Genomic DNA, 54,549 nt, shown 5'->3' on the forward strand with positions numbered 1-54,549 from the left:
GCTGGTCGCTGGCCAGCCTGCGGATGCTGTCAATCAACAACGTGGCATCAGGCAGCGGCTTTTCGTTACGCACCGCGTCGAGCATGTCGGCCAGCACATCGTGGCCGCTTTGCAACAGGCCGATCATCAATGGCGCAGGTTGCAGACTGCCGGCCGAAAGCCCCTCGTAAAGCGTTTCCAGCTCGTGTGCCAGGTCACCTATCGGGGCGACTTCAACCATGCGCGCGCCCCCCTTGAGGGTGTGCAGGTCGCGCAACAGGTTTTCGACTTCCAGCAGATTGTGCGGATCGGCTTGCCACCGGGCCAGCGCCGCGCCGGAGCTTTCAAGGATATCGAACCCCTCCTCGAGGAAGGTTTCTCGCAGCTCGCTGTCGTGTTCAGGAACATCTTCGCTGGCGGCAGGCGGCACCTGCATGTCGGGCCCGGTGTTCTCGATCGTGCGACAGCGGCGCAGCGCCTCGATCAACGCCGACGGGTCGCCGAGCGCTTCCTGCCGATACAGTTGCTCCAGCAGAATCGCCAGGTGGTCGTGACTCTCATGCAGCAGTTCGGCCAGCGTCGGCGAATGGTTGAAGCGCCGGTCGATCAGGCCTTCATAGAGGTTTTCCAGCTCGTGGGCAAGGTCGCCGACCTCGGCGACTTCAGCCATCCGTGCACCGCCCTTCAGGGTATGCAGGTCGCGCTGCAGCGAGGCCAGCGGTGCCGGGTTTTCCGGATCGGCCAGCCAGCGTTGCAGCGCCTGACCGGCGCTGTCGAGAATATCGACGGCTTCTTCGAGAAATATCTCGACGATCTCATCGTCCGGACCGGCAGTCTCGGCGGGCTCGGCCTCACTGGCCAATTGTTCGGTGGCCGCGTTGAGTTCGGTAACGCTCAAGGTCCGATGACCATCGCTCTTGACCAGCCCGGTCGCCGAAGGATCCAGCGCCTGATCCAGCAATTGATTCAAGGCACGCACGCATTCGGGACGCGGTTCGACATCCTGCCCCGCCGCCACCTGATCAAGCATGTTGATCAAGGCTTCGTGGGCGTTCTCTGCCGCATCGAAAAAACGTTCGCTGACCGCCAGGCTGCTTTCCTCGACCGCACCATAGAGGTCGAGCAAGGCTTCGCACAGCTCATCGACCTGCGGCAGATCGGCCAGATGCGCACCATGACCAAGCGTGGTCAGTTCATCGAGCAGCGCGCTCAGTTCCTGGCGTTCGCCCGGGTGCTGACGCCAGCGTCGCAACAGGTTTTCAGCGTCCAGCACGATGTCCATGCCTTCGGCCAGAAAACTGGCCAGCAGCGTGGGGTTACGCTTGATCCGCAGACCACTGTCCGACTCGCGCAGCACCACGGTGAGCCGGTCATTGAGCAGCGCCAGGGCCGCTTCGATCAGCTCTGCCGCACCCGGAATGGCCGCCAGCGGGGTCGTGTCCAGTTGCTCAAGTCCCCTGTGCAGCAGCGGCTCTGCACTGCGCAGCAGACCGAGTTCAGGCGCACCGATAGCAATCAGGTTGGCCTTGTATTCACGCACCATCTGGTCAAGCGGGCTGGCCAGCTCGGCAATCGGCAGCACGCCGGCCATATGCGCGCTGCCCTTGAGCGTGTGCAGCGCACGCAGCACTGCGTCGCTTATCGAAGGCGATGCCGATTGTTCGGCGCTGTCGAGGAAGCGGGCAAGGGTATTCAGATGCCCAAGGGCTTCCTGACGGAAAATATCCAGCAACTGCGGATCAAGCGTTTCGCCTGCCACCGGATCACCGGACGCAGGCAGCACCGGCGGTTCAAGCCCATTGGCCAGCGCGTGGGCACGCGCCGCGAGCAGGTCGACATCGTTACGCTGGCGCTGCGCATCATCGGCAAAATCGCGGATCACCGACGGCAACAGCGCCAGCACTTCGCTCATCAGTTGCTGAACTTCAAGCCCCGGCAGCACATCGCCCTCCAGCACCCGGTTGAGCAGGTTCTCCACCGACCAGGCCAGTTCGCCGAGGATCAGCGCACGCACCATCCGGCCGCTGCCCTTGAGGGTATGAAATGCCCGGCGTACTTCGGTGAGTGCGGTGCTGTCCCAGTGGCCGCCGCTGCCGAGCGAGGCAAACCAGCGCGGCAGGTACTCGCGCAGCGCGTCGAGCACCTCGTCAGCTTCCTCCAGGAAAACATCGCGCAGCTCTTCATCTACCGCCTCTTCTCCGGCCGAAGGCGGCAGCAGGCTGGTAGGCGCGTTGCGCGCAGGCGGATTGACTGCAGAAACCGGGCTGGCCAGAACCTGAGCAATGGTTTGCGTAGGGCTGACCAGCGCCTTGCGATCGTCCAGCTCCAGCAATTCGTCCTGAGTGATGATTTCTTCGAGCAACGGCACCTCAAGGGTGTCCGCAGCAGGCGTGTAGCCCAGACGCGCCAGGCTTTGCTGGGCCATGTCGAGGACTTGATCACCCGGCGCTTCATGGTCCTCGAGCATGCGCTCAAGGTAATACTCGATGCCGGTAATGGTGTCGGCCAGGCAATCGAGCTGAACCCAGGCGGGACGGGTTTCGTCCACCAGCAAGTGTTCCTGAATGTATTCGTTGCACGCGGCCAGCAGGCTGGCGGCACGGGCCAGCGGGATCATGGCCAGGGCACCGCGAACCTGCACGATCAGCGCGCAAAGCGGGTCGAGCCGCTGCCGGTCCCACTCGCCATCGATGTAATCGAGAATAACGTCCTTGGCCTGCTGCAACACCGCACGGGCTTCGCGAATCACCAGTTGATGAATCTGCGTCAGATCAGTGGTTGGCAGGCGGCTTTCTTCGCGACTGGCCTGCTCGTTGCTGCCGGCCATACCCGCCAGGGTGGATTCGACGTAGAGCAAGGCACCCGCGACGTCCATCAGCGCGCCGTCACTGGGCTCGCGCTGGCCCTGGGCAAGACCGAGGACGACAGACAACTGATCGATGATGACCTTGCGCGGCTGGCCGAAGCCTAGCACTGCCAGGGTATCGGCAATCTGCCGCAACGGCGGCAGCAATGCGTTGAGCTCGCTGACATGCTGGCGGTCTCCGCGTACGAACACGTCGAGCCGTTCCTTGACCCTGACCAGCCCTTCGCACAAGGCCACGATCACCGAGCGCATCGCATCGCGATCCGGGCCAGCCATTCGCGCACGCTCTTCATTGACCACGTCACTGCCTGGCAAGGCATCGGCCAAGGCGTACTGGTCCTTGAGATCGAGCATCTTCGGCGCCAGGCTGTCGGACTTGGCGATGTAGAACAGCAGGCTTTTCAGCAGCTCTTCAGGGGCGGGCTGGTTGATGCCCGTCACGCCCTGCTCGGCCAGGCGCTTGAGTTCCTTGTCGGCATCCTTCAGCAGGCTGCGCAGGGCCGGGCTGTTGGTGAAGTTGCCGTTGAGCATGGTTTCGACCAGTGCCGACGCGATTCGCCAGAGCGGACCGAGCGGCGCGTCTTCGCATAACTGTTCCAGCCGGGCAAAGACCTTGGCCATATAACCGAGCTGGGTCTGAACGCCCTGCTCGCGCATCAGCCCCGCCAACGCCGCCTGCAGGGTCTGGCGCAGTTTGCGCAGCAGGTTTGGCAATTCCGGGGTATCACGCCGCGCCAGCTCCTGGTCGTCGAGCGCCGGGACGACGACCAGTTGCGGGGCGAACAGGCTGGTTTCCGAGAGCAGACTTTCGCCCCGCGCACTGCGCAAATCATTGAGCAATGGCAAGACCACCAGCGGCAGATCCCGACGCGCCGAGTGAATACGTTCCAGATAAACCGGCAACTGACTCATGGCCTGGATCAACAGTTGCTCGGACTCGACGGGATGACTGACGCGGTTCTGCTGGACCGCCAGTGCCAGTTGCTCGATTTCCTCGGCCAGCAACGCAGCACCATAAAACTCTATCATCTGCAGGCTGCCGTGAACCTGGTGCACAAGGTTCAGGCACTCGGCCATCGCCGCACTGTTGGCCGGGTCCTCGATGAAAGCATCCAGCTCGTTGCGGGCTTGACGCAGCGTTTCGGCGATTTCGCCCTTCAGCCATTCAAGGGCCACGTAATCGTGACGATCAGCCATGACGAGTACCGCCTGTTACCCAATCAAGGTTGTTCATTGGTTGTACATCATCCGGCTTTTTTCGATGGCGGCAGGGCAAAACCCGATACCGAACGACGCATTTCGCTGGCCATTTTTGCCAGATTGCCAATGCTTTCAGCCGTGGCCGACGTGCCCGAGGTGGTCTGCGAGGTGGTCTGCTGAATCACAGTCATGATCTGTGAGATCTGGCCGGCCGACTCGGCCTGCTGATGGGCGGCATCGGTGATACTTTCGATAAGCTCGGCAAGCACTCTGGAAACCCCTTCGATTTCCCCGAGCGCAACGCCGGCGTCCTGCGCCAGCCGCGCGCCGCGCACCACTTCGCTGGTGGTCTGCTCCATAGAGATGACCGCCTCGTTGGTGTCGTTCTGAATGGCCCGCACCAGCGTCTCGATCTGCTTGGTGGCAGACGACGAACGCTCGGCCAGCCGCTGCACTTCGTCGGCCACCACGGCAAAGCCCCGTCCGGCATCGCCGGCCATGGACGCCTGAATGGCCGCGTTGAGAGCGAGAATATTGGTCTGATCGGCAATATCGTCGATCAAGCTGACAATGTCGCCGATTTCCTGAGAGGACTCACCCAGGCGTTTGATGCGCTTGGAGGTGTCCTGAATCTGTTCGCGAATGTTATCCATGCCGTGGATAGTGTTATGCACAACTTCGTTGCCCTTGTTGGCAATCGCTACCGAACGCTCGGCTACCGCAGAGGATTCCGAAGCATTGGTCGAGACCTGATCAATCGACGCCGCCATGTCGTTGATTGCGGTCGAAGCAGCACTGATCTGCAACGCCTGGTGTTCGGAGGCGGCAGACAGCTGCATCGCCGTGGCCTGGGTTTCGGTGACGGCAGCAGCCACCTGCTCGGCCGTCAGGTTGATCGTCACAACCAGTTCGCGCAGTTGATCGATGGAGTAATTGATGGAGTCGGCAATCGCCCCGGTGAAGTCTTCGGTCACAGAGGCCGTCACCGTCAGGTCGCCATCGGCGAGGTTTTCGATCTCGTCCAGCAGACGCATGATCGCCGTCTGGTTACGCTCGCTTTTCTGCGCGGTCTCGCGCAACTGGCGGTTGGTTTCGCGAACCATGACCAGACCAATGAGGATGATCGACATCAGCGCCAGCAAGCCCAGTACATAGCCGCCGACAGTATTCACGGTGCGGCGCTTGGCCAGGTTTTCCAGGCTGTTGGCGAGCACCGAGGTTTCATCCAGCAGGGTCTGGGAGGTGTTGAAAATGTTGCCGGAAGCTTCACGCACCTGATACAGCTCGGGAGAGGTTTCGAGAATCTCGTCCACCGAGCCCGAGACGAACTCGAACAGTTCGGCGATTTCCGCCAGCCTTGCCCGTGCATCACGGTCCTCGACCTGAGAGATTCGCAGTGTCGCGTTGCCCTCCAGCATGCCGTTGAGCACGCGACCAAACTGACTGGCATCACGGCCAAAAGCATCAGCGGCCTGCACGGCCGTTTCATCACCGGCGAGCACGGTATTGACCGAGCCGAGGATTCGCTCTGCGAGCAGCGCCTGACGCTGCGCCACCACCACCTGGGCGGCAGGCGCACGGCTTTGCAGCAGGTTTTCGACCACCTTTTCGTATTCGGCCTGCAACTGCGGGATGGTTTCGGCCAGCGTTGCCGCCACCTGATGCAGCGACAGCACCGTCTGTTCGCTGGCCAGAATCACGTCGGTGCTCTTGCGCAGCCCTTCCCAGTCGCGCTGGACGGCGCGCAACTCGTCGCGTATCAGATCGGGAGCTGCAGGCAGCCCGGTGGCCGGATCGCCTTTTTTCAGGTAGCCCCAGCGGACGTCGAAATCGTTACGCGCATCGGCCAGCAATTTGAACGCCTGGGTCTTGCCGGCCGCCGCTTCGGTGGCGTTTTTCGCGATGCGCTGGGATAACACGCGCAGCTCGCCGGCATGCCCGATGTACTGTTTGTCGTAGTTCGACTGGGTGTTGAGGTAGGCGAAGTTGGCGAACAGCAACATGATGAAAATAATCAGCGCAACGAACAGCAGAATAATCTGCGTACGGCTTCTTGCACCTTCCCTTGACCGGTCTGTACTACTCATTAATCAGGCCCCCGCCTGGATCAATTGTGAAACACACCAGGCCCGACATGCTAGGACGCCAGGTCCATGAAGTCGGCAGACTGCACCAGAGCCCACGGGCTGAATATCTGCCACGCCTGCTCGCGAATGAACTGCCCGCGCAGGAACGGCGCGATGCGTTGATCGGTGTCTTGCGACGTCTGGGGTATGAGGCTCAACTGACTGAAACGTTGCATGCCGAACACCTCATCGACCAGCAGACCGGCAAAAACGTCGTTGTGCTCGACAACCAGTACCCGTCGCTGCTTGCGCACTACAACCAGCTCGTGACCGAAAAATCCGCATAAATCCAGAAGCGGCAACAGTCGGCCACGCAGATTGGCGATGCCCGCCACCCAGAATTTCACACCTGGCATGACCGCATGATGGGGTTCGTGAAGGATTTCGGCGATTTCGCCGATAGGCGCCACGAAGCGCTGCTCACCCATCCGGAAACCGATGCCGACCCAATCCTGCTGATGGGCTTCCTGCAGCGGCAGGCCCGCCGCCAGCGAGCGACAGCGTCGATCCATATCCAGAAGCAGTTCGAAGGCGGTACGTGGCTCAGCCATGACGATCCCGGCAATCAGCCGGCGAGCACCGCATTCAGGGTCTTCATCAGGGTTTCTTCATCCACCGGCTTGGTCAGATAATCCCGCGCGCCCTGGCGTTTGCCCCAGACCTTGTCGGTCTCCTGATCCTTGGTGGTGATCATGATCACCGGAATCATGCTGGTGTCGGCATCCTTGGTCAGCTGGCGGGTGGCCTGAAAGCCGTTGAGCCCCGGCATGACGATGTCCATCAGCACTGCATCGGGCTTTTCCTGACGGGCCAGGGCCACGCCATCAGCGCCGTTTTCGGCTTTCAGCACATCATGACCGTGCTTTTCCAGCATGCCGGTGAGTTTGTACATTTCAGTCGGCGAGTCATCGACGATCAATATTCGAGCCATGGGTGTTCCCCGTCGGATTACGAGCGCGCTACATCAGGCGCGGGCGTCATGGTATGTGTTGTTCTGCTGCAACGAAGCCCGGCACATGAGCCTTGATCGCGCTGAGCAGTTCTTCCTTGCTGAAAGGCTTTGTCAAAAACTGATCGGAACCGACAATCCGCCCTTTGGCCTTGTCGAACAGTCCGTCCTTGGAGGACAGCATGATGACCGGCGTGGACTTGAATGCCCGGTTGTTCTTGATCAGCGCGCACGTCTGATAACCGTCCAGACGCGGCATCATGATATCTACGAATATGATTCGTGGGTGGTTATCGGCAATCTTGGCCAGCGCGTCGAAACCGTCTATCGCAGTGATGACTTCACAGCCTGCATTTTTAAGCAGCGTTTCGGCGGTGCGGCGGATGGTCTTCGAGTCATCGATGACCATGACTTTCAAGGCGGAGGCGTGTTGTTCCATAGCTGCTCTTCCATCGCCGCAGCGAATTTTTGCGCATTCTGCGAGGCACTGGGAGCCTGTCGGTATCGCTTCATTGATCCACAGGGATCGAAGACCGGATGCCGAGCCTTTTTAGCATACTCTCCAGACTCAATCCATAAAGCACACCGTGGCGGGCCTGCCCCTTGACCGGGAGCAAACGGAACGCCACCCTGATGCCAATTTTACGGCCGTTGCGGCCCTTACCGATCAGAGGATATTGCCCATGAGCGTTCGCCTAGGGATTGTCATGGACCCCATTGAGCGCATTTCCTATAAAAAGGACAGCTCGCTGGCCATGCTCCTTGCCGCACAGAACCGCGGCTGGTCACTGTTCTATATGGAACAGAAGGATCTGTATCAGAACGCGGGCCAGGCCCGTGCACGCATGAAGCCGCTCAAGGTGTTTGCCGACCCGGCCAAATGGTTCGAGTTCGAAGCCGAAGTCGATGCGGGCCTCGACGATCTGGACGTGATCCTGATGCGTAAGGACCCGCCTTTCGACATGGAATTCGTCTACGCCACCTACCTGCTGGAGCAGGCAGAGCGTGCAGGTGTGCTGGTCGTCAACAAGCCACAGAGCCTGCGTGACTGCAACGAGAAGCTGTTCGCCACCCTGTTTCCGCAGTGCACGCCGCCAACGCTGGTCAGCCGTCGCGCGGACATCATTCGCGAATTCGCCGAACAGCACGGCGACGTGATCCTCAAGCCGCTGGACGGCATGGGCGGCGCGTCGATCTTCCGCCATCGCGTGGGCGACCCGAATCTGTCGGTGATCCTCGAAACCCTGACGGCTCATGGCACCCAGCAAATCATGGCGCAAGGCTACCTGCCGGCCATCAAGGACGGTGACAAACGCATCCTGATGGTCGACGGTGAACCGGTCCCGTATTGCCTGGCGCGCATCCCTGCCGCTGGCGAGACGCGCGGCAACCTGGCCGCCGGCGGGCGTGGCGAAGCCCGTCCGCTGAGCGACAAGGACCGCTGGATCGCCGAACAGATCGGCCCCACCCTGCGTGAAAAAGGCCTGCTGTTTGTCGGCCTGGACGTGATCGGCGAGCACTTGACCGAGATCAACGTCACCAGCCCGACCTGCATCCGCGAAATCGACAATGCCTACGGCACTGATATCGGTGGCCTGCTGATGGATGCGATCGAGAAAAAGCTGCAAGCGCGCAAGGGCTGATAAAGCACTGAGTTGTTCGCGAAGACGGTGGTTCAGAACAGGCACTTTCAACGATTGTACCGACCCCTTCGCGAACAAGCGAAGCGTCGCCCGGTTCGCTCCCACGGCCTTCGGCCAGAATCAAAAGCGGACTGGTGTGTAGCGACGTTTGAACTACCGTTTCGTGGACAAACGAAGCGTCGCCCGGTCCGCCCCAACAAAAGCCCTGTTTTTCGGGTGTTTCAAGACGTGTGTATAACGATGAACGGTGTGCAGACGCATCACTTCGTCTGATCCGCAGCAAAGTTGCACCGTACATTGCGTTATCATGCGCCACCTGTAACACGACACGGATTTTGACATGCAGGCTGACGAGATACTGAACCGCCAATGACATCCATGGCCAGAAACGACCTGCCCCTCGAACTCGCCAATGTGGGTGTGCGTCCTGCCGATCGGCTGGGCTTTACCATGATGATCGCGGCGCTGATCCATCTCGCGGTGATCCTTGGCGTGGGTTTCACTTATGTAAAGCCGGAGCAGATCTCGCAGACCCTGGAAATCACCCTCGCCACGTTCAAGAGCGAAGAAAAGCCCAGGCAGGCCGACTTTCTGGCGCAGGACGACCAGCAGGGCAGCGGCACACTGGACAAGGCCGAAACGCTCAAGACCACCGAGCTTGCCCCCTATCAGGACACCAAGGTCAACAAGGTCACCCCACCACCGGCCAGCAAGCCGGTGGTCAAGCAGGAAGCACCCAAGACTGCCGTCGCGACCACCGCGCCCAGCCAGCAGAAAACCGTCGCCAAACGTGACGAGGTCAAGCCCGAGCCGACCACCAAGGCCGCACCGACCTTCGACAGCTCGGAGCTGAGCAACGAAATTGCCAGTCTGGAAGCCGAACTGTCGAACGAGCAGCAACTTTATGCCAAGCGCCCGAAGATCCACCGCCTCAATGCGGCCTCGACCATGCGCGACAAAGGTGCCTGGTACAAGGACGACTGGCGCAAGAAGGTCGAGCGGGTCGGAAACCTGAACTATCCTGAGGAAGCACGGCGCAAGCAGATCTACGGCAATCTGCGACTTCTTGTGTCAATCAATCGGGACGGCTCGTTGTATGAAGTGCTGGTGCTCGAATCCTCAGGGCAGCCTTTGCTGGATCAGGCCGCACAACGAATCGTGCGTCTGGCGGCGCCTTTTGCGCCGTTCACCGGCGATCTGGCCGACATCGACCGGCTGGAGATCATTCGCACCTGGAAATTTGCACGCGGCGACAAGCTGTCAAGCAACTGAATTTTTTGCCAACTGATGCCCGACATGTACAAGTGTCAGTTGTCAGGCTGGCAAGGCAACGCCAAACTAGGACTCATGAAAAAAGTCTCCCCGAGTTATCTAAAGCACCAGTTCCTGATCGCCATGCCCCACATGCACGACGAGAACTTTGCTCAGACCTTGACCTACGTTGTCGAGCACAACGCCAATGGCGCAATGGGCCTGGTGATCAACCGCCCGCAAAGCCTGACCCTGGCAGACGTACTCGAACAGCTTCGACCTGAGCTTCCTGCACCGAAACGCTGCCAGGAAATCGCCATTCATTCGGGAGGGCCGGTGCAGACCGATCGCGGATTTGTCCTACACCCGAGCGGCCAGGTGTTTCAGGCTACGGTCAATCTACCGGGCGGAATTTCGCTTTCGACCTCGCAGGATGTGCTGTTTTCCATCGCCGATGGTTACGGGCCTGATCAAAATGTAATCACTCTTGGCTACGCTGGATGGGACGCCGGTCAACTGGATGCCGAAATGGCCGACAACGCCTGGCTGACCTGCTCGTTCGACCCGGCCATCCTGTTCGATGTCGACAGCGAGCAGCGCCTCGATGCGGCGGCCAGACGTCTGGGCATCGATCTCAATCTCATCTCGACCCAGGCAGGACACGCTTGATGGCCGCTTTACGGCTATTGCTGGGGATTGATTACGGCACCCGCCAGATCGGCGTTGCGGTCGGCCAGGCGATTACCGGCCAGGCACGCGAACTCTGTACCCTCAAAGCGCAGAACGGCGTGCCGGACTGGGACAAGGTTCAGGCACTGATCAACGAATGGAAACCTGATGCGATTGTGGTCGGTCTGCCGCTGAACATGGACGGCACGCCCAGTGACATGAGCGCCCGCGCCGAAAAGTTTTCGCGCAAACTCAATGGCCGGTTCGGCGTAACGGTCTACACCCACGACGAACGCCTGACCACCTTCGAGGCCAAGGGCGAGCGCATGGCTCGCGGCGGGCAAAAAGGCAGCTACCGCGACAATCCGGTGGATGCCATTGCCGCTGCGCTCCTGCTGCAGGGCTGGCTGGACGAACACCCCGATCTGCTGAATGTGTGACTTTTTCAGCCCTTATCGCTTCGAGATACCCGGATTCCACGTTATCGCTTGAGCATCGCGCCATGGACCAGGCTGTGTAAAAACGTCACGAGCGAAGGCAAGACAAGGCAAAAACAGGCAAAAAACGGCCGGGGTCGCGATCGACTCCAGGTGTTCCAAATGAGCATTTTTCGCCTGTTTTTAACGCAGTATTGCCAAGCGCAGTAGTTTTTACACAGTCTGGGAAGGACGCTGCCCGAGCCTCAAAGGAGCAAATATGAGCCTGCCCGATCCCGCCGGACTGATTCGTCAGATGGCCACTGACCTGAACGCTCACCTGAGCAAGCGCGGCATCAGCGATCCTCGTTTCATCGGCATCCGCACGGGCGGTGTGTGGGTTGCCCAGGCGCTGCTCAAGGCACTGAACAACCCCGCGCCGCTGGGCACACTCGACGTTTCGTTCTATCGCGATGATTTCAGCCAGAACGGCCTGCATCCTCAGGTGCGCCCTTCGGACCTGCCGTTCGAGATCGAAGGCCAGCATCTGGTGCTGATCGACGATGTGCTGATGAGCGGGCGCACCGTTCGCGCCGCCCTCAATGAACTGTTCGATTACGGCCGACCGGCCAGCGTCACGCTGGTCTGCCTGCTGGACCTGAACGCCGGTGAACTGCCGATCCGCCCGAACGTGGTCGGGGCGACTCTGGCACTGGCACCGAATGAACGCATCAAGCTGTCCGGCCCCGAGCCGTTGGCGCTCGAACTTCAAGACCTCTCCACCGCCCTTTAAGAGTCCATTGCGATGACGCCTCTCGACGCCAAGCGCCCGCTGCAGCTCAACCACCTGGGCCAGCTTCGCCATTTTCTGTCTCTGGACGGCTTGCCACGCGAGCTGCTCACCGAAATTCTCGACACCGCCGACTCGTTCCTTGAGGTCGGTGCTCGAGCGGTAAAGAAGGTCCCGCTGTTGCGCGGCAAGACGGTGTGCAATGTGTTCTTCGAGAACTCCACACGCACCCGGACCACCTTTGAACTGGCGGCCCAGCGGTTGTCGGCCGACGTAATCTCGCTGAACGTCTCGACCTCGTCCACCAGCAAGGGCGAAACGCTGTTCGACACCTTGCGCAACCTTGAGGCGATGGCCGCCGACATGTTCGTCGTGCGCCACGCAGACTCGGGTGCAGCGCACTTCATTGCCGAACATGTATGTCCGGACGTTGCGATCATCAACGGCGGCGACGGCCGCCATGCTCACCCGACTCAGGGCATGCTCGACATGCTGACCATCCGCCGGCACAAGGGCGGCTTCGAAAACCTGTCGGTGGCCATCGTCGGCGACATCCTGCACTCACGGGTTGCGCGCTCCAACATGCTCGCGCTTCAGGCGCTGGGCTGCCCGGACATCCGCGTGATCGGGCCGAAAACCCTGCTGCCGGTCGGCGTCGAACAGTACGGCGTCAAGGTCTATACCGACCTCAACGAAGGCTTGAAGGACGTTGACGTGGTCATCATGCTGCGCCTGCAACGCGAGCGCATGACCGGCGGCCTGCTGCCCAGCGAAGGCGAGTTCTATCGCCTGTTCGGTCTGACCACCGCACGCCTGGCCGCCGCGAAACCGGATGCGATTGTCATGCACCCCGGCCCGATCAACCGCGGGGTTGAAATCGAATCGGCGGTGGCCGACGGCGCGCATTCAGTCATTCTCAATCAAGTGACCTACGGTATTGCGATCCGCATGGCGGTGCTGTCCATGGCCATGAGCGGACAAAACGCACAACGCCAATTCGAACAGGAGAACGCCCAGTGAAGCTCAGCATCCTCGGCGCTCGCGTCATCGACCCGGTCAGCGGGCTGGATCAGATTACCGACCTGCACATCGAAGCAGGCAAGCTTACCGCCCTCGGTGCCGCACCGGCAGGGTTTGAGCCGACTCAGACCATCGACGCAGCCGGACTGGTCGCAGCGCCCGGTCTGGTTGACCTCAACGTGTCCCTGCGCGAACCGGGCTACAGCCGCAAAGGCAGCATTGCCAGCGAAACCCGTGCGGCGGTGGCAGGCGGTGTGACCAGCCTGTGCTGCCCGCCCCGTACCCGTCCGGTGCTCGACACCTCGGCGGTGGCCGAATTGATTCTGGACCGTGCCCGCGAGGCCGGTTTCAGCAAGGTGTTCCCTGTTGGAGCCCTCAGCAAGGGGCTGGAAGGCGAGCAACTGGCAGAGCTCATCGCGCTGCGCGACGCAGGTTGTGTCGCGTTCGGCAATGGCCTGAGCAGCTTCAGCAACACCCGCACGCTGTGCCGGGCACTGGAATATGCCGCCACCTTCGACCTGACGGTGATTTTCAATTCGCAGGATCGCGATCTGGCCGAAGGCGGTCTGGCGCACGAAGGCCCGACTGCCAGCTTTCTGGGCCTGGCGGGCATTCCCGAGACTGCCGAGACAGTGGCGTTGGCTCGCGACCTTTTGCTGGTCGAGCAAAGCGGTGTCCGCGCGCATTTCAGCCAGCTGACCAGTGCGCGTGGCGCAGCATTGATTGCTCAGGCGCAGGCGCGCGGTCTTCCAGTGACCGCGGATGTGGCGTTGTACCAGCTGATTCTGACTGACGAAGCGCTCATCGATTTCTCCAGCCTGTATCACGTCCAGCCGCCGCTGCGCACCCGCGCCGACCGCGACGGCCTGCGTGAAGCGGTGAAGAGCGGTGTCATTCAGGCGATTTCAAGCCATCACCAGCCGCATGAGCGCGATGCCAAGCTGGCACCGTTTGGTGCCACCGAACCGGGCATCAGCAGCGTGGAACTGCTGCTTCCGCTGGCAATGACGCTGGTGGACGATGGCCTGCTGGACCTGCCGACCCTTATTGCACGCCTGAGCAGCGGCCCCGCCGCCGCCCTGCGCCTGCCGGCCGGCAAGCTGAATGCCGGCTCACCTGCGGACATCGTGCTGTTCGACCCGGCGGCCTCGACGGTTGCAGGCGAAACCTGGCTGTCCAAAGGTGAGAACTGCCCTTTCATCGGCCACTGCCTGCCGGGCTCGGTACGCTACACACTGGTGGATGGACGGATCAGCTACAGTCGTTGAGGTACCAGGCTCTGACCTACGGTGGACAAGGCTTGTGTAGGAGCGAACCGGGCGACGCTTTGCTTGTTCGCGAAGACAGTGTGTCAGTCGATGCATTCTCGGCGATCATAAAAACCCCTTCGCGAACAAGTTCGCTCCCACGCCCTGCGGGCAGAAGCCCTGACGCTCTGCGTCCGCCTCTGAGCAAGCCTCACCCGCGTCGGGCGTTCTTCATCGAGATCTGGTCATTCATTGTCCAGAAGTCATACAGAATACCCACCAGAAACAGCCCGCCGGTAAACAGGTAGATGATCCCGGTAATCCACTTGCCCTGGTACATGCGGTGTACGCCGAACAGGCCGAGGAAGGTCAGCAGCACCCACGCCACGCTGTAATCGGTGGAGCCAGGTGTAAAGCGCAGGTCAGCGTCACGGTCCATCGATGGAATCAGAAACAGGTCGATCAGCCAGCCGATACCAAACAGACCGAATGTGAAGAACCAGATGGTCCCGGTGACCGGCTTGCCATAGTAGAAGCGATGCGCGCCCAGGAACCCGAAAATCCACATCAGGTAACCCATGACCTTGCTGTGCGTGTCTGAACGATAGGCGTTCATTTTTGCCCTCTTTATGTCGATAGAAAAAAATACATAACAAATTTGTGACTTCGTTTCCCCTATCCGACGTATGGCACCCGAGGCATTTTTATGCCGCCAAGCCCTTGTCGTTAAAGGGATTAGCAAGAAAAAAGAAAGAGTCTGTCGCATAAAACGCAATGATGCCAGTGTGATGCGCTCGACAAATGGGGTCAGGTTTTCCGAAAAAGCTGTTATAAAGTTGCGCGCTGACCACTACGAGCCCTGCCGAATGCGTCCTTTTTTCAAGACATGGCTAACCATTTGCCTTTTTATGCCACTGGCCGCCCACGCCACCAATCGTGAGCAACAACTTCCTGCGAGCTTCACGGGCTACACCGCCAAAAGTCACTCTTCACCGGCACTCGCGACTCGCAATGCACCCCAGGAAGCCACACCAGTATCCAGCCACCCCAAGAACGTTCGCGCTGCCAAGCCGCTCTCACGCAAGAATGCCGGCAAGACCACCTTGCAGGCCTCGGCCGCCGTCCCTGTCAAACAGGGCAACGCCGTCGTGAAACGAGCCTTGCAGGCTGTCGGAACGCCTTACCGCTGGGGCGGCACGACGCCCGGTAAAGGTCTGGACTGCAGCGGGCTGGTCAAATATGCCTACACGGATGTCCGTGAAGTCGACCTGCCGCGCACCTCCAATGCCATGGCCCAGGGTCATGGACAGACAGTGGACCGCAAGGATCTGAAGCCGGGTGACCTGCTGTTCTTCAACATCAAGAGCCGCAACATCAATCACGTGGCCATCTATCTGGGCGACAACAAGTTCGTTCATGCGCCGCGTCGTGGCAAGGCTGTCACTGTCGATACGCTGAACAAACCTTACTGGAACAGCCACTACAAGATCGCCAAACGCGTTCTGCCCAAGCAGCCAGGGCAAATGCGCGTGGTTCAGCGCTGAGCCGATCCGGATCCGCACCTGAACCTGCCTTTGAAAACAGTATGAAAAAGGGGGCCTGAATTCGTTCAAGGCCCCCTTTTCATTCCTGCCACGGCTGCGGATCAGGGCCGCGTCAGAAATTGTCCGGCACCTTGGCCCGTTCCCTGGCGCTTTCGCGGGTGATCAGGCCCTTCTTCACCAGATCCGCCAGACACATGTCCAGCGTCTGCATGCCCACCGAACCACCGGTCTGGATCGATGAATACATCTGCGCCACCTTGTCCTCGCGAATCAGGTTACGGATCGCCGGAGTCCCCATCATGATTTCATGCGCTGCTACCCGTCCGCCGCCAACCTTCTTGAGCAGCGCCTGCGAGACGACTGCGTGCAGCGATTCGGAGAGCATCGAGCGAATCATCGATTTTTCCTGAGCCGGAAATACATCCACGATCCGGTCGATGGTCTTGGCCGCCGATGTGGTGTGCAGCGTGCCGAACACCAGGTGGCCGGTTTCCGCGGCGGTCAGCGCCAGGCGGATGGTCTCCAGGTCGCGCATTTCACCGACCAGAATCACATCCGGATCTTCGCGCAAGGCCGAACGCAGCGCCTCCGAGAAGCCCAGCGTATCGCGGTGAACCTCACGCTGGTTGACCAGGCACTTCTTCGACTCGTGGACGAATTCGATCGGGTCCTCAATGGTCAGGATGTGGTGGTGCTTATTGCAGTTGAGGTAGTCGATCATTGCCGCCAGGGTCGTCGACTTGCCTGATCCGGTCGGCCCGGTGACCAGAATCAGGCCACGCGCCACGTCGGTAATCTTGCGAAACACACTGCCCATCCCCAGGTCTTCCATGCTCAGGATTTTCGAGGGGATGGTCCGGAATACCGCGCCTGAACCGCGATTCTGGTTGAATGCGTTGACCCGAAAGCGCGCAACGCCCGGCACTTCAAACGAAAAGTCGGTCTCCAGGCGCTCTTCGAAATCCTGGCGCTGCTTGTCGTTCATGATGTCGTAGATCAGCGCCTTGACCTCCTTGGCGTCCAGCGGGGGCAGGTTGATACGCCGCACATCGCCGTCAACGCGGATCATCGGTGGCAGACCTGCAGAGAGGTGCAAGTCCGACGCGCCCTGTTTGGCACTGAAGGCCAGCAGCTCGGTAATATCCATACAGCTCCTCAATCACATAGAATGCCGCAGACTTTAGCCCTGCTGGCGCAAATCAATGTCCACGATAGCAGCGAACATTTCAACGCTCGAACAGCGAATTCGCGACGCAGCACTCGCTGCCCATCGCGAACCGGCGTCCGTCGGCCTGCTGGCGGTGAGTAAAACCAAGCCCGCCAGTGACCTGCGTGAAGCTTACACCGCAGGCTTGCGCGATTTTGGCGAAAATTATTTACAGGAAGCGCTGGGCAAACAGCTCGAACTGAGCGACCTGCCCTTGTGCTGGCACTTCATCGGCCCCATTCAGTCGAACAAGACGCGCGCTATCGCCGAAAACTTCGCCTGGGTACATTCCGTGGACCGCCTGAAAATAGCTCAACGCCTGTCCGAGCAACGCCCCGAGGCGCTTGAGCCACTGAATATCTGCATTCAGGTGAACGTCAGTGGCGAAGCCAGCAAGTCAGGCTGCGCACCCCAGGACCTGCCTGCACTTGCCGCCGCCATCATCGCCCTGCCGCGACTGAAGCTGCGTGGCCTGATGGCCATCCCCGAGCCCACAGACGATCCTGCGGCGCAGGACGCCTCGTTCGCTGCGGTGCGTACGTTGCAGGAGCAGCTGAATCTACCGCTCGACACCCTTTCAATGGGCATGAGCCACGACCTGGAAGCTGCCATTGCACAAGGCGCGACCTGGGTGCGTATCGGCACTGCTCTCTTCGGCGCCCGCGACTATGGCCAGCCCTAACCTTCCTCACAAGGACCCCTTCATGAGCAAGACTCGTATTGCCTTCGTCGGTGCCGGAAACATGGCCGCCAGCCTGATCGGCGGCCTGCGCGCCCAAGGCGTGGACGCAACATTGATCTGTGCCAGCGCGCCGGGCGCCGAAACCCGCGAACGCATCGCAAACGATCATGGCATCCAGGTATTTGCCGATAACATCGATGCGATCAAGGGCGCGGACGTCGTGGTGCTGGCGGTCAAGCCGCAGATGATGAAAAACGTCTGCCAGGCCTTGAAGTCCGGGCTCGAGCCTCACCAGCTGATTGTTTCGGTTGCGGCCGGTATCACCTGCGCCAGCCTGACTCAATGGCTTGGCGATCAGCCGGTCGTGCGCTGCATGCCCAATACGCCCTCATTGCTGCGTCAAGGTGCCAGTGGGCTGTACGCGACCGACAAGGTCACGGCCGAACAGCGCGAGCAGGCCGAGCATCTCTTGTCGGCAGTCGGGGTGGCTGTATGGGTCGAGCAGGAGAAACACATGGACGCCGTGACTGCAGTGTCCGGCAGTGGTCCTGCGTATTTCTTCTTGATGATGGAAGCGATGACGGCGGCAGGCGTGAAACTGGGCCTGCCGGAAGACATCGCCAAAAAGCTTACCCTGCAAACCGCACTGGGCTCAGCCTTGATCGCGACCGGCAGTGATGTGGATGCGGGCGAACTGCGTCGTCGCGTTGCCTCACCGGGCGGGACGACCGAGGCGGCAATCAGGGCGTTTCAGGCGGGCGGCTTCGAAGCACTGGTGGAAACGGCACTGAGCGCCGCAGACCATCGTGCAGCCGAACTGGCTGAGCAACTGGGCAAATAATTTTTGGGTTTTCTGGAGCAGATCGATGATCGGATTGAACACCGCTGCAATTTACGTCCTGCAGACGCTCGGCAGTCTTTACCTGCTGATCGTGCTGTTGCGCTTTGTGCTGCAACTGGTGCGGGCCAACTTCTACAACCCGCTGTGCCAGTTCATCGTGCGCGCCACCCAGCCGCTGCTCAAGCCGCTGCGACGCATCATTCCCAGTCTGTTCGGTCTGGACATGTCGTCGCTGGTGCTGGCGATCATCGTGCAGATGATCCTGATGGCCCTGACCCTGCTGCTGATGTTCGGCACTACGGGCGACCCGCTGCACCTCCTGCTCTGGTCGATCATCGGCGTAACGGCACTGTTCCTGAAGATATTCTTCTTTGCCCTGATCATCAGCGTGATTCTGTCGTGGGTAGCACCGGGCAGCAGCAATCCCGGCGCAGAACTGGTCAACCAGATCTGCGAACCGGCACTGGCCCCTTTCCGCAGGATCGTGCCGAACCTGGGTGGGCTGGACATCTCGCCGATCCTCGCATTTCTGGTACTCAAGCTGCTGGACATGCTGGTCATCAACAATCTCGCCGCCATGAGCGCCATGCCGGATGTACTGCGGTTGCTGATGTAAGCATTCCTGCGCCCACCGGAGCGTGAGGAACGATCACCCTGTAACTATCGTGCCCATGCTCCGCGTGGGCATGCATTTCTGGCCACTCTGCGTCCGATCCTGGTCGTGCAGAGCGGCGCAGATCTGTGACGCGGAGCGTCACCCAAAGCATTCCCACGCTGGAGCGTGAGGAACGATAGGCGTCCGCAAGAACACCGATAGTTCTGTCACTATCGGGCCGTTGATTTACGCCTCACAACATCCCTTATTGCCGCTGCACCCCGCGATCTTTAGACTTACGCCTCATTCACGCGAGAGCAGGGTCGATGCCCACGGTATTCCCCCACGATTCTGTCGGACTGGTCACACCGCAAACGGCGCATTTCAGCGAGCCTCTGGCGCTGGCATGCGGTCGTTCGTTGCCAGCCTATGACCTGATTTACGAAACCTACGGTCAACTCAACGCCGCACGCAGCAACGCTGTGCTGATCTGCCACGCGCTGTCCGGACATCACCATGCCGCAGGCTTTCACAGCGCCGATGACCGCAAACCCGGCTGGTGGGACAGTTGCATCGGCCCTGGCAAGCCGATTGACACCAACAGGTTCTTCGTCGTCAGCCTCAACAATCTGGGCGGCTGCAACGGCTCGACCGGCCCGAGCAGCATTGATCCGGACACCGGCAAGCCATTTGGTGCCAATTTCCCGGTCGTAACCGTCGAAGACTGGGTCAACAGTCAGGCGCGGCTGGCCGATCTGCTGGGTATCGATACGTGGGCCGCAGTGATTGGCGGCAGCCTGGGTGGCATGCAGGCACTGCAATGGACCATCAGCTATCCGGACCGTGTGCGCCATTGTCTGGCAATCGCCTCTGCGCCCAAGCTGTCGGCACAGAACATTGCGTTCAATGAAGTCGCCCGCCAGGCGATCCTCACCGATCCGGAATTCCACGGCGGTTCGTTCCAGGAACGCGGCGTGATCCCCAAACGCGGCCTGATGCTGGCGCGCATGGTCGGGCACATCACGTACCTGTCGGATGACTCGATGGGCGAAAAATTCGGCCGTGGCCTGAAGAGCGAAAAACTCAATTACGATTTCCACAGCGTAGAGTTTCAGGTGGAAAGTTATCTGCGCTATCAGGGTGAAGAGTTTTCCGGCCGTTTCGACGCCAATACCTACCTGCTGATGACAAAAGCGCTGGACTACTTCGACCCCGCCGCCAACTTCAACGATGATCTGGCCAAGACGTTTGCCAACGCCACCGCCCGATTCTGCGTGATGTCGTTCACCACCGACTGGCGCTTCTCGCCGGCGCGCTCGCGCGAACTGGTGGACGCACTGATGGCGGCGCGCAAGGACGTCTGCTACCTGGAAATCGACGCACCTCAAGGCCATGACGCCTTCCTGATCCCGATTCCGCGCTACCTGCAGGCTTTCGGTAATTACATGAACCGAATTTCGTTGTGAGGACGTCATGAGAGCCGATCTGGAAATCATCCAGGAATGGATCCCCGCAGGCAGCCGCGTGCTCGACCTGGGTTGTGGCGACGGCGAATTGCTGACCTGGCTGCGCGATCACAAGCAAGTCACCGGCTACGGTCTGGAAAACGACGCGGCCAATATTGCCGAGTGTGTCGCCAAGGGCATCAACGTCATCGAACAGGACCTCGACAAGGGGCTGGGCAACTTTGCCAGCAACAGCTTCGATGTCGTGGTCATGACCCAGGCCCTGCAAGCGGTGCACTACCCGGACCGGATTCTCGACGAGATGCTGCGCGTCGGCCGCCAATGCATCATCACCTTCCCGAACTTCGGCCATTGGCGCTGCCGCTGGTATCTGGCGAGCAAGGGGCGCATGCCGGTCTCCGAGTTCCTGCCGTACACCTGGTACAACACACCGAACATTCACTTCTGCACCTTTGGCGACTTTGAAGAACTGTGCCGTGAGCGGGACGCCCAGGTGCTCGACAGGCTGGCGGTCGATCAACAGCACCGTCACGGCTGGGCCAGCAAGCTCTGGCCCAATCTGCTGGGCGAGATAGGCATTTATCGCGTCACCAGTCCAGGGCTGACGGACCACAAGATTGCCGTTTAACCGAACGTTTTCAGGCACCATGACAGGCCAACCATGAACCTTGCACAACTCGTACTGGCCAGCCACAACGGCGGCAAACTCAAAGAACTCCAGGCCATGCTCGGCGGCAGCGTGACGTTGCGCTCGGTCAGCGAGTTCAGCCTGGTAGAGCCGGAAGAAACCGGCCTGTCGTTCGTCGAGAACGCGATCCTCAAGGCACGCAACGCCGCACGCCTTTCGGGTCTGCCTGCGCTGGCCGACGACTCAGGACTGGCGGTGAACTACCTCGGCGGTGCGCCGGGCATCTATTCCGCACGCTACGCCGACGGCCAGGGCGATGCTGCCAACAATGCCAAGCTGCTGGAGGCGCTGAAAGATGTGCCGGACGAGCAGCGTGGCGCACAGTTCGTCTGCGTACTGGCGCTGGTGCGTCACGCCGACGATCCGCTGCCTATTCTCTGTGAAGGCCTCTGGCACGGACGTATCCTGCATGCAGCCAGCGGCGGACACGGTTTCGGCTACGATCCGCTGTTCTGGGTGCCGGAGCGTAACTGCTCCAGTGCCGAACTGGGTCCGGACGAGAAAAACCAGCTCAGCCATCGCGCCCGCGCCATGGTTCTGTTGCGGCAACGCCTGGGCCTGCAATGACCCATGATTCGCCTGCGCAGCCGCTGTTTCCCGGCGCGAACGGTTTCTCGTCGCAGGGCCCGCGCCCTGCATTGCCGCACCTGCCGCCGCTGTCGCTGTACATCCACATTCCGTGGTGCGTGCGCAAATGCCCGTACTGCGATTTCAATTCGCACACCGCAAGCCCCGTATTGCCGGAACAGGAATACGTCGACGCCCTGCTCGCCGATCTGGACCTTGACCTGCCGCACGTCTACGGCCGCGAGCTGCAATCGATCTTCTTTGGCGGCGGCACGCCGAGCCTGTTCAGCGCCGACGCTTTGGGCCGCCTGCTCCAAGGTGTGGAACAACGCATTCGCTTCGCCAGCGATATCGAGATCACGCTGGAAGCCAACCCCGGCACTTTCGAGCAAGCCAAGTTCAGCGCCTATCGCAGTCTGGGGATCAATCGGCTGTCCATCGGCATTCAGAGCTTTCAGGAGTCCAAACTCAAGGCACTGGGGCGGATTCACAACGGTGACGAAGCGATTCGCGCCGCAGACATGGCGCGCCAGGCCGGTTTCGACAACTTCAACCTGGACCTGATGCACGGTCTGCCGGACCAATCACAGGATGAGGCGCTGGATGATCTGCGTCAGGCCATTGCCCTCGCACCGACTCATCTGTCCTGGTATCAACTGACCCTGGAACCCAATACGGTGTTCTGGAATCAGCCACCGGTGCTGCCGGAAGACGACATTCTCTGGGACATTCAGGAAACCGGACAGCAGTTGCTGGCCACTCATGGCTACGCGCAATACGAAGTGTCGGCTTATGCGCAGCCCGGGAAACCGGCGCGGCATAACCTCAATTATTGGGCGTTCGGTGATTTTATCGGCATTGGCGCGGGCGCACACGGCAAGTTGAGCCATCCGGACGGGCGCATCATCCGTACCTGGAAGACCCGGCTGCCCAAGGATTACCTGAACCCGGACAAGCCTTTTCAGGCCGGCGCAAAGCTGTTGCCGCTGGACGAATTACCGTTTGAGTTCCTGATGAACGCACTGCGACTGACAAATGGTGTGGAGGCTGCGTTATTTCGCGAAAGAACGGGTCTAAGCCTCGATTCGCTCGCCGAGGCACGCCGTCAGGCCGAACAAAAGGGTCTGCTGCATAGGGATCCGAGCCGTCTGATCGCCACGCCACAAGGCCAGTTGTTCCTCAATGACCTGCTGCAATACTTTCTGATCTAAGGACCCTGCATGGATTTCGTACTCGATCTGCTCGCCACCGTTTCGCGCTGGAGTCGCAGCAATCTTTCGGAAATCGCGCTCGCGCTGGTGGGCTGTTTGCTGGTGCTGTTCGGCTCGGACATAAAAGGCTGGCTGGAACAGCGCATCAGCGGCATTACAGGTGCCCTGCGCATCCCGCTCATTGCTCTGCTGTGCGCGGTCGGCAGCGGCGCGGCATTGATCTACGCCACACCGTGGGTCGTGCGCGGCCTCAGCCAGTTCAACAACTACAGCCTGGCACCGGTGCTGTTGGTGGTGCTGGTGTTGATCGGGGTGATTGCGGACCGCAAGTAAGCGCTCCCTTTCGGTCGCCTGCGTTAAATCAGCGGCCAACAAAAAGCCCGGCATCTCTGCCGGGCTTTTTGGTTTTTACGGTGCGGATCAAGGCACAAGCTTGTCCAGCAGAGCCTTGTCGCGCACAGCACCCTTGTCGGCACTGGTTGCCAGCAGAGCGTAGGCCTTGAGCGCGGTGGTCACTTTGCGTGGACGCGACTCGACCGGCTTCCAGCCTTTCTTGTCCTGTTCGGCACGACGCTCGGCCATTTCCGCATCGTCGATCAGCAGGTTGATCGAGCGATTCGGGATGTCGATCAGCACTTTGTCGCCATCGCGGACCAGACCAATCGCACCACCCGCCGCTGCTTCCGGCGAGGCGTGGCCGATGGACAGCCCGGATGTACCGCCAGAAAAGCGACCGTCGGTGAGCAGTGCGCAATCCTTGCCCAGCCCTTTGGACTTCAGGTACGAGGTCGGGTAGAGCATTTCCTGCATGCCCGGACCCCCTTTGGGGCCTTCGTAACGGATGATCACGATGTCGCCCGCCTTCACCTCGTCAGCCAGAATCCCGCGCACGGCGCTGTCCTGGCTTTCGAAGATCTTGGCGTTGCCTTCGAAGACGTGGATCGACTCGTCGACACCGGCGGTTTTCACCACGCATCCATCGAGCGCGATGTTGCCGTACAACACCGCCAGGCCACCTTCTTGCGAATAGGCGTGCTGAACGCTGCGGATGCAGCCGTTTTCGCGGTCGTCATCCAGGCTGTCCCAGCGGGTCGACTGGCTGAACGCAGTTTGCGTCGGGATGCCCGCCGGGCCTGCCTTGAAGAAGGTGTGCACGGCTTCGTCGTCAGTCTGGGTGATGTCCCATTTGGCAATGCCTTCGGCCAGCGTCCTGCTGTGTACCGTCGGCAGGTCGGTGTGCAGCAGACCACCACGGGCCAGCTCGCCGAGGATGCTGAAAATCCCGCCGGCACGGTGCACGTCTTCCATGTGGTACTTCTGGATGTTCGGCGCGACCTTGCACAACTGCGGCACCTTGCGCGACAGACGGTCGATGTGGCGCAGGTCGAAATCGATCTCGGCTTCCTGAGCCGCTGCCAGCAAGTGCAGGATGGTGTTGGTCGAACCGCCCATGGCGATATCCAGCGTCATGGCGTTTTCGAACGCCTTGAAGTTGGCGATGTTGCGCGGCAACACCGAGTCATCGTTTTCCTTGTAGTACTGGCGGCACAGATCAACGATGGTCCGGCCAGCCTGCAGGAACAGTTGCTCGCGGTCGCTGTGGGTGGCGAGCGCAGAACCGTTGCCCGGCAACGCCAGGCCCAGCGCTTCGGTCAGGCAATTCATCGAGTTGGCAGTGAACATGCCGGAACACGAACCACAGGTCGGGCAGGCGCTGCGCTCGTACTCCGCGACTTTTTCGTCGCTGGCAGTCGAATCGGCAGCGATGACCATCGCGTCGACCAGATCCAGGCCGTGACTGGCCAGTTTGGTCTTGCCTGCTTCCATCGGCCCGCCAGAGACGAAGATCACCGGAATGTTCAGGCGCAACGACGCCATCAGCATGCCGGGGGTGATCTTGTCGCAGTTGGAAATACACACGATGGCGTCGGCGCAATGCGCGTTGACCATGTATTCGACGGAGTCGGCGATGATCTCGCGGCTTGGCAGCGAATACAGCATGCCGTCGTGGCCCATGGCGATGCCGTCATCGACCGCAATGGTGTTGAATTCCTTGGCCACGCCACCGGCGCGTTCGACTTCACGAGCGACCAGCTGGCCCATGTCCTTGAGGTGGACATGGCCGGGTACGAACTGGGTGAAGGAGTTGGCGATGGCGATGATCGGTTTCTTGAAATCTTCATCCTTCATGCCCGTGGCGCGCCAAAGGGCACGGGCGCCGGCCATGTTGCGGCCGTGGGTGGAGGTTTTCGAGCGGTAATCAGGCATTGGAGCACTCCGGCAAAAATAAGGCTGATCAGGAAGGGAGTGAGCTTCTATTGACGTCGCAGGCGAGCGGCAGTGACCGCAGGCAGCGAAGAAACCGAACACCACGGGATCACCGTGTACTCGGCCTGAGCTCATAAACCCGCCGGGGGATGACTGGCGATGAATAGCGCCGATTCTACACCGCCGGGTCGTTTGGTGGGGTCCGAATATCGCTATCGGTGCTGCGCCGCAAATCCCGATGGACAAAATGCTATCAGGCCATTTATCTTCTCGGCAGGCCGCCTCATGTGGCCACGTCGCTCGGACGGTTCCGGGCGCTTACGTACGCGAGATACTCATGGCAGACCAAGGTTCGCCGCGCCGCTTTGCGCGCATCGATCGACTCCCCCCTTATGTATTCAACATCACCGCCGAGCTGAAAATGGCTGCGCGCCGCCGTGGTGAGGACATTATCGACCTGAGCATGGGCAACCCCGACGGGGCCACACCGCCGCACATCGTCGAAAAACTGGTGACCGTGGCCCAGCGCGAAGACACTCACGGTTACTCCACCTCACGCGGTATTCCACGCCTGCGCCGGGCTATTTCCAACTGGTATAAGAAGCGCTACGAGGTCGATATCGACCCCGAAAGCGAAGCCATCGTCACCATCGGCTCCAAGGAAGGCCTGGCGCACCTGATGCTCGCCACGCTGGATCAGGGCGACACGGTGCTGGTGCCCAACCCCAGTTATCCGATCCACATCTACGGTGCCGTGATTGCCGGCGCCCAGGTAAGGTCGGTGCCGCTGGTGCCCGGTGTGGACTTCTTCGCCGAACTGGAGAAGGCCATTCGCGGCTCGATTCCCAAGCCGAAGATGATGATCCTGGGCTTCCCGTCCAACCCGACCGCGCAGTGCGTAGAGCTGGATTTCTTCGAGCGCGTTGTCGCGCTGGCCAAACAGTATGACGTGCTGGTGGTCCACGATCTGGCCTACGCCGACATCGTCTACGACGGCTGGAAAGCCCCGTCGATCATGCAGGTGCCTGGTGCCAAGGACATTGCCGTCGAGTTCTTTACGCTGTCCAAGAGCTACAACATGGCTGGCTGGCGAATCGGCTTCATGGTTGGTAATCCCGAGCTGGTGAGCGCGCTGGCGCGGATCAAGAGTTACCACGACTACGGCACCTTCACACCGCTGCAGGTGGCGGCCATTGCGGCACTGGAAGGTGATCAGCAGTGTGTGCTCGACATCGCCGAGCAGTATCGTCAGCGCCGTAACGTACTGGTCAAAGGTCTGCACGAACTGGGCTGGATGGTCGAAAACCCGAAAGCCTCCATGTACGTCTGGGCAAAGATTCCCGAGGCCTACGCGCACCTGGGCTCGCTTGAGTTCGCCAAGAAGCTGCTGGCCGAAGCCAAGGTCTGCGTCTCGCCGGGCATCGGTTTCGGTGAGTATGGCGACGATCACGTGCGCTTCGCCCTGATCGAGAATCAGGACCGTATCCGCCAGGCCGTACGCGGGATCCGCAGCATGTTCAGGGCCGACGACAAACTCAAGTCCTGAGTTCGCCCCAGCAACACAATGCGTGCAAGGCCATGCCTGCTGACTGAATACGGTCGGCAGGCATGGACCTTGCGAGCGTTTCCCCGCGCCCCACCTGACCGACAGTCGCCTCGACAATTTTTCCTTACTGCAAATGGCCGCGGACCGGTATGATCGCGCGCCCCGATACACCCGGAATTCTGAAATAAAATGAAACCCACCTTGATCGCCGCCGCAGAACTCGATCGCATCGACACCTGGGCCAAATACTCCAGCCACATGTGCGGGGGCTGCGTGTCCAGTTGCTGCACGCTGCCGGTAGAAGTGAAGATCAAGGACCTGATCCGCATCGGTATTGTCGATGAGTTCGAACGCGGCGACCCGGCCAAGAACATCGCCAAGCGTTTGCAGAAGGAAGGCATCGTCGAGCGTTACAACCAGAAGTCGGAAATCTTCACGTTGCAGCGCATGAGTAACAACGACTGCCTGTATCTGGACCGTAAAAGCCGCTTGTGCACCATCTATGACAAACGCCCGGACACCTGCCGCAACCACCCGAAAATCGGGCCGCGCCCAGGTTACTGCGCGTACAAGCCCAAAGAAGTCGTGCGTCAGGAAAGCGGTTCGCTGAGGAACGCCACCAGCGCGCCAGTGCCGAAATTCTGACCCGTGAAGGGCGGCCGCCAGCGCCGACTGCCAACGCACCTCAATCAAGCCCCGGTCAGGGGCTTTTTTGTGCGCGATGGAAAAAGCCTATCGATGTTAATTTTTGTGAAAAATAAAAATACTTCACATTATTTACTCATTGATTCACTATCCGATTCACAGATCAGAACAATAACGCTCGAATGCCAGCTTCACAGGCATCGGCACTGACGTTGAGGATTACTGCATGACCGGCAAAAATGTTGGCGTTATCGGCTTGGGTGCAATGGGTCTGGGCATTGCCCGCTCGCTGCTGCGCAGCGGCTTCAAGGTGCACGCCTGCGATGTGCGCACCAGCGTGACCGAAGCATTCGCTCAGGAAGGTGGCGTTGCCTGTGATTCTCCGGCCAGCATGGCCGCTGCCTGCGATGTGATCATCACTGTCGTGGTTAACGCCGAGCAGACCGAAACCGTCCTGTTTGGCGAAAACGGTGCCATTGCCGCGTTGCGCCCGGGCAGCCTGGTCATCGGTTGCGCCACCGTCGCGCCAACCTTTGCGGTCGAACTCGGCGAGCGCCTGGCGGCACAGAACCTGCTGTACCTCGACGCGCCGATCTCCGGTGGCGCAGCCAAGGCCGCTGCCGGTCAGATGACCATGATGACCTCCGGTCCGGCTGAGTCCTACGCCAAGGCAGAAGCCATTCTCGACGGCATGGCCGGCAAGGTGTATCGCCTAGGCGACGTCCACGGGCTGGGCTCGAAAGTCAAAATCATCAATCAGTTGCTCGCCGGCGTGCACATCGCGGCCAGCGCCGAAGCCATGGCGCTGGGTCTGCGCGAAGGCGTCGACGCTGACGCGTTGTATGAAGTGATCACCAATAGTGCCGGTAATTCGTGGATGTTCGAAAACCGCGTGCCACACATTCTCAATGCCGATTACACCCCGCTGTCGGCTGTGGATATCTTCGTCAAGGACCTTGGGCTGGTGCTGGATACCGCACGCAGCAGCAAATTCCCGCTGCCGCTGTCGGCCACTGCGCATCAAATGTTCATGCAGGCGTCCAGCGCCGGTTTCGGCCGCGAGGATGACTCGGCCGTGATCAAGATTTTCCCGGGCATCGAATTGCCGAAAGCCAAGTCAGAAAAAGCCTGAGGAGCGATTGATGAGCCTGAATAACGCTCGCCCGCTGCTGGGCTGCATTGCCGATGATTTTACCGGCGCGACCGACCTGGCCAATATGCTGGTGCGCGGCGGTATGCGCACTGTACAGAGCATAGGCATCCCCGGAGCCGAAATGGCAGCGGGTCTGGACGCGGACGCGATAGTCATCGCCCTGAAATCCCGCACTACGCCAAGCGCCGAGGCGGTGGCTGAATCCCTCGCGGCACTGGAGTGGCTGCGCGAGCGCGGTTGCGAGCAGATCTTCTTCAAATACTGCTCGACCTTCGACTCTACGGCGGCGGGCAACATCGGCCAGGTCAGCGAAGCACTGCTGCAACAACTGGGCAGTGACTTTACCCTCGCCTGCCCGGCCTTTCCGGAAAACGGCCGCACGATTTTCCGGGGTCACCTGTTCGTACAGGACCAGTTGCTCAGCGAGTCCGGCATGCAGAACCACCCGCTGACACCAATGACCGACGCCAATCTGGTGCGTGTACTGCAAGCGCAGACCACCGGCAAGGTTGGCCTGTTGCGCTACGACACAGTCGCCAGCGGCGTGGACAGCGTGCGCAGCAAGATAGCCGAACTGCGTGCCGAAGGCGTGAGCATGGCGATTGCCGACGCCCTGTCGGATGCGGATTTGTACACCCTGGGCGAAGCCTGTGCCGACCTGCCGCTGCTGACCGGTGGCTCGGGTCTGGCACTGGGCCTGCCGGGCAATTTCCGCAAAGCGGGCAAGCTGCGTGACATCGACGCTGCCAGACAGATCGCCATCGGTGGCGGTGAGGTGGTTCTGGCCGGCAGCGCATCGGTTGCCACCAACGGTCAGGTTGCGGCCTGGCTGGAAGCGGATCGACCTGCGCTGCGCATCAATCCGCTGGAGCTGGCCGCAGGCAAGCCGGTGGTCGAGCAGGCGCTGGCGTTTGCCCGAGATGCCGGGCAGGCCGTGTTGATCTACGCCACCAGCACCCCGGAAGAAGTCAAAGCCGTGCAGAAAGAACTGGGCGTTGAGCGCTCCGGCGCGATGGTCGAGGCCGCACTCGGCGAAATCGCCAAGGGGCTGCTGGACGCCGGCGTACGCCGCTTCGTGGTCGCCGGTGGCGAAACCTCCGGAGCCGTGGTTCAGGCGCTGGGCGTGCAATTGCTGCAGATCGGCGCACAGATCGATCCGGGTGTTCCGGCCACCGTCAGCAGCGGCGCGCAACCGCTGGCACTGGCACTCAAATCCGGCAATTTCGGCGCTCGCGACTTCTTCGCCAAGGCCCTCAAGCAATTGGCGGGGGCAGCCTGATGATCGATGAAAACGCCCTGCGTCAGGAAATCTGCGACGTCGGCCGGCTGCTGTATGGCCGCGGCTACACGGTGGGCAGCGCAGGCAACATCAGTGCACGGCTCGACGATGGCTGGCTGATCACCCCGACCGATGCCTGCCTGGGCCGTATGGACCCGACAGAGATTGCCAAGGTCAATCTTGCCGGTGAATGGGTATCGGGCAGCAAGCCCTCCAAGACCCTGGCCCTGCACCGCGAAGTCTATGACCGCAACCCACAGGTCGGCGGCGTGGTGCATACCCACTCGACCCATCTGGTTGCTCTGACGCTGGCAGGCGTGTGGCGTGAAGACGACATTCTGCCGCCACTGACGCCCTATCAGGTCATGAAGGTCGGGCACATCCCGCTGATCGGCTATCAGCGTCCAGGCTCGCCGAAAGTCGCCGAGCGCGTGGCCGAACTGGCCAACAGCGTGCGCGGCGTGATGCTCGAACGGCTTGGTCCGGTGGTCTGGGAGAGCTCGGTGGCCAAGGCTTGCTATGCCCTGGAGGAGCTGGAGGAAACCGCCCGGTTATGGCTGATGAGCAACCCCAAACCTGCGCCGCTGGACCCGGCGGCGCTTGAGGAACTGCGTCAGGTGTTCGGCGCGAAGTGGTAACGGACACACATTGATCGAGGGGCGCACTGCGCCTCTCGGCCGAAAAACAATAACAACAGGAATCGAGAGCATGACTCACCCCTATCCCGCTGTTTCGTTGTCAGTCTTTATCACCATTGACCGGAGTGCACGGGCATGACGCCGCTCATGTTGATGGTTGTGGCCGGTGCGGGCATCGCACTGCTGTTGTTTCTGGTGCTCAAGTATAAATTCCAGCCCTTTGTTGCCCTGATGCTGGTCAGCATCATCGTGGCGCTGGTCGCAGGTGTTAAACCGGCCGACCTGGTTGCCACCATTGAAGGCGGCATGGGCAAGACGCTCGGCCATATCGCGATCATCATCGCCCTGGGCGCGATGATCGGACGCATCATCGAGCTGTCGGGCGGCGCAGAAGCGCTGGCCCGGACCCTGATCAACCGCTTCGGCAACAAGCGCACGCCGCTGGCGCTGACCGTTGCAGGCTTCATGGTCGGCATCCCGGTGTTCTTCGAGGTCGGCGTGATCATCCTTATGCCCCTGGCGTATGGCGTGGCCCGTGCGGCGCGCAAGCCGTTGCTGATTTTCGCCCTGCCGATGTGCGCCGCACTGCTGGCAGTGCATGCGTTTCTGCCGCCTCACCCAGGCGCAGTCGCCGCGGCCAGTCAGCTGGGAGCGGATCTGGGCCGAGTGCTGATGCTGGGTATTCCGATCGTGGCGGTATTGTGCGCAATCGGTTACTTCGTGGCAGGCCGCATGACCCGCAAGACCTACCCGATGACGGATGACATCCGCGCCGAAGTCTATGGTCCGCACATCACCAATGAAGACCTGGAAGCCTGGGCACGCAATGATTACTCCGGCGTGCGCGAGGCCACCGAAACCAGAACAATGGGCGTCGAAGAGAGCGCCAGCAGCCTGGCGGGCAAACTGCCGCCAGCGCCTGCACCCGGCTTCGGGCTGATCATCGCCCTGATTCTGCTGCCGATCGTGCTGATTCTGCTGGGAACCCTGGCCACCACCCTGCTGCCAGCAACGTCAACGTTGCGTGCCGTGCTGACCGTTCTCGGTGCACCCTTGGTTGCGCTGTTGATCGATACCCTGCTCTGCGCCTGGCTGCTGGGTTCGCGTCGCGGCTGGAGCCGCACTCAGGTGTCGGACGTAATCGGCTCGGCATTGCCGGGTGTGGCGATGGTCATCCTGATTGCCGGTGCCGGTGGGGTATTCGGCAAGGTGCTGGTCGATACCGGTATCGGTGCAGTGGTGTCCGAGGCACTGCGCAACACCGGTCTGCCGGTGCTGGCGCTGGGCTTCCTGCTAACGCTGTTGCTGCGTGCGGTTCAGGGCTCGACCACCGTAGCGCTGGTGACCACTGCCGGTATTCTCAGCCCGTTGATCGCCACGCTGGACCTGAGCGCCAATCACCTGGCCCTGCTGTGCCTGGCAATGGGCGGCGGCGGTCTGGCCATGTCGCACATCAACGATGCCGGCTACTGGATGTTCACCAAGCTGGCGGGCCTCAACGTCGCCGACGGCTTGCGCACCTGGACCGTACTGGTCACGCTGCTCGGCACGCTGGGCTTCGTGATCACCCTGCTGCTTTGGCCATTCGTCTGACCCTTTGAAGACTGGCCCTTTGAAGACTGGAGTTAACATGCCTCGTTTTGCCGCCAACCTCAGCATGCTGTATCCGCAGCATGATTTTCTTGAGCGCTTCGCCGCAGCCGCTGCCGATGGTTTCGGCGCGGTCGAGTACCTGTTCCCTTATGCCTACAGCCCTCAGGAACTCAAACAGCGACTGAGCGATAACGGTCTGGTGCAGGCGCTGTTCAACGCCCCGCCGGGTGACTGGGATGCGTGCGAGCGAGGCATTGCCACGTTGCCGGGCCGTGAAGCGGAGTTTCGCAGCGGTATCGAGCAGGCACTGGAATATGCGCAGGTGCTGGGCAATGACCGCGTGCATGTCATGGCCGGTCTGCTGCCGAGCGAAAGCCTGCGTGAACGTCATCAGGCGGTCTATCTGGAAAACCTGGCGTTCGCGGCTGAGCGCGCCAGGTCTGCTGGCATCACGATCCTGATCGAGCCGATCAACACCCGTGACATGCCGGGCTTTTTCCTCAACCGCCAGGATCAGGCACAGGAAATCTGCAGGCTGGTGGGCGCTGACAACCTGAAGGTGCAGTTCGACTGCTACCACTGCCAGATCGTCGAGGGCGACCTGACCACCAAACTGCGCCGGGATTTTGCAGGCATTGGGCATATCCAGATCGCAGGCGTACCGGATCGTAATGAACCGGATCTGGGCGAACTGAACTACCAACACCTGTTCGACGTTATTGACGAACTGGGCTACACAGGCTGGGTTGGCTGCGAATATCGCCCGAAGGGTGATACCAGCGAAGGCCTGGCGTGGCTGCGCGAGTTACAAGCCAAGGGCTGAAGCCGCTTTTATGGATGACGCGGAGCGTCATGAAAGGCATTACCACGCGGAGCGTGAGGAACGATCATTCTGTAACTGTCGTGCCCATGCTCCGCGTGTTCAGCGATCTGAGCGTCAGTCCTCTACGTCGAACTGGTCCTTTATGTAGCGGATTTCAGTACGACCATGCGGCACGGGCTGGCCGTCTTCGTCGAGGTTGACGAAGACGATCTTCTCGACCGTCAGAATGCTTTTGCGGGTGATCTTGTTGCGCATCTGGCACTTGAGTGTGATCGAGGTGCGGCCGAATTCTGTAGCCGTGATGCCCAGTTCGATGATGTCGCCCTGACGCGACGCACTGACGAAATTGATTTCCGATATGTACTTGGTCACCACCCGCTGATTACCCAGCTGGACAATCGCGTAGATCGCAGCCTCTTCGTCGATCCAGCGCAGCAGGCTACCGCCGAACAACGTGCCGTTGGGGTTGAGGTCTTCGGGCTTTACCCACTTGCGGGTGTGGAAATTCATGGTCACTCCTGAGCGTCTGGCCGATATAGACCAGCATGATGGCAGAGCCAGCGGCCCGCGCCCATGCCTGCGTCATAACGACTATGCATCTGCCCGATTACAGGCCAATGGCAATTGTATGGCCCTTAAACCGACAGAAAGCCTTGGGAAGAATCGCGAGCGCCGCTATACTGCCAAACGTTTCAAAACGGTCATCTACGCTTGATACCGTTCCCGCCACCTGTCCGAGGGGCGCTGCAGCAGGTTTTCCCTGTCAGGCTCGGATGGGGCGTTGTTTGCCAGGACGATTCCGACCGGCAAACCTTAAACGCACAACGGCGCCCATTCGCATTTTTATGGAATGGAGACTCTCAATGAGTGCTGTAATCACGCCCGCAGAATTCAACGACTACAAGGTTGCCGATATTTCCCTTGCTGCCTGGGGTCGTCGCGAAACCATCATCGCCGAATCCGAAATGCCTGCCCTGATGGGCCTGCGCCGCAAGTACGCCGGTGAGCAGCCGCTCAAAGGCGCGAAAATTCTCGGCTGTATCCACATGACCATTCAGACCGCCGTGCTGATCGAAACCCTGGTTGCCTTGGGTGCCGAAGTTCGCTGGTCGTCGTGCAACATCTTCTCCACCCAGGACCAGGCTGCTGCGGCCATCGCCGCTGCGGGCATTCCTGTGTTCGCCTGGAAAGGCGAAACCGAAGAGGAATACGAGTGGTGCATCGAGCAGACCATCCTCAAGGATGGCCAGCCATGGGACGCCAATATGATCCTCGACGACGGTGGCGACCTGACCGAGATCATCCACAAGAAATACCCGGCGATGCTGGACAAGATCCATGGCGTCACCGAAGAGACCACCACGGGCGTGCACCGCCTGCTGGACATGCTGGCCAAGGGCGAGCTGAAAATCCCGGCCATCAACGTCAACGACTCGGTGACCAAAAGCAAGAACGACAACAAGTACGGCTGCCGTCACAGCCTGAACGACGCCATCAAACGCGGTACCGACCACTTGCTGTCCGGCAAGCAGGCGCTGGTGATCGGTTACGGTGACGTGGGCAAGGGCTCGGCCCAGTCCCTGCGTCAGGAAGGCATGATCGTCAAAGTGACCGAAGTCGACCCGATCTGCGCCATGCAGGCCTGCATGGACGGTTTCGAGCTGGTTTCCCCGTTCATTGACGGTGAAAACGACGGCACCGAAGCAAGCATCGACAAGGCACTGCTGGGCAAGATCGACCTGATCGTGACCACCACCGGCAACGTCAATGTCTGCGATGCGAACATGCTCAAAGCGCTGAAAAAACGCGCTGTGGTGTGCAACATCGGCCACTTCGACAACGAAATCGACACTGCTTTCATGCGCAAGAACTGGGCATGGGAAGAAGTGAAGCCACAGGTGCACAAGATCCACCGCACCGGTCCTGGCTCGTTCGACGCGCAGAACGACGACTACCTGATCCTGCTGGCCGAAGGCCGTCTGGTCAATCTGGGCAACGCCACTGGCCACCCGAGCCGCATCATGGATGGCTCGTTCGCCAACCAGGTTCTGGCGCAGATCTTCCTCTTCGAGCAGAAGTACGCCGACCTGGCGCCGGCCAGAAAAGCCGAGCGTCTGACCGTTGAAGTGCTGCCGAAAAAACTCGACGAAGAAGTGGCCCTGGAAATGGTCCGCGGTTTCGGCGGCGTGGTGACCAAGCTGACCAAGACCCAGGCCGACTACATCGGTGTGACCGTCGACGGTCCGTTCAAGCCGCACGCTTATCGCTATTGATTGATAGCTGTAAGCGGTAAGTTTCAAGCTGCAAGCAAGTGCGCTTTTCTTGTTTGCAGCTTGGGCTTTAAGCTCGTTTCTTTATCGTTACTAAACAGCCGTGAGCGGCAAGCGTAAGACTGCGGAGCCAGGCATACAGCCCTCTTGCAGCTTGCAACTTGCAGCTAAAAGCTGGAGGTCTCCTCCCCCATGTCTCAAGAACGCCGCTTCAGCTTCGAGTTTTTTCCTACCAAGACCGACGCTGGACATGAAAAGCTGCTGACCGTTGCTCGTCAGCTGGCCACCTACAACCCCGATTTTTTCTCCTGCACCTACGGTGCCGGTGGCTCGACCCGCGACCGCACGCTCAATACCGTGCTGCAGCTGGAAAACGAGATCAAAGTACCTGCTGCGCCGCATTTGTCTTGTGTAGGCGACAGCAAGGACGACTTGCGCAGCTTGCTGACGCACTACAAGGATGCGGGCATCAAACGCATCGTGGCCCTGCGCGGCGACCTGCCTTCGGGTATGGGTATGGCCAGCGGTGAGCTGCGCCATGCCAATGACCTGGTGAGTTTCATTCGCCAGGAAAGCGGCAGCCATTTCCATATCGAAGTGGCCGCCTACCCGGAAATGCACCCGCAGGCGCGCAACTTCGAAGACGACCTGAAGCACTTCGTCAACAAGGCCAATGCCGGTGCCGACAGCGCGATCACTCAGTACTTCTTCAACGCCGACAGCTACTTCACCTTTGTCGAGCGCGTCGAGAAGATGGGCGTAAGCATTCCGATCGTGCCGGGCATCATGCCGATCACCAATTACAGCAAGCTGGCGCGCTTCTCGGATGCGTGCGGTGCGGAAATCCCGCGCTGGATCCGTAAGCAGCTGGAGGCCTATGGCGATGACGTGCAAAGCATTCAGGCGTTTGGCGAAGAAGTCATCACGCAAATGTGTGAGCGACTGCTGCAAGGCGGTGCCCCCGGTCTGCATTTCTACACCCTGAACCAGGCAGAGCCGAGCCTGGCCGTGTGGAACAACCTGCAACTGCCGCGCTGAAAACGGCCTCAGGACCGCGATCCAGCCGGGTATTCCCGGGAGATCGCGGCCCGATACACCGTTGGGCAGCAGGAAAGCGGCGTATTGCGTTCGCTCTGTTATACTCCAGCCTTCCCGCCAGGCTTACGCCCGGACGCCCGGTCTTGCAATCGTCACCCGTTCACGCCAACAGCGCAATTTTCATCAAGCGCAGACGTCACGGGATGCACTGAAGACCCGGCAGGACCGGACGGGATCGCGTTGTCTTTACACGCCATTCGCGCCAGGCAAGACATCCCTTGAGCTTAAGCTCCAACAGAACAGGATTACTCATGTCCTTTGCTTCCCTCGGTCTCTCCGAGGCTTTAGTCCGCGCCATCGAGGCAGCGGGCTATACCCAGCCTACCCCCGTGCAACAGCGGGCCATTCCCGCCGTGTTGCAAGGTCGCGACCTGATGGTTGCGGCACAGACCGGTACTGGTAAAACCGGCGGTTTCGCCCTCCCTATTCTGGAGCGGCTGTTTCCCAACGGTGTTCCGGACAAATCCCAGCGTCACGGCCCGCGCCAACCACGCGTGCTGGTCCTGACCCCGACCCGCGAACTGGCCGCACAAGTGCACGAGAGTTTCAAACTCTATGCCCGCGACCTGAAATTCGTCAGCGCCTGCATCTTCGGCGGCGTCGGCATGAACCCGCAGGTTCAGGCCATGTCCCGTGGTGTAGACGTATTGGTGGCCTGCCCCGGTCGCCTGCTTGACCTGGCCGGTCAAGGCAGCGTTGACCTGTCCCACGTTGAAATCCTGGTGCTCGATGAAGCAGACCGGATGCTCGACATGGGCTTCGTGCATGACGTCAAGAAAGTCCTCGCGCGCCTGCCTGCCAAGCGTCAGAACCTGCTGTTCTCGGCCACCTTCTCCAATGACATCACGTCGTTGGCTGGCAAGCTGCTGCACAACCCCGAGCGCATCGAAGTCACACCGCCAAACACCACGGTCGAGCGTATCGAGCAACGGGTTTTCCGCCTGCCAGCCAACCACAAGCGTTCGCTGCTGGCGCATTTGATCACTGTCGGTGCCTGGGAACAGGTACTGGTCTTCACCCGCACCAAGCACGGTGCCAACCGTCTGGCCGAGTACCTGGACAAGCACGGCCTTGCGGCGGTCGCGATCCACGGCAACAAGAGCCAGAACGCACGCACCAAGGCACTGGCCGATTTCAAGGCGGGTGATGTACGCATCATGGTTGCGACCGATATCGCGGCACGTGGCCTGGATATCGATCAGTTGCCGCATGTCGTCAACTTCGAGCTGCCCAACGTCGACGAAGACTATGTTCACCGTATCGGCCGTACTGGCCGCGCCGGTCGTTCCGGCGAAGCCATTTCGCTGGTTGCGCCGGACGAAGAGAAGCTGCTCAAAAGCATTGAGCGCATGACCAAACAGAAAATCGCCGACGGCGACCTGATGGGCTTCGACATCACTGCCGTCGAGGCTGAAAAGCCGGAAGTGCGCGAGCGTCCGGATGTTCGCAACTCCCGTAGTGCACGTCCTGCCGGCGACAAGAACAACGGTGGTCGTCGCGACAAGGGCAAGGACAAAGGCAAGGAAAAACCCGCCGCTGCGGCCGCTACTGGCGAACGCCCTGCCCGGCAGCCACGCGAAAAAAAACCTCGTGAGGGCACGCCTCGCAGCGAACAGCGTGCATCGCAGCCTGCCATACCGCGTCCGACGGCGGATCGTGCCCCGGATGAGTTCCGCGATGACGAAGTGGATAACTTCGGAAATCGCGCTGACTACGTCAGTCCTTACCAGGGCAAAGGGCAGAACCGTGGTCGTCGCCCGGCTGCCGCGCCTGGTGCTGCACCGGCTACCGGTGGCGCAGCTCGTCCGGCCAATCAGGGTCGACCTGCGGGCGGCGCTCGCAACGGCTCAGGCTCCGGCGCGCCAAAGCGCAACGGTTCGGGTTCGTCGGCACCGCGCTCACGTGATGGCCAGCCTCGTGGTCGTCGCCCGGCACGTGACGATCAGCCCTTGCCGCGTGAAGGTCAGGAGCCAGCCGTGCGTGCACCACGCGACGGCCAGCCCCAGCCAAAGATCGTGCACAAGGAATCAAAGATCGACCGCTTCCCGTCAGCCGAGCAACTGGACCAGTTGCCAAGCCGCCCGCGCGGTGAAAAACCGGCCCTGCTGACCCGCAACCGCGACAGCTGACAGCCACGCAACACTGAAAACGCCCCGACCTGCTCGGGGCGTTTTTGTTTGTTGTATCGTTTGTTGTGTCGATGATCGCTCCCACGCTCCGCGTCAGATATTGAGCGGGTGGCGCGGTGCCGATCCGTGACGCAGAGCGTCACGAACTGCATGCCAACGCGGAGCATTGGCACGATAGTCAGCTCAGGAAGTTTCATCGCACCAACAAAAACGCCGACCCAAAGGTCGGCGTTCTGTCGATCAAACGTGCAATTACTTCTTCTGCACGCCTTCGAAGGTGATGTCCAGGTCCAGCGTCTGCGATGTCGGGCCTGGGCCTTTGATGCCGAAGTCGTTCAGGTTAAGCGTCGAAGTACCGTTGAAACCGGCACGGTAGCCGCCCCACGGATCCTTGCCTTCGCCGTTGAAGGTTGCCTTGATCACGATCGGCTTGGTCACGCCGTGCAGGGTCAGGTCACCGGTCACGTCAGCCGTTTTCTCGCCGGTCGATTTGACGCTGGTGGAAACAAACTTGGCTTCCGGGTACTTGGCAACGTCCAGGAAATCCTTGCTGGCGATGTGCTTGTCGCGCTCGGCGTGGTTGGTGAACAGGCTGGCAGTTTTCAGCTCGACATTGATTTTGCTGGCCTCAGGCTTGGCAGCATCAAAGCTGAACGTGCCTTCCCAGTCCTTGAACGTACCGTGGATGAAGCTGTAGCCCAGGTGACTGATCTTGAAGTCAACGAATGCGTGTTGACCTTCCTTGTCGATAACGTAGTCGGCAGCCATGGCCTGGCCAGCAGACAACAGTGCGGTACCCAGAGCCAGAGCGGCGAGAGACTTCTTCAACATGCTTTTATTCCCGTTTTGGTTGAACAATCAATTACGACCCAGCATACGCTTGAGGGTCACATCGCGATCGATGAAGTGGTGTTTCAATGCTGCAAGACCGTGGAGCCCCGCGAATATCACGATGACCCAGGCCAGATACAGGTGAATCCAGCCAGCCGTTTCTGCCTGATCAGGAAGGCCCGAGACCAGCGCAGGCACATCGAACAGGCCGAATACCGGTATCCCCACGCCGTCGGCAGTGGAAATGAGGTAACCGGCGAACATCACGGCAAACAGAGCGACGTACAAAAACAGATGGCCAAACGCAGCCCCGATGCGCGTCAACTTACTGTAGCTGGTCAACGGCGGCGGTGGCGGGCTGAGCAGACGCCAGACCACGCGGATCAACATGATCGCAAACAGGGTGATGCCAATGCTCTTGTGCAGATCAGGCCCGGCCTTGCGCCATGTATCGTAGTAATCCAGCCCGACCATCCACAACCCCAGCGCAAACATGCCAAACACGACAGCAGCCACGCCCCAGTGCAGCACCATGCTGACCAGACCGTAGCGAGAGGATGAGTTACGTAGCTGCATTACCAGTACCTTGTCAGAAGTGTTACCAGACTAGCTTTTTATCTATCGAATGAAAGCGCAAAATTTTGCTTGGACATATCGAACAATACGATGAGTCCAATGGACATTTCGTCTGTCGATTCTGTTGGCTTTGCCAACACCTGACCTGCTCTTCAGCAAACCAGACTGTCCTCGCTGCGGCAGCATCTCGATAATTTGCCGTCAGTAACACTTTGCATTGACCATCGGCCGTTCGATACCGATGAACGGCATGATCCGCTCCACTGACGCCAGCCTGCTATAGAGAGAACGGATTCAACGCGCACAAAAAAAGGGACGCGGCCATGAGCCGCGTCCCTTTCATTCAGCTATCGCCGGGTCAGTTGTTGACGTCTGCGGGGGCTGTTTCAGCAGGTGTTTTGGCTGGAGACGGTTTGGTCTGGGCCTTTTTCGCCGCTTCTTTTTTGGCCGCTTCTTTCTTCGCAGCCTCTTTTTTGGCGGCTTCCTTGCTCTGCGGCTTTTTCGCAGGTTCGACCTTGGTCGCGGGCTTCTTCGCGGGCTCGGCTTTTACCGGCGGCCTGGCAGGCTGGACAGCCGGCGCAACCACAGGTGCTGGCGCGACAACAGGCGCTGGAGCTGGAGCCGGTTCCGCGGCCTTCTCTACCGGAGCAGGGGCCGGTGCGGGTTCTTCGGCACCACCAAACAGACGCGAGAAGAAGCCTGGTTTGTCAGCCTGAGGCTTGGCGGGCTCAGCCGGTTTGTCGGACGAACCACCGAACAGGTTACTGAAGAAATTGCCTTCGGATTTCTGCGAAGCCGACGTCGGCGCTTTCGGCGGTGCAACCTTGACCGGTTCGAACGATTTGCCCGCTGCCAGATCCTGCACTTGACCGGCCGCACGCTGACCACTGCGCAGCGCACCTTCCAGAGTGCCAGGGTACAAGGTGTCAGTGTGCTCGCCAGCGAACGCTACGCGCAGAATCGGCCGCTCCCACAGACGCCAGTATTTGCTGATCTGGCCAGGGCCGAACGCCAGGTAAGAGCCACCCGTGGACGGGTCGACGCTGTAACGACGGATTTCATAGCCGGTGTACGCACCGCGCGCTTCGGGATAAAACGCATGCAGCCGGATCAATACCTGATCGACCATCTGCTTGTCGCCGAAGGCCTGCATGATGCGTGCGTTGTCGCCGGACAGGTTGATCACCACATTGGCGCCGCCTTTGAGCGCTGGCTCTACCCACAACATGCCCAGACCGGTATTGCTGAACACTTCACCGGACATGCGCGCCTTGCTGTCCCAGACCGGGGTCTTGAACTTGAGCATGATCTGGTCGCGCCAGCCGTAGTTGGTGCTCTTAATGGCACCCATGTGCTGAGCGTCCAGCGCAGGTGTCATCTGGATCTTGCCCAGCGAGCGCAACGGCACGGCCATGACCACATAATCAGCGGTGTAACTGGTTGCGCCGGTTTTGACCGTGACCTTGTCTTTCTCCTGAATGACGGCTGTCACCGGGGAGTTGGTCTTGATGGTCTTGAGCTGCTTGACGAACGCCTGAGTCAATACCGCGCTGCCACCGGGCAGGCGTGCAGCGCGCAAGTCACGCTCGTCAACCGAGCGATACACCCGCGATTGCTGGGCAAGGTACAGCAGCGACAGGCGCGAAGGCTCGTCATAGCGCGTACGAATCTGCTGGTTGATCAACTGCCGCGCCGTGGCAGGCAGGCTCAGGCGGTCCAGCCAGTTGGCGACGTTGATCTGGTCCAGCGCGAACAGGGTGCTGTTGGATGCCGGGTTTTCCGGGTCATCGACGGATCGGGCCAGGTTGTCCAGAGTGTCGTTGTAGCGTTTGATGGCTTCAGCGGTCGCGGGCTGCTTCACGGCCAGGTCAGCCTGGGTGAAATACACACCGTCGATCAGGTAACCGGGCGTACGCACAAATTCAGGTGCCGGCACGGTAGGCAGCTTGAAGCTGTCCAGGTAGCGGTTCAGCACCGGCTGAGCCTTGGTGTTGCCGATCCACTCGCTGGTCGCCAGGCCGGAGCGTCCGCCCAGGCTGGATTTGGCCTCCAGCAGCGTCACCTGCCACCCCTTGGTTTGCAGTTCGTAGGCGGCAGTCAGACCTGCCAGCCCACCGCCGACGACAATGGCGGTTCGTTGTTTTTCATCGGCGAGCGTAAAACCGCTGACCACCCCCGCCACGATCAGCGCACACGCGCGCAGCCACCCAGAAAGCATTCGGCGAACTCCAGAAAACATAGGGAAGATTGGGCAAGTCAGCCCGGCACATCGACTTGCTGCGCAGGATACGCGAGCCATCAAATAGCCGCCAGCAATGTCCATCGGCCTTTAAAACTGCATCAAAGGTTGTCCCGCAGCCGGGCATTGCATAGGCTGGCGCGATTGTTCGTCCTCGCATCAAGCGAGTCGCTACCCGGAGATTGAAAATGGGCCTCAATGACCAGTGGATGCAACGTGACCTGAAGGTCCTGTGGCACCCCTGTACCCAGATGAAAGACCACGAAAATCTGCCGTTGATACCGATCAAGCGTGGCGAAGGCGTGTGGCTGGAAGACTTCGATGGCAAGCGTTATCTGGATGCTGTCAGCTCCTGGTGGGTCAACGTTTTCGGGCACGCCAACCCGCGTATCAACCAGCGCATCAAGGATCAGGTCGATCAGCTCGAGCACGTGATACTTGCCGGCTTCAGCCATCAACCGGTCATCGAGCTGTCCGAACGGCTGGTCAGCCTCACACCTGAAGGCCTGACCCGCTGCTTCTACGCCGACAACGGTTCCTCCTGCATTGAAGTCGCGCTGAAAATGAGCTTTCACTACTGGCTCAATCGCGGCCAGCCTGACAAAAAGCGCTTCGTCACCCTGACCAACAGCTACCACGGCGAGACCATGGCGGCGATGTCGGTGGGTGATGTGCCGCTGTTTACCGAAACCTACAAGGCGCTGCTGCTCGATACCATCAAGGTGCCAAGCCCCGATTGCTATCACCGCCCGGACGGCATGAGCTGGGAAGAGCATTCGCGCAACATGTTCGCGGCCATGGAGCAGACCCTCGCGGAACACCACGCCAGCGTTGCGGCGGTGATCGTCGAACCGCTGATCCAGGGCGCAGGCGGCATGCGCATGTATCACCCGGTCTACCTCAAGCTGCTGCGCGAGGCCTGCGACCGTTATGGCGTGCACCTGATCCACGATGAAATCGCGGTAGGCTTCGGCCGTACCGGGACGATGTTCGCCTGCGAGCAGGCTGGCATCCGTCCGGATTTCCTCTGCCTGTCCAAGGCGCTGACCGGGGGCTACCTGCCACTGGCGGCCTGCCTGACCACGGACGATGTATACGACGCGTTCTACGATGACTACCCGACGCTGCGTGCGTTTCTGCACTCCCACAGCTACACCGGCAATCCGCTGGCGTGTGCTGCTGCGCTGGCGACGCTGGATATCTTCGAACAGGACAACGTCATCGAGAACAACAAGGCCCTGGCGCAGCGCATGGCAACGGCCACTGCGCATCTGGCGGATCATCCGCACGTCGCGGAAGTGCGCCAGACCGGCATGGCTATCGCTATCGAAATGGTTCAGGACAAAGCCGGCAAGATCGCCTACCCGTGGCAGGAACGCCGTGGCATGAAAGTCTTCCAGCATGCGCTGGAGCGTGGCGCACTGCTGCGCCCGCTGGGCAGTGTGGTGTACTTTTTACCGCCGTATGTGATTACGCCGGAGCAGATCGACTTTCTGGCCGAAGTGGCCAGCGAAGGTATTGATATCGCGACGCGCAGCAGCATCAGTGTGGCGGTGCGGGAGAACTTTCATCCGGACTTTCGCGATCCGGGTTAGGGGCTGGAATTTGCGGCGTCGCGACTGATTTCTTCGCGGACAAGTCCGCTCCCACATGTGTAGCATCTTTGCGGACAACGCCGCCCTACTGTGGGAGCGGACCGGGCGACGCTTCGCTTGTCCGCGAAAGGGCCATCACAGAACAAACACCGGAACCGAGACACACCATGAGACTGTCGCGCTTTTTCACTGAGACGCCGCTGAGCCTGGGCGAACACGAACTGCCTGAGGCCCAGGCGCACTACATCAGCCGCGTGCTGCGCATGACCGAAGGTGACGCGCTGCAACTGTTCGACGGTTCGGGCCTGGAGTTTCGCGGCACCTTGCTCGAAGTCGGCAAGAAACGCGTGCATGTGCAACTGACTGAGCGCTTTGCCGGGCAGGTCGAGTCAGCCCTGCGCGTTCATCTGGGTCAGGGGTTGTCGCGTGGCGAGCGCATGGACTGGGCGATTCAGAAAGCCACTGAGCTGGGCGTCAGCGAAATCACGCCGATCATCAGCGAACGCTGTGAGGTGCGGCTCAAGGACGAGCGCGCCGAGAAACGCCAGGCGCACTGGCAGCAGATCGCGATCAGCGCTTGTGAACAGTGCGGTCGCTCTGTGGTGCCGGTGATTCATGCACCGATGCCGCTTGCCGAGTGGATCAAGCGTACCGAGGCCGACTTGAAGCTGGTTCTGCACCCGGTGGCCGAACCGCTGACCAGCCATGACAAACCAGCCAGCCTGGCCTTCCTGATTGGTCCTGAAGGGGGCCTCAACGATGCGGAAATCGATCAGGCGCAAGCCGCCGGCTTCCACGCCGCCCGCCTCGGCCCGCGCGTTCTGCGCACCGAAACCGCTCCGGTGGTCGCACTGAGCGTGGCACAGCAGTTGTGGGGCGATTTCTGATCGCAGATGATCGTCCCCGCGCTCCGCGTCATCTGCGCCACATTGCTGGCTCAAGAGCAGGCGCGGGAGCGTCCAGAACTGCATGACCACGCTGGAGTGTGGTCATGCTAATCGAGCCCAACGAAAGCCTGGCGTCAGCGGCCACTTTCACAGCACATAAAAGCAGATCGCCACGAAGTGCATCAAACTGCCGCCAATGACGAACAGGTGCCAGATACCGTGAAAGTGGCGAATCTGGTCGTAGGCGAAGAACAGGATGCCGACGGTATACAGCACGCCACCACCGGCCAGCCAGATGAAACCCGCCAAACCCAGTGCAGCCAGCAGCGGTTTGACCGCCACCAGAACGATCCAGCCCATCACGGCGTAGATCACGATGGACATTATGCGCGCTTCGGAACGGGGTTTTATTTCCTGCACAATGCCGATCAGCGCCAGCCCCCAGACGATGCCGAACAGGGTCCAGCCCCATGCGCCGCGCAATGTGACCAGACAGAACGGTGTGTAACTGCCCGCAATCATAAGGTAGATCGAAAAGTGATCGACCTTTTGCATGATCGATTTAGAACGGCCCTTCACGCTGTGATAAACCGTGGAAACGCTGTACAGCGTGACCAGGCAGGCGCCGTAGATCGCGATACTGACGACCTTCCAGACGTCGCCATGCAGGCTGGCCATCACCAGTAGCCAGATCGCGCCGACGGCGGCCAGCACCGCGCCAACCAGATGAGACCAGGCGTTGAATTTTTCTCCGTAGTACATCCGCTCACTACCCTCTTATGGCGAAAACACTTGGTGCAGAGGCTCCGGGTTATTGAAACAAAGTGCAACATCCGTGTCAGTGACGGATATTTTAAGCAGCTATCCGCGCATGAGTTGTGCACAATCAGCGCACGTAAATAACAAGCGCCACGACATGCAGATCGATGACGAACTGACGCTCAAGAAACTGGAAATATTCCTGGCCTTCATGCGCACCGGCAATCTGGCGCGGGCGGCGGAGGAGTTGCAGACCAGCAACGTCAGCGTGCACCGCGCCATCCACTCGCTGGAAAGCGCCTTGCGCTGCCCGCTGTTCAAGCACGAAGGCCGCAACCTCACGCCGCTTGAAAGCGCCTACGTGCTGGAAGAGCGCGCACAGAAGCTGGTGCAGGACGTGCTCGCCACGGTGGAGCTGACTCGTCAGGCGGCGGGCTTTTCGGCGGCGCGGTTCCGGCTCGGGGCCTTGTATTCACTGACGGTCAAGACTGTGCCACAGCTGATCATGGGCTTGAAGATACGCCGCAGCGAGCTGAATATCGACCTGATTCTGGGCTCGAACATGGACCTGCTCTACAAGCTCAAGAACATGGAAGTCGACGCCATGCTGGTGTCGCTGGATGAAAGCACCCACGACCCGGACTGCGAGCACCTGGCGCTGTTCTCCGACGATATCTTTCTGGCTTTGCCCACTGACTCGCCATTTGCCGAGCACCATGAAGTAGACCTGGCCGACCTGCGCGAGGCGACGTTCATCACCCTGACCCAGGGCTTCGCGACTCATCGCGATGGCATACGCGTATTTCAGCAGGCCGGGTTCGAGCCCAAGGTGGCGATGCAGGTCAATGACATCTTCACCCTGCTGAGCATGGTCAGCTCCGGCGTCGGCTATGCACTGCTGCCTGGACGGATCGCAGCGGTTTATGAGAACCGCGTGCGACTGATTCCGTTGCAGAGCCGCTACCGGATGCAGCAACACATCGGCATGGTCTTTCTCAAGTCCAGAGAGCGGGACCCCAACCTGCTGGCGCTGCTCGCCGAGTGCCGGATGTATGCGAATCGTCTGCTGGAGCAGACGACCTGACCTAGCCGACGATAGCGCGCACGATGAAATACAACACCGACGGCCCCAGCAGACAACCAAGCCCGGTATGGAAAGTGGCCGTCAACGCGCCATAGGGCACCAGACGCCGGTCTGTCGCGGCCAGCCCGGCGGTAACGCCGCTGACGGTACCCGCCAGGCCGCCGAAGACCATCGCCGAGCGCGGGTTGTCCAGGCCCATCCAGCGCGCAGCCACAGGCGTGCCGACCATCACCAGAATCGCCTTGATCAGGCCGGTGGCAATCGATAACGCCATGACGTCGGAAGTAGCGCCCAATGCAGCCCCCGTCACCGGGCCGACAATATAGGTCACCGCCCCGGCACCGATAGTGGTCATGCTGATTGCGTCACGATAGCCAAACGCCCAGGCAATGCTTGCACCGACGATAAACGGCAGAATAGTGCCCAGCAGCAAGGCAACGGCTCCGATCATCCCCGCCTTGCGCGCTTCGGTAGCTTGAACTTCAAAGGCGGTGGCGACGATGGCAAAGTCACGCAACATCGCGCCGCCCATCAGGCCGATGCCGGAAAACAACGCCATATCGGCCAGACCTTTCTGGCCTCCGGTCAAGGTCCCGCCCACCCAGGCCAGAATCAGCCCGATGACGATCGCGATGGCCGAGCCGTGTACCCGGCCAAACGTCAGCCGCCTGGAAAGCACCACCGAGACCCACATGATGATGCCGACAAAGGCAAATGCGGTGATCAGACCGTTGTGTTCAAGTCCCTGCTCGATCAGTGGCCACATGTCAGCGACCTCCAGCCGGAGCGACATCGGGCGTCAGCAACGGCTCTTCCTTGGGGAGAGGCTCGCCACGATTGGTGCGGCTGATCACTGCGATGGTGCAGGCACACAGCACCACCGAACCGACAGCGGCCAACACGGCGACCGGCCCGCCCTTGAGCGCAGTCACGACATTCTGTTGCGCAGCCATCGCCACCACGACCGGTATGTACAGCGCGCCCCAGAAACCGACGCCCATTTCACAGTCCTTGGTCATACCGCCGTGTTTCTGCATCCACAGACGCGCGCAGATCAACAGGATCATTGCGATCCCGACCCCACCCACATTGGATTTCACGCCCAGCAGAACGCCGAGCATATCGCCGAGAATCACGCCCGCAAGCGTGCAGATAGCCAGTAGTGCAACACCGTAGATAATCATTGTTGTTATTCCTCTGTTTGCATTGCTGAAGTTGTTGTTTTTGTCCTTCGTAGCAGCTGCACGGCGGCTCTATAGGGTGCGGCAGCCCTCCTCGCGCGACAGCGCGACCAGGCTGTCCAGACGCGCAGCCTGAAAGGCCAGCGCCGTTCCTTGCTGAAATACCTTGCGCGCCAGCCCGGTCAGCACCGCACCGGGTGGCAATTCGATGTGCAGGCGCACGCCTCGCTCCCAGGCGGTTTCCACGGTGCTGCGCCAGTCGATGACCCGGCACATATTGAAGGCCAGGTCGTCGCGCAGTTTCTCGGCACTTGGCACAAGTCGCGCGCTGCTGCCACTGAGGTAACGTATCTTCGGAGCCTGAAGCGCAACCTGTGAAAAGGCCTCGTCCAGTTGCTGCGCGGGCGCGTCCAGCAGTGCGCAATGCGATGGCACGCTGACTGCCAGACGCTTGACCGCAGCAGCGCCGGACGCCTTGGCCAACTGACCGACCTGATGCATGGCTTCGGCGCTGCCTGATATCACCATTTGATTGTCGGCGTTGATATTGGCGAGAAAAACCGGTGCCTCCGGGCTGTGAACCTGGCCGATCAGCGCCTCGACCTGAGCCTGATCCAGGCCGATCAGTGCAGTCATGCCGTAGCCTTGCGGCCATGCGTTCTGCATCAGTTCGCCACGCAACGCGACCAGCCGAACCGCATCGTCGAAAGCCAGCGCCCCCGCAATCACCGCTGCCGGATACGCACCGATGGACAGTCCTGCCAGGTAATCCGGCACACAGTCCTGCGCTTGCAACACGCGGGCACAGGCAACACCGGCGATCAGCAGACAGAGCTGAACGGCGCGGGTCGATTGCAGCGCCTGAGCGCTGTCCAGTGCCAGTACATCTTCGCCCAGCGCGCCGGCGGCTTCCTGCAGACAATCGCGAGCAACGGCATCGTCCGGCAACCGATGCAGCATGCCTGCCTGCTGAGCGCCCTGGCCGGGAAATACCCATAGACTGCTCATGCGTACACCTCGACCCGATGCCACGGATCTGCAACCAGCCGCGCGCCCTCGGAAGTCTTGAGCAGTACCCGACCCGTTGGCCGGGCCCATTCGCGCAGTGCCACGCCACCTTGATCGAGTTGTAACTGGACATCGACCCGACAGACCGATGTTTCCAGCGCTTCGACCAACTCGGCTGCGCAACGGCGACTCAACGGCTCGGGCGTGCGCAGAATAAGGTCCAGATCGCTGTCCTGATTCAGTGCCGCGATACCGCTGGCCAGTTCGAAACCGGCACTGCCACCGATGCCCCAGACCCGTTCCAAAGCATCCATGACCGGACGGACCTGGCGCAGCGCCCGCAACGCCGGCCAGTCCTGAATGTGCCCGGTAGGGCAGTCGACCAGCTGCTCGGGGCTGACTTGCCTGTAGACGTCCGCCAGCGACATGTTCGCGGCATAGCGCTGCTCACGCCCCCGGCCACGCAACCCCACCGCCACCTGACCAGCCGTCACTGCCTGACGACGCACGACCACCGGGTGCCCGGCCAGCACTGCCTCGACCGCCCATGCGGGCGCGTCGTCCGGCAAGCAAGACAGCGGCATGCCCCATAGCAAATCATGGGGCCGCGCTGCAAAGGCGCCGTCAGTCACCATTGCGCCCGCAACAACTGCCGCACAGTGGCCGATGCCGCACGGTTGCTCGCGCCCAGACGGCTGCTCAAGTCAACTCCGCCGGCCTGCACGTCGTTGATCGCGCTGCTCAGTACATTGCGCACCTGGGTCAGGTCATCCGCAGCGGGCTGCTCGATCTGGCTGACCGAGAGGGTTTCCCACAGCAGTCCCAGACTGGCGTAGCTGTCGATGTCGTAGGCCATCGGCGGGATGCTGGCGGCCAGCTTTTCCAGCTCGTCGACACTGCGCAGCGTTACACGCGCAGCCGAAGCCTTGCCCATTGCATGCACCATCACACCCGGATCACGTAACGCAATCAGCCGATTGGCCTGGTAACCATGGGCCAGAAACGCACCGGACATTGCCTTGCCGACCAGCAGGCCAATGACCGGATGACCGGCGAGGCGCGCTCGCGCGTAGCTGTCCACTGCCCCGGCCAGCGCCTGGTGAATGCCGAGCGCTTCCTCGCGACGGCCGTAGGCCTGGCTGGGCACGTCGACAATAGCGATCAGTGCGCGTTTCGCGGCGCGATCGCGATCCTCTTCGATGGCGTCATCCACCGCCTTAGCCAGGCCCCAGCCTTCCAGCAGGCCCACTTCGCCCTGACGCGCCCGGGGAAAACGGTTGGCGGTATCGGCAACTACTGCCAGAAAGCGCACCGGCTGCTCGCCCAGAACCCCGTCGGCCACTTTCAGCGAGGCAGGCAGGCCGCTCACTTCGCTCGCGCCTGCGCTCAGTGCGTTGAACCAGTTCAACCCCCGTTGTGAATAGCTCATGACCGGGCTCCTTGATAAAGGGTGCGCACGCCTTGCGCATCGATTTGCGGTTCGGTATCGAGGCTCGCCAGGCGTTGCAGGAACAACGCGTACTGGCTACTGCGATGCGTTGCGGGTACGCCCTGTTTGAGCCAGCCGCTGACCTGCTGCCTGACCGCGGCCACATCGTCTGCGGCAAAACCGTCCACCATATCGCTGGCAAAGCGTTGCTCGCCACCGGTCAGGCTCCAGATAAACGGACGGTCGCGGGAGTCGTATTCTTCGATGCCGGCTTCCTGCTCGATCACCTGCGGACCGTTCAGACCAAGACGGGCTTCCTGGGTCACCAGCAGATAGCTGCACAGCCCGGCAGCAATGGACATCCCGCCAAAACAACCGACACTGCCCGCCACCACGCCGATGACCGGCTGGTACTGACGCAGATCGACCATCGCGGCATGAATCTCGGCAATCGCCGCCAGCCCCAGATTGGCTTCCTGCAAGCGCACACCACCGGTTTCCAGCAGCACGATTGCCGCAGTGGGAACGCCGTTGCGGTTGTCTTCGGCAGCCAGCTCCAGGGCACCCGCCATTTTCGCGCCACCGACCTCGCCCATGCTGCCGCCCTGAAAGGAACCTTCAATGGCCGCGATGACTACCGGCCGTCCATCGACAGTGCCCTTGGCGACTACCACACCATCGTCGGCCTGAGGCACAACGCCTTGCCGGGCAAGCCAGGGCGACATGACACGGTCGAACGGGCCGAGCAATTCGCGGAAGCTGCCAGCATCCAGCAAGGCGCGGGCACGCTGGCGGGCACCGAGTTCGATGAAGCTGTGCTGGCTCAGCAAGCGTGCGGTATCAGTCATGGCCGATCTCCTCGAAACCCTGCTCCAGACGCAAGCGCACGACGCCGGGCGTCGCACCGAAGTCATGAATATCAATACTCAAAGCCGGTGGAGTCTGGCCGTCGAACATGCGCTCGAACAGGTGTTTCCAGCGCAGCGAGGCACCATTGACCGATGTCACCACCTGAATCGACAGGGTGCCCGGCTGGCCGGGCTGCAGCAGTACCTCCAGATCACCGGAGCCCACAACGCCCACCAGTGCACGGCCTTTGGGTGGCTGGCCGGCAGGAAATTCAAAAGACAGGGTTTCCATTTCAGACATTCCTCGAAACAGGGCCGAGCGCAGGCTCCAGGCCATCGATGAACAGGCAGGCAGCCAGCAGATCGGCCGCACCGCCAGGCGAAGCATTGAGTGCCAGCAGTTGTCGATCCAGTTCGTTCAGGGCGCGGCGACCGGCCAGGCTGGCACTGCCTCCCGCGTCAAGCACCCGCTGTGCGCCGTGCTGCATGGTGCGCAACCCTTCGATGCCGGCGCGATGCAGCACGCAGGTGTCGGCCAGGGTGGTCATGATGGCCAGCAGTGCATCCAGCCGGGCGTTCTGCTCGCCACCGCCAGCCGCACGGCTGCGCTGCAATTGCGGCAGAGCGAAATGCCTGACGGCCGGGAAGCCTTGTTGCGCCTGCTCTCTGGCCCCCATGACGCCGTAGCGGCGAACCACTGCATGACCGTGGCTGTTTTGTGCGATTACCTGACGATCCGTGATCTGTGCCAGACCGGCAGCGCGTGCGCAGACGGCATCGGCTGAACAATCCTGAACATCCAGCGCGACAGCCGTCACCAACAGGCCCAGCGCCCAGATCGCACCGCGGTGCGTATTCACCCCGGCGGTAGTGCGCAACATCGTGGCCTCGCCTTCGCGACCGAGACGCCCCAGCGCTTCACGCAATGGCTGGCCCACCACGCCGAATTGCGTTGCGGCGTCGGCCATCGACTTGAAGGTCGGCCAGAGTGACAGCGCCGAGGAATGCATCAGGCCCAGGTGAAGGTCGGTGTGCGCGCCGCTGCCACGCCGGTCTACCAAGGCAGGTTTGGGCGACAGGTCGGCTTCGTCGATCAGGGCATCCACGGCCAGATCGGCCAGTCGCTCGGCCAGCGAAGCCGGTTGCGGTGTCAATTGGAGTGCGCTCATTACCAACTCCTGAATTTGGCAGGCGGGTTATAGAGACCACCGGACCACTGAACCAGATCGGCAATGCTCTTGGCAGCCAGCAGTTCACGGTTGGCATCGGTACGCCGGATACCCAGGTCCTCCGGCAGCGCAATCAGCCCTTCACGGCGCATGCGTGCCGTGTCTTTGGGATTGTGGCGCAGGCCGATCACCGTCACACCGGCCACCGCCGCAATCATCGCCTGACGCTCTTCAAGGCTGCGCGCCTTGTACAGGTAGGCGATGCCTTCCTCTGTCAGCAGATGGGTGACGTCGTCGCCGTAGATCATGATCGGTGCCAGCGGCATACCGCTTTTTTTCGCCACCTCGACGGCATCCAGTGTTTCGACGAAGGTCGGTTTACCGCCTTCCTGGAACGTCTCGACCATCTGCACCACCAGCTTCTTGCCGCGTTCCAGATAGGCCGCCGGGCCATCATCATGCTGCTGGCGCATGTCGAGCCAGGCCGGTGTGGCGTGACGCCGTCCGCGTGGGTCATGGCCCATGTTCGGCGCACCACCAAAGCCTGCCAGACGGCCACGGGTGACGGTCGAAGAATGTCCGTCACCATCGACCTGCAGGGTCGCGCCGATAAACAGGTCCACTGCGTATTGTCCGGCCAGCTGGCAGAGCTGGCGGTTGGAACGCAACGAACCGTCGCGTCCGGTGAAGAACACGTCCGGACGGGCAGCGATGTAGTTCTCCATGCCTAGCTCGGTGCCGAAACAATGCACGCTCTCGACCCAGCCGCTTTCGATGGCCGGGATCAGCGTCGGGTGCGGATTGAGCGTCCAGTTGCGGCAGATCTTTCCTTTCAGACCCAGCGACTCACCATAGGTCGGCAGGATCAGTTCAATGGCGGCGGTGTTGAAACCAATACCGTGGTTCAGGGACTGGACGTTATGTTTTTCGTAGATGCCGCGAATCGCCATCATCGCCATCAGCACGTGCACCGGCTTGATATGACGCGGGTCGCGGGTGAACAATGGTTCGATATAGAACGGCTTGTCAGCGACCACCACAAAATCGACCCACGAAGCCGGGATGTCCACCCGTGGCAACTCGCTGACGTCGTCGACCAGTTGATTGACCTGGACGATGACGATGCCGTCGCTGAATGCGGCCGGCTCGATCAGCGCCGGAGTGTCTTCAGTGCTGGGCCCGGTGTAGATATTGCCGGCGCGGTCGGCCATGAAACCTGCCGCCAGGACCACGTTGGGGATAAGGTCCACCACCAGCCGTGAATAGAGTTCGATGTAGGTGTGGATCGCGCCGATTTCCAGCAGGCCGTCTTCCAGCAACTGACTGATGCGCAGGCTTTGTGTGCCGGCGAACGAGAAGTCCAGCTTGCGCGCAATGCGCTGCTCGAACAGGTCCAGATGCTCGGCACGGCCAACGCTGGGCATGATCATGTGCAGGTCATGCACCTTGCCCGGATCGACTTTGGCCAGCGCGCGGGACAGAAAGTCCGCCTGTTTCTGGTTATTGCCTTCAAGCACCACACGATCACCGGAAACCAGCAGGGCCTCCAGTGCCGCGACGATTTTGTCGGTCGGCAACACCACACCATCGGCCAACGTCCGCACTTGCTCCAGACGTCGCTGCTTCTCGCTGCGACGACGAGTCCAGCGTGCGTCGGGGGAAGTTGTTGTTGTCATGATCGCTCCACGATTTTGCTGTCGTGGGCCACCTTAGGAGCGATGGGGGGCGCGCATCAATCAAGCAGCGAGCGGAATCGTTACGGCTGGAGTAACGATGGGAGTCGTGATCATTTTTTGCCGGACTGCATAACATTTGCGAAACGCCCTGCTGATGTTTGCGTAGGACCGGTCTTTAACAGAGCTTTTGCACAATCGGGCAGCCGATTTTCGCCTAGCCTTGAGGCTTCCAGAACCCACAGGAAGCACTGCCATGTCGTTTATAGTCAGGGAAGGCGATCCAACCACCACCGGCGGGTTTGTGCTGAGCGGGTCTTCAAGCGAAGTCATCGACCAGCGCCGCGTTGCCCGCATGGGTGATCCGGTATGGTGCCCGATGTGCACGAGCATCGGTTTCATTGCTCAGGGCAATCCGACGTATGTCGACGATCTGGTGGCGGTTGCCACGCAGGGGCATGCAGTGGAGTGCGGCTGCAAACCCGGCAGCAACCGGCTGAGCGCCTCGCAGGAACACGTCCACGCCGACATGGACGCCGCTGTCACCATCTCCACCGAACGGGCCTTGGCCGCGCGGCTGCATGCCGAGCATCTGGCCTGCTCACTCAGAGACGGCAGCTACACTCCCGAGGTGCTCAGGTCGCGATGATTTCTGTGTCTGAGCGTTTTGCTGCCGGTTCCCGGCAGTTCGCGGACAAGCAAAGCGCCGCCCGATCCCCACATCATCCGGCAGATTCGGCTTCGGCCCAGAGGGCGTGGGAGCGGACTTGTACGCGAAGGGCTGCGAAGCGGCCCTGAGACAGGTTATCTCGGTCGCGCCTGATGTACCGCATGCATCGGTTTTGCTGCCGGTTCCCGGCAGTTCGCGGAC

52 protein-coding genes and 1 riboswitch (1 of these 53 running past the window's edge) are annotated in these 54,549 nt (G+C 60.8%); of the genes, 30 read left to right on the forward strand and 22 right to left on the reverse strand.

The features are described from left to right. The 5 genes in view from ALO80_RS20765 to pilG are tightly spaced (at most 50 nt apart) and all read right to left on the reverse strand, a layout consistent with a single transcriptional unit that may run on beyond the window. Positions 1-4,042, reverse strand: partial view of an Hpt domain-containing protein gene (locus tag ALO80_RS20765; RefSeq protein ID WP_055010356.1) — the 5' portion only. 1,922 nt of this gene lie to the left of the window's left edge; the window shows 4,042 of its 5,964 coding nt (coding positions 1-4,042); it begins with the start codon at positions 4,040-4,042; its stop codon lies off the left edge, out of view. A 47-nt stretch (positions 4,043-4,089) separates the two neighbouring features. Continuing rightward, the gene (locus tag ALO80_RS20770; protein ID WP_054986081.1) at positions 4,090-6,132 is read right to left on the reverse strand and encodes a methyl-accepting chemotaxis protein; all 2,043 of its coding nucleotides are present in this window, start codon (positions 6,130-6,132) and stop codon (positions 4,090-4,092) included. A gap of 50 nt (positions 6,133-6,182) precedes the next feature. Next, positions 6,183-6,722 (reverse strand): chemotaxis protein CheW, encoded by a 540-nt coding sequence (locus tag ALO80_RS20775; RefSeq protein WP_054986080.1) that lies wholly within the window; start codon positions 6,720-6,722, stop codon positions 6,183-6,185. 14 nt (positions 6,723-6,736) lie between these two features. Then, positions 6,737-7,102, reverse strand: a complete 366-nt coding sequence (gene pilH / locus ALO80_RS20780; RefSeq protein WP_055010357.1) for a twitching motility response regulator PilH — start codon at positions 7,100-7,102, stop codon at positions 6,737-6,739. 46 nt (positions 7,103-7,148) lie between these two features. Next, on the reverse strand, positions 7,149-7,559 hold the full coding sequence (pilG, locus tag ALO80_RS20785) for a twitching motility response regulator PilG (RefSeq protein WP_003366149.1): 411 nt from the start codon (positions 7,557-7,559) through the stop codon (positions 7,149-7,151). Between the two features lie 244 nt (positions 7,560-7,803). Between pilG and gshB the strand changes: the two genes are divergently transcribed. The 7 genes from gshB (at position 7,804) to ALO80_RS20820 (ending at position 14,177) form a co-directional block, all read left to right on the forward strand. After that, positions 7,804-8,763: a glutathione synthase gene (gene gshB, locus ALO80_RS20790; protein ID WP_055010358.1), complete on the forward strand. Its 960-nt coding sequence runs from the start codon at positions 7,804-7,806 to the stop codon at positions 8,761-8,763. 369 nt (positions 8,764-9,132) lie between these two features. Then, the gene (locus tag ALO80_RS20795; RefSeq protein WP_054986078.1) at positions 9,133-10,035 is read left to right on the forward strand and encodes an energy transducer TonB; all 903 of its coding nucleotides are present in this window, start codon (positions 9,133-9,135) and stop codon (positions 10,033-10,035) included. Positions 10,036-10,110: 75 nt separating this feature from the next. Further along, positions 10,111-10,683 carry a YqgE/AlgH family protein gene (locus ALO80_RS20800; RefSeq protein WP_054986143.1) on the forward strand — a complete coding sequence of 191 codons (573 nt, stop codon included), beginning with the start codon at positions 10,111-10,113 and terminating at the stop codon, positions 10,681-10,683. After that, the gene (gene ruvX / locus ALO80_RS20805; protein WP_054986077.1) at positions 10,683-11,123 is read left to right on the forward strand and encodes a Holliday junction resolvase RuvX; all 441 of its coding nucleotides are present in this window, start codon (positions 10,683-10,685) and stop codon (positions 11,121-11,123) included. Before ALO80_RS20800 ends, ruvX begins: the two co-directional genes overlap by 1 nt. 256 nt (positions 11,124-11,379) lie before the next feature. Then, positions 11,380-11,892, forward strand: coding sequence for a bifunctional pyr operon transcriptional regulator/uracil phosphoribosyltransferase PyrR (gene pyrR, locus ALO80_RS20810; protein ID WP_054986076.1), 513 nt, complete (start codon positions 11,380-11,382; stop codon positions 11,890-11,892). A gap of 12 nt (positions 11,893-11,904) precedes the next feature. Next, complete coding sequence (locus ALO80_RS20815; RefSeq protein ID WP_054986075.1) at positions 11,905-12,909, forward strand: aspartate carbamoyltransferase catalytic subunit; 1,005 nt, start codon at positions 11,905-11,907, stop codon at positions 12,907-12,909. Beyond that, positions 12,906-14,177: a dihydroorotase gene (locus tag ALO80_RS20820; RefSeq protein WP_054986074.1), complete on the forward strand. Its 1,272-nt coding sequence runs from the start codon at positions 12,906-12,908 to the stop codon at positions 14,175-14,177. Before ALO80_RS20815 ends, ALO80_RS20820 begins: the two co-directional genes overlap by 4 nt. A 190-nt stretch (positions 14,178-14,367) precedes the next feature. On the opposite strand, the gene ALO80_RS20825 is transcribed toward ALO80_RS20820, so the two are convergent. After that, positions 14,368-14,772 (reverse strand): NINE protein, encoded by a 405-nt coding sequence (locus ALO80_RS20825; RefSeq protein WP_055010359.1) that lies wholly within the window; start codon positions 14,770-14,772, stop codon positions 14,368-14,370. Positions 14,773-15,022: 250 nt separating this feature from the next. On the opposite strand from ALO80_RS20825, the gene ALO80_RS20830 reads away from it, so the two are divergent. Next, positions 15,023-15,700: a C40 family peptidase gene (locus ALO80_RS20830; protein WP_055010360.1), complete on the forward strand. Its 678-nt coding sequence runs from the start codon at positions 15,023-15,025 to the stop codon at positions 15,698-15,700. Between the two features lie 112 nt (positions 15,701-15,812). Here the strand turns inward: ALO80_RS20830 and ALO80_RS20835 are convergent, their stop codons facing one another. Next, on the reverse strand, positions 15,813-16,847 hold the full coding sequence (locus ALO80_RS20835; protein ID WP_054986071.1) for a type IV pilus twitching motility protein PilT: 1,035 nt from the start codon (positions 16,845-16,847) through the stop codon (positions 15,813-15,815). A 55-nt stretch (positions 16,848-16,902) separates the two neighbouring features. On the opposite strand from ALO80_RS20835, the gene ALO80_RS20840 reads away from it, so the two are divergent. The 8 genes from ALO80_RS20840 to ALO80_RS20875 all read left to right on the forward strand — a co-directional run bounded on the left by ALO80_RS20840 (position 16,903) and on the right by ALO80_RS20875 (position 23,290). Then, complete coding sequence (locus tag ALO80_RS20840) at positions 16,903-17,589, forward strand: YggS family pyridoxal phosphate-dependent enzyme (RefSeq protein WP_055010361.1); 687 nt, start codon at positions 16,903-16,905, stop codon at positions 17,587-17,589. 22 nt (positions 17,590-17,611) lie between these two features. Next, positions 17,612-18,430 carry a pyrroline-5-carboxylate reductase gene (gene proC, locus ALO80_RS20845; protein ID WP_055004873.1) on the forward strand — a complete coding sequence of 273 codons (819 nt, stop codon included), beginning with the start codon at positions 17,612-17,614 and terminating at the stop codon, positions 18,428-18,430. 25 nt (positions 18,431-18,455) lie between these two features. Further along, positions 18,456-19,046: a YggT family protein gene (locus ALO80_RS20850; RefSeq protein WP_054986068.1), complete on the forward strand. Its 591-nt coding sequence runs from the start codon at positions 18,456-18,458 to the stop codon at positions 19,044-19,046. 305 nt (positions 19,047-19,351) lie between these two features. Further along, a complete protein-coding gene (gene metX, locus ALO80_RS20855) occupies positions 19,352-20,491 on the forward strand; it encodes a homoserine O-succinyltransferase MetX (protein WP_054986067.1) in 1,140 nt (379 codons plus the stop codon). 7 nt (positions 20,492-20,498) lie between these two features. Next, the gene (metW, locus tag ALO80_RS20860; protein WP_003414343.1) at positions 20,499-21,119 is read left to right on the forward strand and encodes a methionine biosynthesis protein MetW; all 621 of its coding nucleotides are present in this window, start codon (positions 20,499-20,501) and stop codon (positions 21,117-21,119) included. 33 nt (positions 21,120-21,152) lie between these two features. Continuing rightward, positions 21,153-21,746: an RdgB/HAM1 family non-canonical purine NTP pyrophosphatase gene (gene rdgB / locus ALO80_RS20865; protein WP_055010362.1), complete on the forward strand. Its 594-nt coding sequence runs from the start codon at positions 21,153-21,155 to the stop codon at positions 21,744-21,746. Continuing rightward, complete coding sequence (hemW, locus tag ALO80_RS20870) at positions 21,743-22,957, forward strand: radical SAM family heme chaperone HemW (RefSeq protein ID WP_055010363.1); 1,215 nt, start codon at positions 21,743-21,745, stop codon at positions 22,955-22,957. Before rdgB ends, hemW begins: the two co-directional genes overlap by 4 nt. Positions 22,958-22,966: 9 nt before the next feature. After that, positions 22,967-23,290: a DUF3392 domain-containing protein gene (locus ALO80_RS20875; protein ID WP_002551720.1), complete on the forward strand. Its 324-nt coding sequence runs from the start codon at positions 22,967-22,969 to the stop codon at positions 23,288-23,290. Between the two features lie 87 nt (positions 23,291-23,377). Here ALO80_RS20875 and ilvD read toward each other — a convergent pair whose 3' ends face one another. Then, positions 23,378-25,225, reverse strand: coding sequence for a dihydroxy-acid dehydratase (gene ilvD, locus ALO80_RS20880; RefSeq protein WP_055004876.1), 1,848 nt, complete (start codon positions 25,223-25,225; stop codon positions 23,378-23,380). 337 nt (positions 25,226-25,562) lie between these two features. On the opposite strand from ilvD, the gene alaC reads away from it, so the two are divergent. The 7 genes from alaC (at position 25,563) to otnI (ending at position 32,902) form a co-directional block, all read left to right on the forward strand. Further along, a complete protein-coding gene (alaC, locus tag ALO80_RS20885) occupies positions 25,563-26,771 on the forward strand; it encodes an alanine transaminase (protein ID WP_054988377.1) in 1,209 nt (402 codons plus the stop codon). A 189-nt stretch (positions 26,772-26,960) separates the two neighbouring features. Further along, a complete protein-coding gene (locus ALO80_RS20890; RefSeq protein ID WP_003422458.1) occupies positions 26,961-27,416 on the forward strand; it encodes a YkgJ family cysteine cluster protein in 456 nt (151 codons plus the stop codon). A 226-nt stretch (positions 27,417-27,642) separates the two neighbouring features. Continuing rightward, positions 27,643-28,548 carry an L-threonate dehydrogenase gene (ltnD, locus tag ALO80_RS20895; RefSeq protein ID WP_055010364.1) on the forward strand — a complete coding sequence of 302 codons (906 nt, stop codon included), beginning with the start codon at positions 27,643-27,645 and terminating at the stop codon, positions 28,546-28,548. Positions 28,549-28,558: 10 nt separating this feature from the next. Further along, complete coding sequence (gene otnK / locus ALO80_RS20900) at positions 28,559-29,848, forward strand: 3-oxo-tetronate kinase (RefSeq protein WP_055010365.1); 1,290 nt, start codon at positions 28,559-28,561, stop codon at positions 29,846-29,848. Beyond that, positions 29,848-30,486 carry a 3-oxo-tetronate 4-phosphate decarboxylase gene (otnC, locus tag ALO80_RS20905; protein ID WP_054988381.1) on the forward strand — a complete coding sequence of 213 codons (639 nt, stop codon included), beginning with the start codon at positions 29,848-29,850 and terminating at the stop codon, positions 30,484-30,486. The genes otnK and otnC overlap by 1 nt, the downstream gene beginning before the upstream one ends. A gap of 135 nt (positions 30,487-30,621) precedes the next feature. Then, positions 30,622-32,079, forward strand: coding sequence for a GntT/GntP/DsdX family permease (locus tag ALO80_RS20910; RefSeq protein WP_055010366.1), 1,458 nt, complete (start codon positions 30,622-30,624; stop codon positions 32,077-32,079). Between the two features lie 37 nt (positions 32,080-32,116). After that, positions 32,117-32,902 (forward strand): 2-oxo-tetronate isomerase, encoded by a 786-nt coding sequence (gene otnI, locus ALO80_RS20915; protein WP_055010367.1) that lies wholly within the window; start codon positions 32,117-32,119, stop codon positions 32,900-32,902. 114 nt (positions 32,903-33,016) lie between these two features. On the opposite strand, the gene ALO80_RS20920 is transcribed toward otnI, so the two are convergent. After that, the gene (locus tag ALO80_RS20920; protein ID WP_055010368.1) at positions 33,017-33,412 is read right to left on the reverse strand and encodes an acyl-CoA thioesterase; all 396 of its coding nucleotides are present in this window, start codon (positions 33,410-33,412) and stop codon (positions 33,017-33,019) included. 220 nt (positions 33,413-33,632) lie between these two features. Next, positions 33,633-33,742, forward strand: a riboswitch (S-adenosyl-L-homocysteine riboswitch). A 23-nt stretch (positions 33,743-33,765) separates the two neighbouring features. On the opposite strand from ALO80_RS20920, the gene ahcY reads away from it, so the two are divergent. The 3 genes from ahcY to ALO80_RS20940 all read left to right on the forward strand — a co-directional run bounded on the left by ahcY (position 33,766) and on the right by ALO80_RS20940 (position 38,399). Further along, positions 33,766-35,175, forward strand: coding sequence for an adenosylhomocysteinase (ahcY, locus tag ALO80_RS20930; protein ID WP_054988386.1), 1,410 nt, complete (start codon positions 33,766-33,768; stop codon positions 35,173-35,175). A 189-nt stretch (positions 35,176-35,364) separates the two neighbouring features. Beyond that, positions 35,365-36,210 carry a methylenetetrahydrofolate reductase [NAD(P)H] gene (gene metF, locus ALO80_RS20935; RefSeq protein WP_054988387.1) on the forward strand — a complete coding sequence of 282 codons (846 nt, stop codon included), beginning with the start codon at positions 35,365-35,367 and terminating at the stop codon, positions 36,208-36,210. Positions 36,211-36,521: 311 nt separating this feature from the next. Continuing rightward, positions 36,522-38,399, forward strand: a complete 1,878-nt coding sequence (locus ALO80_RS20940; protein WP_055010370.1) for a DEAD/DEAH box helicase — start codon at positions 36,522-36,524, stop codon at positions 38,397-38,399. Between the two features lie 252 nt (positions 38,400-38,651). Here ALO80_RS20940 and ALO80_RS20945 read toward each other — a convergent pair whose 3' ends face one another. From ALO80_RS20945 to ALO80_RS20955, 3 genes are all read right to left on the reverse strand, one after another. Further along, a complete protein-coding gene (locus tag ALO80_RS20945) occupies positions 38,652-39,230 on the reverse strand; it encodes a YceI family protein (RefSeq protein ID WP_055010371.1) in 579 nt (192 codons plus the stop codon). Positions 39,231-39,257: 27 nt separating this feature from the next. Beyond that, on the reverse strand, positions 39,258-39,806 hold the full coding sequence (locus tag ALO80_RS20950) for a cytochrome b (protein WP_002551706.1): 549 nt from the start codon (positions 39,804-39,806) through the stop codon (positions 39,258-39,260). A gap of 358 nt (positions 39,807-40,164) precedes the next feature. Next, complete coding sequence (locus ALO80_RS20955) at positions 40,165-42,024, reverse strand: flavin monoamine oxidase family protein (RefSeq protein ID WP_055010372.1); 1,860 nt, start codon at positions 42,022-42,024, stop codon at positions 40,165-40,167. Between the two features lie 209 nt (positions 42,025-42,233). On the opposite strand from ALO80_RS20955, the gene ALO80_RS20960 reads away from it, so the two are divergent. Together ALO80_RS20960 and ALO80_RS20965 are read left to right on the forward strand one after the other, a co-directional pair. Then, on the forward strand, positions 42,234-43,640 hold the full coding sequence (locus ALO80_RS20960; protein WP_055010373.1) for an adenosylmethionine--8-amino-7-oxononanoate transaminase: 1,407 nt from the start codon (positions 42,234-42,236) through the stop codon (positions 43,638-43,640). 167 nt (positions 43,641-43,807) lie between these two features. Continuing rightward, positions 43,808-44,527: a 16S rRNA (uracil(1498)-N(3))-methyltransferase gene (locus ALO80_RS20965; RefSeq protein ID WP_055010374.1), complete on the forward strand. Its 720-nt coding sequence runs from the start codon at positions 43,808-43,810 to the stop codon at positions 44,525-44,527. 147 nt (positions 44,528-44,674) lie between these two features. Here ALO80_RS20965 and trhA read toward each other — a convergent pair whose 3' ends face one another. Next, the gene (gene trhA, locus ALO80_RS20970) at positions 44,675-45,289 is read right to left on the reverse strand and encodes a PAQR family membrane homeostasis protein TrhA (protein ID WP_054988393.1); all 615 of its coding nucleotides are present in this window, start codon (positions 45,287-45,289) and stop codon (positions 44,675-44,677) included. A gap of 154 nt (positions 45,290-45,443) precedes the next feature. Here trhA and ALO80_RS20975 point away from each other — a divergent pair, with 154 nt between their 5' ends. Beyond that, the gene (locus ALO80_RS20975; RefSeq protein ID WP_055010375.1) at positions 45,444-46,370 is read left to right on the forward strand and encodes a LysR family transcriptional regulator; all 927 of its coding nucleotides are present in this window, start codon (positions 45,444-45,446) and stop codon (positions 46,368-46,370) included. A 1-nt stretch (position 46,371) separates the two neighbouring features. Here ALO80_RS20975 and madM read toward each other — a convergent pair whose 3' ends face one another. The 9 genes from madM to mdcA all read right to left on the reverse strand — a co-directional run bounded on the left by madM (position 46,372) and on the right by mdcA (position 53,681). Then, positions 46,372-47,136: a malonate transporter subunit MadM gene (gene madM / locus ALO80_RS20980; protein WP_055010376.1), complete on the reverse strand. Its 765-nt coding sequence runs from the start codon at positions 47,134-47,136 to the stop codon at positions 46,372-46,374. 1 nt (position 47,137) lies between these two features. Further along, entirely contained in the window at positions 47,138-47,554 is a 417-nt protein-coding gene (madL, locus tag ALO80_RS20985; protein WP_054988396.1) for a malonate transporter subunit MadL, read from the reverse strand. Between the two features lie 69 nt (positions 47,555-47,623). Beyond that, positions 47,624-48,559, reverse strand: coding sequence for a malonate decarboxylase subunit epsilon (gene mdcH, locus ALO80_RS20990; RefSeq protein WP_055010377.1), 936 nt, complete (start codon positions 48,557-48,559; stop codon positions 47,624-47,626). Then, positions 48,556-49,194, reverse strand: coding sequence for a malonate decarboxylase holo-ACP synthase (locus tag ALO80_RS20995; RefSeq protein WP_055010378.1), 639 nt, complete (start codon positions 49,192-49,194; stop codon positions 48,556-48,558). The genes mdcH and ALO80_RS20995 overlap by 4 nt, the downstream gene beginning before the upstream one ends. Further along, positions 49,188-49,988, reverse strand: coding sequence for a biotin-independent malonate decarboxylase subunit gamma (gene mdcE / locus ALO80_RS21000; protein WP_055010379.1), 801 nt, complete (start codon positions 49,986-49,988; stop codon positions 49,188-49,190). The genes ALO80_RS20995 and mdcE overlap by 7 nt, the downstream gene beginning before the upstream one ends. After that, entirely contained in the window at positions 49,985-50,836 is an 852-nt protein-coding gene (locus tag ALO80_RS21005) for a biotin-independent malonate decarboxylase subunit beta (protein WP_055010380.1), read from the reverse strand. The genes mdcE and ALO80_RS21005 overlap by 4 nt, the downstream gene beginning before the upstream one ends. Then, the gene (locus ALO80_RS21010; RefSeq protein WP_054986811.1) at positions 50,829-51,128 is read right to left on the reverse strand and encodes a malonate decarboxylase subunit delta; all 300 of its coding nucleotides are present in this window, start codon (positions 51,126-51,128) and stop codon (positions 50,829-50,831) included. Before ALO80_RS21010 ends, ALO80_RS21005 begins: the two co-directional genes overlap by 8 nt. Before the next feature lies 1 nt (position 51,129). Next, positions 51,130-52,005 (reverse strand): triphosphoribosyl-dephospho-CoA synthase, encoded by an 876-nt coding sequence (locus ALO80_RS21015; protein WP_055010381.1) that lies wholly within the window; start codon positions 52,003-52,005, stop codon positions 51,130-51,132. After that, a complete protein-coding gene (mdcA, locus tag ALO80_RS21020; protein WP_055010382.1) occupies positions 52,005-53,681 on the reverse strand; it encodes a malonate decarboxylase subunit alpha in 1,677 nt (558 codons plus the stop codon). The genes ALO80_RS21015 and mdcA overlap by 1 nt, the downstream gene beginning before the upstream one ends. A gap of 253 nt (positions 53,682-53,934) precedes the next feature. Here mdcA and ALO80_RS21025 point away from each other — a divergent pair, with 253 nt between their 5' ends. Continuing rightward, positions 53,935-54,327: a PAAR domain-containing protein gene (locus ALO80_RS21025; protein WP_055010383.1), complete on the forward strand. Its 393-nt coding sequence runs from the start codon at positions 53,935-53,937 to the stop codon at positions 54,325-54,327. The last annotated feature ends 222 nt before the right edge of the window (positions 54,328-54,549 follow it).

This window comes from Pseudomonas caricapapayae (assembly GCF_001400735.1).
Classification (GTDB): Bacteria; Pseudomonadota; Gammaproteobacteria; order Pseudomonadales; family Pseudomonadaceae; genus Aquipseudomonas; species Aquipseudomonas caricapapayae.

Coding starts and splice junctions, on each gene's coding strand:
- ALO80_RS20770 (WP_054986081.1), bottom strand. CDS start 6,132: ATGAGTAGTACAGACCGGTCAAGGGAAGGTGCAAGAAGCCGTACGCAG.
- ALO80_RS20775 (WP_054986080.1), bottom strand. CDS start 6,722: ATGGCTGAGCCACGTACCGCCTTCGAACTGCTTCTGGATATGGATCGA.
- pilH (WP_055010357.1), bottom strand. CDS start 7,102: ATGGCTCGAATATTGATCGTCGATGACTCGCCGACTGAAATGTACAAA.
- pilG (WP_003366149.1), bottom strand. CDS start 7,559: ATGGAACAACACGCCTCCGCCTTGAAAGTCATGGTCATCGATGACTCG.
- gshB (WP_055010358.1), top strand. CDS start 7,804: ATGAGCGTTCGCCTAGGGATTGTCATGGACCCCATTGAGCGCATTTCC.
- ALO80_RS20795 (WP_054986078.1), top strand. CDS start 9,133: ATGACATCCATGGCCAGAAACGACCTGCCCCTCGAACTCGCCAATGTG.
- ALO80_RS20800 (WP_054986143.1), top strand. CDS start 10,111: ATGAAAAAAGTCTCCCCGAGTTATCTAAAGCACCAGTTCCTGATCGCC.
- ruvX (WP_054986077.1), top strand. CDS start 10,683: ATGGCCGCTTTACGGCTATTGCTGGGGATTGATTACGGCACCCGCCAG.
- pyrR (WP_054986076.1), top strand. CDS start 11,380: ATGAGCCTGCCCGATCCCGCCGGACTGATTCGTCAGATGGCCACTGAC.
- ALO80_RS20815 (WP_054986075.1), top strand. CDS start 11,905: ATGACGCCTCTCGACGCCAAGCGCCCGCTGCAGCTCAACCACCTGGGC.
- ALO80_RS20825 (WP_055010359.1), bottom strand. CDS start 14,772: ATGAACGCCTATCGTTCAGACACGCACAGCAAGGTCATGGGTTACCTG.
- ALO80_RS20830 (WP_055010360.1), top strand. CDS start 15,023: ATGCGTCCTTTTTTCAAGACATGGCTAACCATTTGCCTTTTTATGCCA.
- ALO80_RS20835 (WP_054986071.1), bottom strand. CDS start 16,847: ATGGATATTACCGAGCTGCTGGCCTTCAGTGCCAAACAGGGCGCGTCG.
- ALO80_RS20840 (WP_055010361.1), top strand. CDS start 16,903: ATGTCCACGATAGCAGCGAACATTTCAACGCTCGAACAGCGAATTCGC.
- proC (WP_055004873.1), top strand. CDS start 17,612: ATGAGCAAGACTCGTATTGCCTTCGTCGGTGCCGGAAACATGGCCGCC.
- ALO80_RS20850 (WP_054986068.1), top strand. CDS start 18,456: ATGATCGGATTGAACACCGCTGCAATTTACGTCCTGCAGACGCTCGGC.
- metX (WP_054986067.1), top strand. CDS start 19,352: ATGCCCACGGTATTCCCCCACGATTCTGTCGGACTGGTCACACCGCAA.
- metW (WP_003414343.1), top strand. CDS start 20,499: ATGAGAGCCGATCTGGAAATCATCCAGGAATGGATCCCCGCAGGCAGC.
- rdgB (WP_055010362.1), top strand. CDS start 21,153: ATGAACCTTGCACAACTCGTACTGGCCAGCCACAACGGCGGCAAACTC.
- hemW (WP_055010363.1), top strand. CDS start 21,743: ATGACCCATGATTCGCCTGCGCAGCCGCTGTTTCCCGGCGCGAACGGT.
- ALO80_RS20875 (WP_002551720.1), top strand. CDS start 22,967: ATGGATTTCGTACTCGATCTGCTCGCCACCGTTTCGCGCTGGAGTCGC.
- ilvD (WP_055004876.1), bottom strand. CDS start 25,225: ATGCCTGATTACCGCTCGAAAACCTCCACCCACGGCCGCAACATGGCC.
- alaC (WP_054988377.1), top strand. CDS start 25,563: ATGGCAGACCAAGGTTCGCCGCGCCGCTTTGCGCGCATCGATCGACTC.
- ALO80_RS20890 (WP_003422458.1), top strand. CDS start 26,961: ATGAAACCCACCTTGATCGCCGCCGCAGAACTCGATCGCATCGACACC.
- ltnD (WP_055010364.1), top strand. CDS start 27,643: ATGACCGGCAAAAATGTTGGCGTTATCGGCTTGGGTGCAATGGGTCTG.
- otnK (WP_055010365.1), top strand. CDS start 28,559: ATGAGCCTGAATAACGCTCGCCCGCTGCTGGGCTGCATTGCCGATGAT.
- otnC (WP_054988381.1), top strand. CDS start 29,848: ATGATCGATGAAAACGCCCTGCGTCAGGAAATCTGCGACGTCGGCCGG.
- ALO80_RS20910 (WP_055010366.1), top strand. CDS start 30,622: ATGACGCCGCTCATGTTGATGGTTGTGGCCGGTGCGGGCATCGCACTG.
- otnI (WP_055010367.1), top strand. CDS start 32,117: ATGCCTCGTTTTGCCGCCAACCTCAGCATGCTGTATCCGCAGCATGAT.
- ALO80_RS20920 (WP_055010368.1), bottom strand. CDS start 33,412: ATGAATTTCCACACCCGCAAGTGGGTAAAGCCCGAAGACCTCAACCCC.
- ahcY (WP_054988386.1), top strand. CDS start 33,766: ATGAGTGCTGTAATCACGCCCGCAGAATTCAACGACTACAAGGTTGCC.
- metF (WP_054988387.1), top strand. CDS start 35,365: ATGTCTCAAGAACGCCGCTTCAGCTTCGAGTTTTTTCCTACCAAGACC.
- ALO80_RS20940 (WP_055010370.1), top strand. CDS start 36,522: ATGTCCTTTGCTTCCCTCGGTCTCTCCGAGGCTTTAGTCCGCGCCATC.
- ALO80_RS20945 (WP_055010371.1), bottom strand. CDS start 39,230: ATGTTGAAGAAGTCTCTCGCCGCTCTGGCTCTGGGTACCGCACTGTTG.
- ALO80_RS20950 (WP_002551706.1), bottom strand. CDS start 39,806: ATGCAGCTACGTAACTCATCCTCTCGCTACGGTCTGGTCAGCATGGTG.
- ALO80_RS20955 (WP_055010372.1), bottom strand. CDS start 42,024: ATGCTTTCTGGGTGGCTGCGCGCGTGTGCGCTGATCGTGGCGGGGGTG.
- ALO80_RS20960 (WP_055010373.1), top strand. CDS start 42,234: ATGGGCCTCAATGACCAGTGGATGCAACGTGACCTGAAGGTCCTGTGG.
- ALO80_RS20965 (WP_055010374.1), top strand. CDS start 43,808: ATGAGACTGTCGCGCTTTTTCACTGAGACGCCGCTGAGCCTGGGCGAA.
- trhA (WP_054988393.1), bottom strand. CDS start 45,289: ATGTACTACGGAGAAAAATTCAACGCCTGGTCTCATCTGGTTGGCGCG.
- ALO80_RS20975 (WP_055010375.1), top strand. CDS start 45,444: ATGCAGATCGATGACGAACTGACGCTCAAGAAACTGGAAATATTCCTG.
- madM (WP_055010376.1), bottom strand. CDS start 47,136: ATGTGGCCACTGATCGAGCAGGGACTTGAACACAACGGTCTGATCACC.
- madL (WP_054988396.1), bottom strand. CDS start 47,554: ATGATTATCTACGGTGTTGCACTACTGGCTATCTGCACGCTTGCGGGC.
- mdcH (WP_055010377.1), bottom strand. CDS start 48,559: ATGAGCAGTCTATGGGTATTTCCCGGCCAGGGCGCTCAGCAGGCAGGC.
- ALO80_RS20995 (WP_055010378.1), bottom strand. CDS start 49,194: ATGGTGACTGACGGCGCCTTTGCAGCGCGGCCCCATGATTTGCTATGG.
- mdcE (WP_055010379.1), bottom strand. CDS start 49,988: ATGAGCTATTCACAACGGGGGTTGAACTGGTTCAACGCACTGAGCGCA.
- ALO80_RS21005 (WP_055010380.1), bottom strand. CDS start 50,836: ATGACTGATACCGCACGCTTGCTGAGCCAGCACAGCTTCATCGAACTC.
- ALO80_RS21010 (WP_054986811.1), bottom strand. CDS start 51,128: ATGGAAACCCTGTCTTTTGAATTTCCTGCCGGCCAGCCACCCAAAGGC.
- ALO80_RS21015 (WP_055010381.1), bottom strand. CDS start 52,005: ATGAGCGCACTCCAATTGACACCGCAACCGGCTTCGCTGGCCGAGCGA.
- mdcA (WP_055010382.1), bottom strand. CDS start 53,681: ATGACAACAACAACTTCCCCCGACGCACGCTGGACTCGTCGTCGCAGC.
- ALO80_RS21025 (WP_055010383.1), top strand. CDS start 53,935: ATGTCGTTTATAGTCAGGGAAGGCGATCCAACCACCACCGGCGGGTTT.